The organism is Mucilaginibacter sp. P4_D1 (genome assembly GCF_056401935.1).
In genome coordinates this window covers 57,672-114,705 of the sequence record NZ_JBFUIJ010000022.1, presented here as the reverse complement: position 1 = coordinate 114,705, position 57,034 = coordinate 57,672, and the positions used below count along the sequence as shown (strand labels likewise).

Below are 57,034 nucleotides of genomic sequence, written 5' to 3'. Positions count from 1 at the left end.
CATTGGGGGATAGAAAATCAGTTGCACTGGCAACTGGATGTTGGTTTTGGCGAAGACTACAATACCACACGCAACAGGCAGGCCGCTCAAAACCTGGCAGTCGTCAGAAAAATAGCCTTAAATATTCTGAAAGCTGATAAAACCAGCAAGGCCAGCCTGAAGGCCAAACGAAAAATGGCTGGTTGGAACCATAAATTTCTGTTAACGCTTATCGCTAATAAAAATTTCTAATGCGTCAGCCCTGGGAAAAGTTGGATGGATGTGGATATCAGGGTTGCCAGGTTCGGATGTCGGGAGGTGGATCTGGAATGCTGAAATCTCTTTTTTGCCTCGTAGAGGCCGCCTACCTCAGTCCAAACGTAATTCCCCTGTATTGTATGAAGAATCCATTTAGAAAAACCAGGAAATAGTATAATTTTATACATAAATATTGATAAAATGAAAGTAGCCGAAATCATGACCTACCTGCAGGCTAATGGCAGCCAGAGCATCAAAAATATATTGTTAAAACATGGGGTTAAAGAGCCGTTTTTCGGGGTGAAGGTTGAATTTTTAAAAACCATCCAAAAAAAGGTTAAAAAAGATTACCAGCTGGCCAAAGATTTGTATGCCACCGGCAACGCCGATGCCATGTACCTTGCCGGCCTGATTGCCGACGATGCCAAAATGACCCGGGCCGACCTGCAAACCTGGGTTAATGAGGCCGTATCAAACAACATAAGCGAATACACCGTACCGTGGGTAGCCACCGAAGGCCAATATGGATTTGAACTGGCTTTGGAGTGGATAAACGACAGCAGGGATTATGTTGTCGCTTCGGGCTGGTCTACCTTAAGCAATATTGTTTCGTTTAAACCGGATAGCGAACTTGATTTGGGTGTATTGAGGGAGTTGCTAAATCGTGTTGAGCAAAATATCCATTCATCGCCAAACCGGGTACGATCAACCATGAACGGATTTATCATCGCTTTGGGCACCTATGTAGATGCTTTAATGGATGAAGCCATTGCAACGGGCAATAAAATAGGAACTGTATTTGTGGATCAAAACGGAACTGCATGCAAGGTACCGGTTGCTGTGGATTATATTGAAAAATCGCGCGCAAGACGTAAGCCGGGGATGAAAAAGAAGACGGTTAAGTGTTAGGTATCCAAACGCTACCTAAGCTTCATTTGCCAAAATTTTGGCCAGCGGTCCATCCCTCGTTACCAAAGCCGAATACCCGGCAGAGAGCCGGGTTTAAGCCTGCCTATCAAAACCCCTCTCAATAAAATCCCCACTCCCTGTACTCCCCCCCTAAGGAATCCATTGTCCAATGACACAATAGTTCCTGCCGGTTTACAATGGGTGCAATTTGTATACCTTCCTTTAAAAAAGTAAGTGGGTTTAAATAGGGTAACTCCTGTTGTTTCCAATTAATTTCTTCAGGGGCAGTTGCATTATTATAAAGCCATAAATCTCCTATAATTTCTTTGGCCAGTATAAGGTAAGCATACGCTACTTTACCATCATCTTCGATAATGATAGAATAAACTTTATTTTGATCGCAGAATAGCTGTACAAAAAATTCGGACATATGACGTTACTATATCTCCTTTATCACCCTACACGGATTCCCCACCGCCACCACATTAGCCGGAATATCTTTGGTTACTACGCTGCCTGCACCAATGGTGGTATTATCGCCAATGGTAACACCGGGGCAAACAATTACACCGCCACCAAGCCATACGTTATTGCCTATGGTTATAGGCGCAGCATACTCCGGGCCTTTTATCCGTTCGGAAGCTATAACGGGATGATAGGCGGTATACAGTTGTACATTGGGTGCCATAAATACATTATTGCCCAAGGTAACGCGGGCACAATCCAATATAATGCAGTTAAAATTCAGAAACAGGTTATCGCCGGCAAAAATATTAAAGCCATAATCGCAATAAAATGGCGACTGGATATCGATGGCATTGGTAAAGCCACCCAGCAACTCTTTTAACACGCTCCTCTTGCCCTCTTTGTCATCATAATCAAGCGCATTATAACGGGTAAATAATTTACGTGCTTTTGATCGACCGGCAACCAGTTCGGCATCGCTGGCATCGTACAGGTCGCCATCCAGCATTTTTTGAAGTTCGGATTTTTGCATGGTTAAATATATCAATTGTTGGTTAGGAAGCCGATAGCAATAACATTTTAAAACTTGCGAATTAAAATAATATTTATTTACTTTGTAAAACAAAGTACTTTACAAATGAAATTAAATAAAACTTATTTCATACTTACCATACTACTCTTCATAACCGAAGTTTTAATAGGTAAATACATGCACGATAACGTCATAAGGCCTTTTGGCGGCGATTTTTTAGTGGTTATACTGTTGTATTGTTTTGTAAAAGCATTTGTTAACACACCAGTATTGCCTACAGCATTTGGCGTGCTGCTTTTTGCTTACGTAACCGAGGTTTCGCAATATTTTCGACTGGTAAAGTTGTTAGGCTTGCAGCATTCCAAAATAGCGGCACTGTTATTGGGCACTTCCTTTTCGTGGATGGATTTGCTTTGCTATACATTAGGCATAGCATTGGTAACCGGCATCGAAAAAAAACGGCCAACAAACTACTCTTCAATTAAATCAGCATTAAACTCATGGAATATTTTGTAGGCGAGGATTCGATAGTGAGGAAAATTTGGGGCAAGGCCGATACCATCCTGTTTATTTTTGCTGGCGCGGCAGCCGAATTTGCCTTAAACAAAGCGGTTGACTGGCTATACTTTACCGGCCGCCTGCCTGCCGACCCGCTTGGACGATTATTTTCGACCGTTGAATATTCAAGGCAGATCATTTTTTCGGACCAGGAATCGGCTTTAAAAGCTATCGACCGGATAACCGCCATTCACAAAGGTGTTGAAAACAGCCGCGGCGCACAGATTCCGGATTGGGCTTACCGCGATGTGTTGTTCCTGTTGATTGATCTGTCTATCCGGTCATATGAGCTTTTGGAGCGCAAACTAACCCAGGCCGAAAAGGGACAAACCTTTATGGTTTTTAACCGGGTAGGCCAGTGCATGGGGCTTGCTGGCCTACCAAAAAACTACTTTGAATACCTGAATATGCGCGATGAACATTTACAGCATAACCTGGTTCATGGCGAATTGACCTTGGATTTATACAGACAATACAAAAAACACCTTGGCGCTTCACGTTACGCTGTGTTAAAACAGGCGCAACTGCTGGTGGTGCCGCCATTGGTAGGCAAGCATCTTCCGTTAGGAAAACTGACCTGGCTTTTACCGGTGATATGGACATACAAGTTTTTGAGGATGCTGAAGGTGGAAACCTTTTTACGCAATGCCCTGCTCCCGGCTGCTTATAAAGCCCAGATCATTAGCATGGATAATGCTTAGTCGGAAGTCCGAAGTCGGAAGTCAAAAGTCAAAGAACAAGTCACTTTCGACTTCAAGCATTAGCGTAATTGCTGCGTTTCATCGTAACTTAATTGCAGGTAGGCTTCCGTGGCATTAACTGATGGCCTTAAACTGATCATGGTAATTATTAAACATGCCGAAATAAGCAAATAAAATAAATTACCTGTCAATAAAAAGCAAACGATTCCGAACAATGAAGGCCCTTCAAGCAGCGCGTATCTTACAATTAGGGCCGATTGGTATACCTTTAATTTTTCTGAAAGTGTTTTATTGATACCGGACCCTGCCAACGCCTGATGGAACTTTGCCATTTGCTGGTTAAACAAAAAACTGCCTACTACTGTACCCACAACGGCCAATAATGGCACTATGTAAAAATACACGTCGTTCCGGCTGTTTTTATAATCAAAGTAAATGGTGCTTTTATTGGTTATAAAAGCCATTATCATAAACAATACCTGCCCGGCTATTAAGGCCAGGTGTATAATTGATGTTGCTTTTAACGCGTTTTTAGGGGTAGCTGCCGAGGGCTGGTTATAATTCATTGAAGATAAGTTTAGCACTGCATATTAGCTATTTTTTTGAAGATGGAGAGAATTTATTTTATGCTTACTAAACATATAGCTGCATATTGGGGCTCACCTTTTCCATAAAGGTATCGGGCTGGATAATAACAAAATGAATGAGGCCGTACTCATCTTTTACCCGGTTGCGGATGCGAATGATGGCATTATTGATACCTGCGGTATCTAAGTCACTTTTAAACGAAATGATGAGCATCAGCAATACCTCGGTAGGCGATTGATAGGTTGACATGAGGTGCATGAGCTTTAAAACGTCATCATCCTGCTCTACAATTTCGATGATGTGTTTTTTGGTAGTTGCGCCTATCCCCTCGCCCATAAGCAAACTACGGCTTTCGCGCGCCAGTATGATAGAAACAAATATAAGCACCAAACCAACCAGCAATGAGGCCAGGCCATCAAGATAATTGATGTGATAAGTATGACCAATAAACATGCAAACAGCTACGATAACCAGGCCTATAACGGCGGCGCTATCTTCAAACAGCACCAAAAAGGTTGATGGGTCTTTACTCTTGACAATGGCCTGCCACCATGAGAGTTCGCCACGCAGCTTGTTAAACTCTTTAGCCGCTATTAAAAGCGATGATCCTTCGAAAATTACCGACATGCCCAATACCGCATAATTCCAGGTTGGGTTACCCGGAACTTCGGGCGTGATGATATGAGCAATACCCTGGTAAATAGAAACTCCCCCACCAAGGCCAAATATGAGTATCGACACAATGAACGAATAAAAATACAGTTCCTTACCATAGCCGAAGGGATGCTTTGCATCGGGTTTTTTGCGGCTTTGGTGTAAGCCAAACAATAATAATACCTGGTTGGCGGTATCAACCACAGAGTGCACGCCCTCGGCTACCATAGCAGCGCTGTTACTAAAAAAACCAGCTGCAAACTTAGTTAAGGCAATAAGCAAATTTGCGGCCAGCGCAGCGTAAATAGACTTGTTTGATGATGCCATACAAAACCTTAAAGCATTAACGCAATATATTGTTTTAGCAAAAACAGCTATTGTTAAGCGGCACACTTTTACAAGCGCTGACGACTAAATATGTGGGTGGTATTTAGGATCAAAAAGGGGGTATCGCAATTAATAAAAACCAAAGCTTGTTGCCAATGTTATCATTAAAGTTAATTTATTAATTTTTAAATAAATTATTATGAAAAATTTAAAGTTAACAGCAGCAGCTGTAGCATTATCATTTGCGTGTTCGGTAGTTTTTGCCGGTAATCATGCGGCCATCAACGGTACCGGCAACAACGGAATCATCGTGAAAAAAAGCATAGTAACTGATACCATACCAGGTAAAAAGAAAAAGACACCAAAAACACCTGCTCCGGCACCAACACCGGCACCTGTTCCGTCACCAGCTCCTACGCCTACCGACCCGGCACCGGTTCCGTCGCCAGCTCCTACGCCGGTTCCAAATCCGAGTACAACGCCAACGCCAACACCAACACCAAACCCAAGTCCTACACCATCGCCAACACCGATGCCTACAACACCTACGCCAACTAAACCGGCTTAACAATTGGTATTGGCAGCCTGGAGCTAACACTTTGGCTACCCGAGTAGCTATAATCGAGTAGGAAGTAAGGGATTATTTCCCTTACTGTCCTCTCACAGTTCGGCATACAGCGGTTCATTAAACATTAACAGTTTTCTGCAAGGTGGTGATGTCTTTTAGACTTACGAACCCCCGCTATCTTCAAAAAGCCGTTGCTTAAAACTCTCGTAAGGACTGGACCATGAATTACTTTCACCGCCCAGGATTGAACATTCCAGGAACATTGACCACTTTATTAAGGAATAGCAAACCAATCGTTCTTAAACACTTTAACCATATTAATAATTAAAAATCCAGTACCTGTTTAATGATTCACCTTAAACAACTGCTACATTGCAATTCGCTTTTTTCTATTCCGGCGAGTTGCTATGAATAACGTTAGTTTAATTAATAACCTGAACAGCAGTAACAAAACCAGTTGCCGATGCCGATATTTCTATTCGTCCGGTACTTTTTTCAGTTTTTACCAAAAAAGCTGCTATCCCGGCATCTGCGTTAACTTTTTYGTCGCCAATTATTTTCCCGCCGCCAATCAGGCCTAATGCTATCTCCTGCTTTGCATCTGGAATAACCGTTCCGTTTTTATCAACTATTGATGCATATACAAATATTACATCAGCTTTACCGGCATCAAGCTTTTTGCCGCTATAATCAACAGTTAGTTTAATAGCACTGGCACTTAATGGGGTTCTGCGTTCAACAGATTCCACCACTGTACCATTAATATATCCTTTGGCAGTAATAACGCCCGGTTGATAGGCAACATTAAAAGTAAATGGAGCATGCTTCAGGTTATTACTCATTTTGCCAGTATCGGGCTTTTGTTTACCAATTAATTTACCATTTAAAAACAACTCCACCTGTTGGCAATTGCTATACACCTTAACATTTTTTGTGGCTGGGTTGTCCCAGTAACTGGCTATAAATAGCATTGGTTTACTTTCACTAATATCGCGTTGGCTTTGGTAAAAGTAATAAGCAAATTTAGGCAGCCTGAAAATGTCCATAATGCCCGATGATTCAATATCCGGAGCATAGCCGCGTTTATAGTCAAACATCAGCCAGCCGGCATCGCCGGTAATGTTCCCGTTAAGGTTGTCGTTATGCGCTTCCTGGAAATTTGCTGCCTGTTGCAGCATCCGTTTTTCACCGTCGCCACGTAACTGGCGGGATGTTTTTTCCTCGTCTGTGAGGTCTTTATATTGGGTTTGGTTAAAGCCTGCATTTTGGGCATAGTATTCCCAGTCGCCATATTCGGCAATGAAAATAGGTTTGCTATTAAAATTTTTCCAGTAATTGGGTGCTTTAGCGTGCTGGCGGGCGGGGATAAATACATCATACACCGCATTCATCCAACCGCACGTGTAGGTATCAGCATAGGGCAACTCCTGGTGAACAATAGCCTGCGCCTTTTCCATGTAGTCGCGTTTCATTTCTGTTTCATTCAGCGAAGCTTCCCATAAAATAATGGAGGGATGGTTCCTGTCACGACGGATCATATCGGTTATGTTTTGCAGGCTGTTTTGCTGAAAAATTTCATCGCCAAAAAACTGCCATCCAGGGGTAGAGTCCATCACAAAAATGCCTAACTGATCACAAGCATCTAAAAACGAAGGCGAGGGCGGATAATGCGAGCATCGCACAAAATCATACCCTGCCTGTTTTATTTTATAGGCATCGCGGTATTGGGCATTATCTGATAAGGCGTAACCTATGTATGGATATTCCTGGTGGCGGTTGGTGCCACGTAGTACATATTTACTCCCATTAAGGTAAAATCCATCATTTTTAAAGGCGATTTTCCTGATGCCGGTTGATGTGGATACAGAATCTACTATCCGGCCATTGCTGAGTATCTGCACAACTACTTTATATAATTGAGGATGTAACGGCGACCATAATGCCGGGCTTGCAACCGATATTTCCTGCTGTAGTGATGCTGTATCTTTTGAATTGATATCGGCGGCGATAACATGAGCCGGGCCAACTAATTTTCCCGCGGGACTGTACAACGTGGCTTTGAGTTGTATATGCTGTTTTATAGCCTGATCGTTTTTTATCTGTACTTTAATTTTTAGTTGTGCCTGGGTTGCTGATATATTACTATAATGCAGCAATACTCCGCCTCCGTTTACCTGGCTGGCATCTACCGCATCGGTTATGTGTATCTTATTTTTTTTGATTAGCCACACGTTACGGTAAATACCGCTATAAAAGTTAAAGTCGAGGTCTTTAATAGGTTTCCCTGGCGGGATAATCGGGTTATCATGATTGTTCAACCTAATGAGCAGGCAATTCTCTTTTCCGTAAAATGCTTTGCCGGTAACATCAATATAAAAAGGTAGGTAGCCACCTGTGTGGGTCATGAGATATTTTCCGTTCAAATAAACATCGGCCAGGTTCATAGCAGCATCTATGCGAATAGCGATGTGCTTCTCCGCGTCGCTTTTATCGAGCGTAAAAAACTTACGGTAAAAACTAATACCCTGCCATTGCTGATTGATTTTTATGACTGGTTCTATATTAACAGTATGCGGCAGGCTGATCTGCTGCCAGGCATTGGCGTTGTTGCTATGGCTAAAAAGTTGTTGATTGATGCTGGTATCGGCATCTTTTATAAACTGCCAGTTGTTATTGAACAGTGTAGTCTGGCTTGTTTTATCGCTTTGGGCATTGGCTATAACCGCAGTAAAAACAATAAGGTATAACAGGAAAAATTTCTTCATTTAAAAAAGAGGTTACTGACTGATGTGATAGTCTTTACTAATGTTGGTATAGGTTTTTATATGATCGTTTGTGTTGCCTTGCTTGTCAACAAAAGTTTCGCCCCAGCTAAAAGGTTCCCATATAAAGGAGCCTTTAACTTTGTTGCCGGGCAGTGATAGGGCAATATCATTTACCTCGCGCTTGTGCTGTGAGTACTCGGCCACTATTACATCCTGCTTGTAGCGGATATTCAGGTCGGTTAGGTTTTTCTTCAGGCTATCAGGCGTACCATGCCATTCGGGGTAGTAAGATTCGCCGATGATATCAAAGTTCACGCCACGCCTGAGCATATTATCCAAAAAATATCTCGATTCGACATTTTGACCGCCGCAGGCAATATGGAGCATTATCCGGATGTTACCATTAACAGCCTTTACACCGCTAATCCCTGCTTTTAAAAAGCCGGCCAGGGTATCAAGATTTTTAAGTTTGCCATCGGGCCATAAAATGCCGTGGTTAATTTCGTTGCCTACCTGCACCATATCGGGCAGGGTGCCTTGCTTTTTAAGCTCTTTTAAAGTAAGGATGGTAAATGCTTTAATGGAATCCTGCAGTTGTTGGTTATCCAGATTTTTCCAGGCCGCGGGTTTGAATTGTTTACCCGGGTCGGCCCAGGTATCGCTGTAGTGAAAATCGAGCAGGAAGCCCATACTGGCAGCTTTAATTCGCCGGGCCATCTTTTTGGTGTCCTCTAAACCACAATAGCCCTTTGCCGAGTAGCCGCTATCGGCTTTAGGATTGTTGAAGATACGCAGCCTTACATAGTTAAAACCATGATCCTTTAGTAACTGAAAAGGATCTTTACTTACACCATCATCATAAAACTTGTGACCTTCGCTTTCCAGCTGGGGAATGAAGGAAATATCGGCACCGAGGATCTGCTTAAACTTAACAGATTCCGGATTGGGTGATGCTTGTTTGTAGGCTGATAAGGCACCAATTACAAGTAAGCCTGCCGCAAAATATTTTAACCGGTTTAAACTTAATATACGCATAAAGTTATCATGTTAAACATCATTTAAATGCATAAATAACCGGGTGGTATAGCATTACACACCCGGTTATTAAATTTTTAGTGCACAAAGGCATCCATGGCAACAGTTGGTTTACCGCTGCTGTCAAAAGCACCTAAAGTATAACCCTGCCAGCTGCCATAAGCTTCCGGCTCCCAATAAAATACGCCTAATCCGCCAGATACAGACTTAGTTTTGGTGATCAGATCGGGGAGGAATGATTTACTGGTTGAGGCGGCAGTTACATCCATGCCAGCTTCACAGATCATTACCTGTTTGCCATATCGACTTACCATATCCTGCATGTTAGTCAATACCTGGCTGTTTATAGAAGCCCAGTTGCTGGTTGACGGATATACCGAAAAGCCGCAGATATCCCAGCTGGCGCCGTTCGCTTTCAGACCATCAAAAATCCAACGGGTGGTGGTGTTATTAAAGCCGTTAGCCACATGTACAATTACCAGGGCCGATGGGAAAATTGCTTTTGTAGCATTATAGCCGCAATTAACCAGCCAGGCAAAGTTTTTAAAGTTAGTAGCCGATACCGATGCGCGGCCGTCCTGCCAAAGCATACCATCGCTGGTTTCGTTGCCAACCTGCACCCAGGTTGGGGTAATGCCATTTGTTTTTAAGGTGTTTAAGGTATTATAGGTATAATTATAAACTGTATTCATTAAAGTAGTAAAATCCTGGCTTGCCCATGCTGCCGGCTTGGTTTGATGACCGGGATCGGCCCATACATCACTGTAGTGAAAATCTATCAGGATACTCATCCCAGCTGCGGCGGCCCTTTTGGCCTTAGCTACCACATCAGCGGTGTTGCACCAGCCGTCAGACGGGTTTACAAAAACCCTTAAACGAATTGCCGTGATGCCCTTCCCCTTTAAAATGGTGAACAAATCCTGTTGTGTGCCGCTGCTGTTATAAAACTTTTTGCCCGCCGCTTCCATCTGCGTTACCCAACTGGCATCAGAGCCATAGGCAAAGGTGGTGGTAGCCTCGGTTTTCAGCTTTGGCGCAGCAGCTGCGGGCGTTGTAGCGCTTTGTTGTTTGGCGCTCTCTTTGGTACAGCTCATGCTTAAGCAAAGCATAACTGCTGATGATAGTGCGATGATCTTCTTCATAATTTGATTGTTTTTAATGGTTTATAATTGGGTTATTTATGATGTAGTGCTACTTAAATGCATCCAGAGCAACCGTTGGTTTGCCCGAAGAATCAAAGGCGCCCAAGCCATAACTTTGCCAGTTATAGGCTTCGGGCTCCCAATAAAAAACACCTAATCCCTGGTTGCCGCTTACGGTGCTTACCTTGGCCAGCAAATCGGTTAAAAAAGCCTTACAGGTAACCGCCTCACTTGCAGCCATCCCCACCTCAACCACCATAACCGGCGAACCATACCTTGCAAACATATCGTTCATATTAGCCAGGCACTGCTGGTTATAGGTTTGCCAGTTACTGGTTGAAGGATATAACGACATACCAATGATATCCCATTTTGCGCCGTTGGCCTTTAACCCATCAAAGAGCCAGCGAAACAAGGAATTATCATAGCCATTGGCCAGGTGTACAATTATTTTAGTACTACTGCTTACCGATTTTACCGCATTATAGCCGCTGTTTACCAATGCGGCAAAACCAGCCATATTTTTAGATGCGCGGCCATCTTCCCATAACATGCCATCGCTGGTTTCGTTACCTACCTGCACCCAATCGGGCGTAATGTTTTTTGCCTTAAGCGCATTCATTACCGATGTGGTGTAGGTGCTAACGGCACCTGTTAAGGCTGCAAAATCAAGACTTTGCCAGGCCACCGGTTTAGTTTGTTTGCCCGGATCGGCCCAGGTATCGCTATAATGCAGGTCGATCATGATCTTCATACCCAGCTTTTGCGCGCGAACAGCCTTAGCAACTACGTCATCGGTATTACACCAGCCATCAGTCGGGTTCACCCATGCCCGTAGCCTTATCGCGTTCACCCCTTTATCCTTCATCAGTTGCATGCACTCCTTCTGCACGCCATCGTTGTTATAAAATTTAACGCCAGATGCCTCCATTTGAGTAAGCCAGCTTACATCGACCCCTTTTATCAGGGCCGACGTAGTGGTTTTTGTAGTATCGGTGGTATTTGTGGTACCGCTGCCTTTATTATCCTTTTTGCAGGATCCTATTGTGAGCAGTAACGCAAGCCAGAAAATGTTTTTGCCTTTCATAGCGGTTTTTTAATAGCCTGGTGTTTGCGTCAGCTTGCCTTTGCTGGCCGTAATTTCATAAGTAGGTACGGGGAACAGGTATGGCCCGGCTGTTTTACCAACAGACGACAATGCATTTTGCCATTGACCGTGCCGTATCAGGTCCATTTTGCGGTAACCCTCAAAGTAGGTTTCCCAGCCTTGTTCTTTCAATATCCAGGTATCAAACGCTTGTTTGTTTGCCGTTGCCGATGCAGGTACATTGCCTATGGCAGCACCACCGTGTGCTAAACGTACCCGGTTAACCAGGCCTACAGCTTCGGCAGTTGGACCGCTGTTTTGATTAATAGCTTCGGCAAGCATCAGTATTACATCGCCCAGGCGGGCTTTGGGAATATCATTGCCCTGGTAAGCATTTAATGATGCGCCACCCAGATCGGGGTATTTGGCTACAACCGGTCCCGACAAACCGTTAGCCTGGTTACGTACCACGCCACTTTTATTGGTATAGCTTGCTATCAGGAGGCTTCTTCTTTTATCTGCCGCATCAAATGAGTTATAAAATGCCCAGGTGGATGATACGGGGGCATCGCCGCCTGCAAATGAATCATGTATACGGTTGCCGGGATAATCTTTGGGGTAGGTATAAAAATCCCATGGATTAAAGCTGCCATGGTTCTCGTTACCGTCCTGGTCCGGAATGCAGGACACCGCCCACATGGTTTCGTTATTTTTCTCTGTTGATTCATTGAACAGGCTGGCATAATCGGTAACCAGTGAATAACCCATAGCAATGATCTGCCTGCCAATTTTTTCGGCATTCACAAAATCCTTTTCGTTCATGTAAGTGCGCATCAATACTGTAAGCGCGATAGCCTGGTTAAACCGTCCGTAATCTGAAGGCGATTTTGGCAAATTAGTTGCCGCGTAACTTAAATCGCCAACTATTGATGCCAGGAAAGCATCCCTTGTTGGCCGGGTAAGGTCAGTTTCTGCAGCGGTATTGATCTTACTTGCATCCAGGATCACGGGTACCGGGCCATATAATTGCAAAAGATAATACATATTCCACCCGCGAGACATTCGTGCTTCGGCTATCAGTTCCTTTTTGGCATCGTCGCTGATGGTTGATTTACTGATATCATCAATAATCTGGGTAATGCGGGTTACAAACCTTATTTTTTCGAAATGGTTGTTACCAGTGCCCTGGTTAGCCAGAAACGTAAAGCTGGCTGTACTAAACTGAGTAAAGATGCCACCCCAGCCGGTCCAGATATTTAACTGGTCTGTTGGGTAATCAAACATCATGATATCGCCATATTCGGGGCTAAACCAGTCGTTTTGATATCCTGCCGGGTCATTGTAACCCCATTTGGATTGAAAGGGCTTGTAAACTTCGGTAACATAGTTCACAAAATCCTGTTCGGTTTTAGGAAAATTGGTGGTTGACAGCGAGCCGTAAATTTGCGGCTCCAGTCCTTTTTTACAACTGCTTACGGTTACCGCGGCAGCTATTAAACATATGGTTATAATTTTTTTCATGTCGGTTACTGATTTGGAATTAGAATCCGGCTTTTAAGCCAAAAGAAAACGTTCTGAACATTGGGTACGGCGCATAACCGCCTTTAACACTGGCATAGCTTACCTCTGGATCAACTCCTTTGTATTTGGTGATGATGAACAGGTTTTGCGCATCGGCAAAAACACGTACCGATTTGGTGAACTTGTTTAGCCATGGCGAGTTGATGGTATAACTCAATGTAAGGTTACGGCAACGCACAAAATTGGTGCTTACCAGGTTAATATCCGTTCCTTGCGGTAACCCGGTTGCGTTTTCAATGTAATTTACACCAGGCCTTGTGCCACTTTGGTTTACCGATGTCCATACATTAAGCGCTTGTACAGTGCCGCTTTGGGTGCTGGATACGATACTTGCCGGATCGGCCCAGGCATAATTGTAATTGATTGACTTACCACCAAACTGGCCGTAAAAGAAGATACTCAGGTCGAATTGTTTGTAGTGAAAATCGTTACCGAAACCGATGCTGATCTTAGGATCGGGATTAAGTTTATAGATATCGCTGCCGGTTAATTTACCATCGCCATCTGCATCAACATATATTGGAGAGCCCGCCAGGTTTGCACCACCTGATGTTGGCTGCGAAGCAGGTACCGTTTGGCCTGCCTGCAATAAACCTTTTGTTTTAAAATAGTATATCTCATCTACCGGATCGTTAACAGCCTGGTAGGTTACGCCTTGGTAAGTAAGCAGGTTATCGTACACAAAGCGGCTTTTCCATTTATAGGTAAAATGCGATACGTTGATGGCCGAGTTCCAGCTAAAATCCTTCGACTTAATGTTTTGTGTAGATAAAGAGATATCATACCCCTGCCTGTACTGGTGACCGCCGTTTACCGGCTGAGTTGACAGGTAGGATAGCGGAGCAGTTGGTCCTGTTGTTCTCAGCAGGTTGGTTATATCATCCTTAAACACATCGACAGATCCGGTAACACGGTCTTTAAAGAAACCAAAATCAAGCCCGATGTTTTTGTTTTCTGTTTTTTGCCAGGTTAATTCGGGGTGATCAATAGCGTACCGGGCGATGGTTACGTAATTGGCGCTGCCGTTATTAAAAAACAGCGTGTTGCCATCCGGCGCGTAACCGCCGTAACCCACCGATCCGATAGTACTGCCCGTGGTACCCACGCTTGCACGCAGTTTAAGCTGGCTTATAAATGCCACGTCTTTCATAAATGATTCGTTGGTGATCTTCCAGCCAACAGATACGGCCGGGAACGAGGCGTATTTGGTATTCGGGAAAAACAGGCTGTAGCCATCATACCTGTACGATAAGGTTAACAGGTACTTATCTAAAAAGTTGAAAGAGCTACGTGCAAAATACGAGCGCGTTTTACTGGATGTTTTAAGCGACGTGATTCCGATATTGGCAGTTTCGGCAGATAAATTGGTGTTACCGATTACATCGGCACCGCCGGCGCCCTGGCTTCCAAATGCGTTATAAGTATTTTTATATTGGCCTGCACCTGCAACGGCATCAATGTTTAAAAAGCTGGTGACATCCTTTTTAAAGGTAACTGTGGCTTCCAGGGTCTGATTCTCGCGGTTATTATAGTTTAACGATGCCCTTGACAGGTTTTGCGAAAAGTAGAAAACCGTGCTCGGAACAAAGAAGCTGCGGTTGGCCGCCTCATAGTTATCGCCAAACAAAATATGACCGGCCAAAACACCCGGAATAACTTTAAAATCGGCAGATAAGTTGGCACTTAATGAATGATAGCTGGTATTATCCTGCACATCAAGCAGCGATACAGGGTTAGCAATAACGCCGTAACGGGTATAATTACCATTGGCATCACGTACCGGTACATTGGCTGGATAACCCAGCGCGGCTTGTATAATACCAAAGCCCTGCGTACCCGAACCACCTGTTTGCCCGCCCGACGATGAATTGATATAACTGTTGGTATTGCCCGTAAAATTGGCGTTCAGTGTAAAGAACTTAGCGGGTGTAAATGATAGGTTGGCCCGGCCGGTATACTTGGTAAGCCCTGCGCCCTTTAAAGTACCTTCTTCGTTATAATAACCGCCAGAGAAATAATAGGTAGCTTTTTCGCTGCCACCGTTAATATTGACCTGGTGGTTGTTGATTTTACCTGTTCTGAAGATCTGTCCCAGCCAGTCCGTTCCGTTGCCGGCTGCAGCAATATCTGCATCAGTAAATTTAGGTGAGGGAACACCAGATTGAGCATTAGGCCCGTAAGGTTGCTGTAGTTTGGCGCCCAGGTACTGGTCAACAATAAGCTGGTTGTACAAGGTTTCGTATTGGTTTGCTTGAAGTGGCTGCAGGTATGGATAGTTTTTTTCAAAAGAGTAACTTCCGTTATAAGTGATGTTCAACCTGCCCGATTTACCTTTTTTTGTAGTGATGAGGATAACCCCGTTGGCGGCATTTACACCATAAATTGCCGCACTGGCATCTTTCAAAACTTCTATAGATTCCACATCATCCGGGTTTAAACCTGCCAGGCCACCACGGCTTACACCATTGGTTTCGCCGGCAATGGTACCGTTACCCGGCTCAAGGGCGTCGTTGGGGAATATCACTCCATCTACCACGTATAAGGGGTTGCCGCGGCCCCTGATGGAAAGGTTAATGTTACCGCCCGGCTGTGAGCTGCCCTGCGAAACCTGCAAGCCAGAAGCACGCCCAAATAACAACTGGGGGATAGAGCTGTTGGCTGCCTGCGGAATTTTCTTTGGATCAACCTTGGTTACAGCCGTCGTAATATTTTGGCGGGTAGTTGTACCATAGCCTATCACCACAACTTCGTTGAGGCCGTTTGCCTTGGTTTCCATAGTAATGACTAAGCTACTACCCTTAACTGTTACCTCTTTTTGATCGTAACCTAAACCCCGGAATAAAAGCACCGCCCCATCGGCTGCTTTAATTGAGAACTTGCCTGTAACATCTGTTGCGGTTCCCTGCGAGGTTCCTTTAATAAGCACCGTAATACCGGGTAACGGGCTGCTATCCTCCTTAGCGGTTACTGTACCCGTAACCGTTTGCTGGGCATAAACACTGGAGGTAGATAAAGTTGCCAACGTAAATGCCAGCAGACAAAACCGCCTCCAAAAATGGAAAGTAGAATTTTGCATATGTATAAGTTTAATTGGTTTGAAAAAGACCTTTGTCCTGTTTGAAAAGAAAAAGCCATTGGTTTATTTGTACAAATGACAGGTATAAAACAGAAAACGGCTTGTCCAAATCATTATACTTTTGGTTCAAACTGTTATAATTTAAGGTGATTGAGGCTGTACGGTACCTTACAGCTGTATTGTTAACATTTATTATTAATATTGCTGTTACCAAACATAACCAGCCGACAAAAGCCAGCTTATAATTTTATCTGTACAGTAACGATGTTCAATGCACATACTGCCCAACCCCAAAAAATGATTGTTTTAAGGCTGTTGGCCCTGATGCTGATTAATGCTTTTGTTTGTTTTCTTCCGGTAATTGCGCAGGCCCCTAAATTGAAGTTCAGCCATATCAACAGCTTCCAGGGTTTATCAAACAGTACCGTTGAAGCCATTTACCAGGATCACCGTGGTTTTATATGGTTTGGCACCCGCGATGGCTTAAACCGCTATGACGGCTATCAAATAACAGTTTTTAAAAACAACACAGGCGATGCCGGCAGTATAAGCGACGATTACATTCGTTGTATTTACGAGGACAGCAACCATGAGCTATGGATAGGTACAAGTAATGGATTAAACCGGTTTAACCAGTTTAAAAATAAGTTTACCCGGTTTAAATACCAGGCTGGCAGTAAGCTGTGTATATCCGGAAACACTATCAATTGTATTTATAACGACAGGCAGGGCAATTTGTGGATTGGCACTGCCGATGGTTGCTTAAACCTATATCTGCCCAAAACAAACTCATTCGCACATTTTTATAATCAAACCAGGAGTGCCGTAAATTATATTTATGAGGATAGTAAAAGTGATTTATGGATTGGGACAGCAAACGGGCTAAACAGTTTCGATAGAAATAAGCACACCTTTAGTGCCGATATACATTTAACCGGTTACAGCGCAGTTAATTTGCCGGTTAATACCATACAGGAAGATCATCAGCATAACCTGTGGCTGGGGATTGAAAACGGTGGTTTAATGCTGCTTGATTTTAAAAACCACACGATTAAGCGATATCAACATCAGCAAAACAACGCGGGTAGCCTGGCCAACGATCAGGTTAAATGCCTGTTGGTTGATCGAAAAGGGAATATATGGGCAGGGGGCATTAACGGCGGGTTAAGTTTTTTTAATCCGCAAAACAACTCCTTTGCCAATTATCAAAACGAATCTGAAAACCCCGGCAGCTTATCGCAAAGAACGGTATCATCAATTTTTGAGGATGATCAAAGCAATTTATGGGTAGGCACACACCGCGCAGGGGTAAACTTGTATACGCCCAAGGCCAATAAATTTAAGTTACTGCAAAACGAGCCCGACAACAACAGTTTAAGTTACAATGATGTCAGGACTTTTTGCGAGGATGAGCAGCACCAGATCTGGATCGGCACCGACGGCGGTGGCATCAATATTTACAACCCGGTAAAAAATACTTTTAAGTATTACCGTAACAACCCCGGCAACAGCCAAAGCCTTGCTGCCGACGCCGTACTGGATATTTATAAAGCCGAAGAAAGAAAAGTGTGGATAAGTACCTGGGGCGGAGGGCTAAATTGCCTGGATAAAACCACGGGTAATTTCAGACGGTTTACCAATAATCCCGCAGATCAAACCACCATCAGTTCCAACTATGTTCAGGAGGCTATAAAAGATAGCGAAGGTAATTTTTGGGTAGCCACCTATTATGGCGGCCTTAATTTGATGGATGAGCAAACGTACAAGTTCAGGCGGATTAAAGAAGCCCCCGACAAGCAAACCCGGATACTGGGCAACAATATTGTTTCGCTAAATGAAGACGGGCATAAAAACCTATGGATTGGCACTGATGATGGCGGCTTAAACCGCTATAACCTGCTGACCAAACGGTTTAGCCATTATTTCAACAACCTGGAAAAGCTGCCCGATCTGCGGGTTATTTTTGTTGACCATGCAGGCAGGGTATGGCTTGGACAAAACGGCCTTTACCTGTTTAACGCAACAAAAAACAAGTTTGACATTTATACCGATAAAGCAGGCCTGGCAACAGCCACGATCAAAGGTATTGAAGAGGATAGCGCCGGTAACCTTTGGATATCTGGAACAAACTGCTTGATAAAATTTAACCCCAATAGCCTGCAATTTGCAAGGTACAATATTGCCGATGGCCTACAGGGGCAGGAATTTGAAGCTAACTCATCCTTAAAGGCAAAAAACGGTAACCTTTATTTTGGCGGGGTTAACGGGCTGAATGTTTTTAACCCGGCTTCCATTAAAGCAAACGGGTATATCCCGCCGGTTTATATTACCGGTTTCCAGGTGTTTGATAAAATGATCTTGCCAGATACGCCCGGCTCGCCTTTGAGTAATGATATTGGCGTAACCAAAACCGTAAAGCTTAACTACCGGCAATCAAGCATAACGTTATATTTTGCAGCACTCAACTACACAGCCACCGAAAACAACAAATACAGGTACCGGCTACAGGATTTTGATCCCGGCTGGCATGTTACTAATGAGCGTAAGGCTACCTACACCAACCTTGCACCCGGCAACTATACTTTTATCATAACGGCCGCCAATAACGATGGCGTTTGGAATACCAAAGGAACATCGTTAACTATTTCAATTACCCCTCCTTTTTGGGCCACCTGGTGGTTCCGTACCATGGCTGCACTGGGTTTGCTTATCAGCATTTATCAACTCCTCCGTTTTAAAAAGAACCTGGACCTGCGGCGGTTAGAAGAGTCGCGGAAAGAAGAAATGCACCAGCAGCAATTGCAATTTTTCACCAATATCTCGCACGAGTTTCGTACGCCATTGTCGCTGATATTAGGTCCGTTGGAGACGCTCCTACAAAAAGGGCAATCGGCATCGAGCCAGTACTACGAGGTTATGTACCGCAACGCCAACCGGCTGTTACTACTGATTAACGAATTGATGGATTTCAGGAAGGTAGAAACCGGCATACTTAAACTCGACGTTATCCAGGGAAACCTCCCGGCCTTTATTGCAGAATTGGCAACAGAATTTAAAGATGCGGCTAATCAAAAAAATATAAAATTAGACGTTGTTTCGGGAGCAGAGATGCCGGCCGCCTGGTTCGACAGGCAAGTACTGGAGAAAATAATACTCAACCTCATCAATAACTCGCTAAAATACACGCCCGACAAAGGCTGTATTACAATAGCAGTGCTGGATGACTTGCGTAACTTTAAATCGTGCTATGAAAACGAACTTATCCTTAAAAACAACTTCCGGGCAGCCAGGTATGCCTACATTCGTATATCAGATAATGGCATCGGCATCTCAAAAGAATCTATTCAGCACCTTTTTGAACGCTATTACCGCATTACCGAATCGCATCTGGGTTCGGGTATTGGGCTGGCCTTTGTAAAAAGCCTTACCGTGTTGCACAAAGGTGATATTTATGTGTACAGCCAGCGGCACCAGGGAACAGACATTATTATTGGGCTGCCAGTTTCAGAGACAGATTATCAGCCCAACGAAAAATGGACAAAAACCACGCAGGAAGGCGGAACCAGGCTGGAGAGCATTATTGCAGACTACCCCGGCTCTAATACACAAATATATCCCGAAAAACAAGGGTTAACAATCGGCAAACACCAACACCGCATCCTGGTGGTTGAAGACAATGAGGAGATCAGATCATTTGTCAAGAGTTCGCTGAGCGACTTGTATGTCATCACCGAAGCTGCCGACGGCAACGAAGGCATAGCAAAAGCCAGGGACGAATTTCCAGACCTCATTATCAGCGATGTAATGATGCCGGGGCTTAACGGGGTTGATTTTTGCCGGATAATTAAAGAAGATATCAATACCTGCCATATCCCATTTATTATGCTCACGGCAAAAACCAACCTGCAAGCCGAGATTGAGGGTATCGATTCGGGTGCGGATTTATATTTGCCCAAGCCCATTAGTATAAACTTGCTTACCCTATCTATCCGCAATATTTTTGAGCAGCGGCAAAAACTAAAAGATCGTTATTTAAAGGATCACCATATTGAAGTGCGCGAATTGGTACACTCCACAAAGGATAAAGAATTTTTAGATACGCTTTTAAGCTTTAYTGATAAAGAACTAAGCAATCCCGATCTTGACGTAGAGCAGCTTTGCGGAGCAATAGGCATGAGCCGTACCAAGCTCTATCATAAAATCAAGGAGATCTCGGGCCAGGCACCCAATGAGTTTATCAGGAGCATCCGGCTTAAAAAAGCAATCGAAATATTGACCCATGAAGATGTGCTTCTCACCGAGGTAATTTATAGGGTGGGCATCCAAACCCAATCTTACTTCACTAAAGCGTTTAAAAAGGAATACGGTAAAACACCGACCCAGTATATTAGGGATTTGACAGCTGAACGACAAAACGCAAAAAGTCATTGACCCCATATTCTTTCACTTTATTATTAAATGCGATAACGCCGGGTCGCTCAGCAACCGCTCTATTTCCAGCTCAATAATATCCCGGATATCCTGTTTGATCTGTAAATAATTCCGCTCCACGATGGCGCCATTAATCTTTCTGACTTCCGGCAGCGAAACATAGCCATCGATCTCTTTTTTTCAATGCCGTATGGTCATTGACAATCTTGCAGAGAAATGCTTTTAATTCAATCTTGCAGTCGGGTTATCCTAAGAGAATTGTCCGCACCTATTCCTCCACGTCCGCCAGGTCCAGGATAGCGGATGGGTCTAAAGGGTTACAGCGGTTGCTCCGCGACAGGTCATCAAAATTGATCGAAAAGAATTTTAAACTAACCTTTTAATGGTGTCTGCACTTCAGCCAGGGGGAAATGATCTTCCACGGCGAAAGATTTAGGTTGCCGTAAAAAAGTCCGGGTAAAAAAAGCAAATGAAAAACAAAACGAACCACCTTTCCTTGGCATTCGATCGATCCTGGCAATAATTCAACAAATAATTAAAATAAAAATCATACCGAACATCCATATGATAAAGAGGAATTTAAATGGAGAATATCGGATTTTGCAGGGCCTCCATTGCAACAAGCAAACACCCTTTTTGATGCGCCGAAAGCGGTTTTTGATTTTTTTATGCATTTTGGGGTGTTTTTGGCRGAGCTTTTTTAATAAAAATTTAACGGTAAATAAATGCGCCATAAACGACAACTAATTTTAAGGAAATAGGTTCGAACCGAGGTGGGCTCCAAAATAGTTACGTCAATCAATTTTGTTTTATAGCAACTTTGAGTAAAAATTAAATATTGCAAATAATCCTGCAGGATTTAATTATCTTCCATTTATATATCAAATACTCATCATCAATGGAAATGTATTGAAAGAAAGTAATTTTTTTGGAGAAATTTACATACCCTTAGACATATTAAACAATTACTTCCTGCGATGATCTTTGAATTTACAACTGCCCCGGGTTTTGACTTTATAACACTGTTTTCAAAGCAGATCAATGCGCCAGTAAGGGACAATGTATTGGAAATCCCGAAGACATTAGGAGAAGGTTATGTACGTAAAGTTGGGTTTGGGGATGATTTCAAATTAACGATACATCGTTATGTTTTGAATGAAGATCTGATTGTTAAACGCAATCCTGCTGCAATAGCTAATGATGTTCGTACCATTTTCTTTTATAATGACAGGGAAGATCTTGAAGTTAAATATCATAATGATACAAACATATCATGCTCACCAAAAAATGACTCTTCCATACTCCTATCCTCAAATGATTTGCGCACGGAAATTCGTTTTCCTGCCAGGAGCAATATTCAATATGTAGTAGTTGGGATTACTGCTAACAGATTGCGCTCAGTTCTATCCATTGAAAAGCCTAATACGACCATACAAACCATTACAGCGAAAAATGCTTCCTTTCTCTTTTTCGAAAGTTTGGATGCTGAAATGCAATTGCTGCTTAAAAATATCGTATCCGTCGACATGAATAACTCGCTGAATAATTTCTATGTACAAATTAAGGTGCAGGAATTAATGTACCTGCTTTTTAGCAAGTTGTCACTTAGGGAGAACACGACTTTTAAAAACATAAACAGTAACGATGCAGAAAAATTGCTGGTCATTCGCAACGAGATATTGAGTGATCTGGGTACCCCGMCTGTTTTAAGTAAATTAGCGCTGATCGCTTCGATGAGCGAAACGAAACTCAGGCCGCTTTTTAAGCAAACATTTGGTGATACGATATATAATTATTACCAAAAAGCCAGAATGGAAGAAGCCGCTTTTCTGTTGAAACAGGCTAAACATTCCGTTTCTGAGGTTGGCTACGAGTTGGGGTTTTCAAACCTTAGTCACTTCAGCAGGTTATTCGGGAAGCAGTACGGCATTACCCCGAAAAAATTTTCGACCTCTTCATAGAACTTATTTTATCTAATCCACTATCATTTATCGGATAGGACTATTCTTGTGTCCTTTTCGGTTATTTTGCCCATTTTTTTACTTCTACTTTTGTCATATAGTTAAATATGACCAAGAAAAAAATAATGAAAGCAATACAATATAAGGCGTTTGGCAATTCCAATGTGATAGCGGTGGCTGAGGTACCTCAGCCTGAAATCAGCCATGAAAACCAAGTTTTAATTCAAGTTAAGGCAGCCAGCGTAAATCCTTTGGATATAAAATTACGCAGCGGCATTATGCAACAAATCCGCCCTGTCAATTTGCCATTTGTACCGGGTGCAGATGTAGCAGGGATCGTGGTTGCCACAGGAGAAAAGGTAACCCAATTTAAAGCAGGTGACCAGGTGATCGCTGTGACCAGAGAAGGCGGTTATGCCGAATACGCGATTGCAAATGAAAGTCACGTAGCTATTAAGCCCACTAATGCCTCCTTTGAAGAAGCAACCTCGCTGGTGGTTAATATCGGCACCGCTCAATCGGTATTATTTGCCGAGGGAAAATTAACGAAAGATCAGAAAGTTTTAATTCAGGGCGCTGCGGGGGCAACAGGCGCAACTATGGTGCAGATGGCAAAAAATGCCGGGGCCTATGTTATCTCAACGGCATCCGGACAAGGCATCGCGTTAGTGAAAAGCCTTGGTGCGGATGAGGTGATAGATTATAAATCACAAGACGTTAGTTTGTTAGCTAACAATATCGACCTGGTGGTGGATTGCGCTGGTGGCGAATCACAGCATAAACTTTTTGAAGTGTTAAAGCCCGGAGGCAAATTATTCAGTATAGTAATCCCGCCTTCCGCAACATTAGCGGAAAAGTACCAGGTTGACGCACGGTTTATCAGTTCAAATATCTCAGCGGGGAGTTTGGTAGCTGGTTTGGCTTTAGTCAATGAAGGAAAACTCCGTCCCATCGTTGCAAAAATTTTACCATTAGATGAAGCGGCTCAAGCTCAGGACTTTGTGTCGGCTGGCGGAGTTAACGGTAAAGTTGTTCTTGTAGTTATTCAATAACAGAGTCGATCAGGGGCTGATCTGAGGAAATACCTTCCAAATCAAACCGTACAATTTACAGATATCAATAAGATAATAAAAAAGAGACCATGAAATTACTAGAAAAGATAACATTAGGAAAAGAAACATTGCAAAACGCCATCGCGATGGCACCAATGACCCGCAGCCGGGCTAACCTTGAGGGAGTTGTATCAAACCCGACCGTATTATACTATACGCAGCGCGCCAGTGCCGGTCTTATTTTTACGGAGGCCATCAATATCTCGGAACAGGCGCTGGGCAGTCCATTTACCCCTGGGCTTTACAGCGAGGAGCAAATTGAGGCCTGGAAGAAAGTAACAAAATCTGTTCATGACAAAGGAGGCGTGATCTATGCGCAGCTTTGGCATACCGGACGCGTTGGGCATTCAGTGGATAGAAAAGGAAAACTTCCGGTGGCACCGTCGGCGATCGGGATAAAAGGGCAGCAGCATTTCACCTCCCAGGGGCCGAAAGAGTACGAAACGCCTCAGGAGTTAACTACCGCAGAGATCAAACAGGTTGTTAAGGATTACGGTCAGGCTGCCAAAAATGCTATCGATGCCGGTTTCGATGGTGTTGAATTACATGCAGCATTCGGATATTTACCTAACCAATTTTTATCGGAAAGTGCAAACCTCCGGACAGATGAGTATGGCGGCAACATTGAGAACAGGAACCGCTTCGTGCTGGAAGTTATGCAGGAACTGGTTGAAGCGTCAGGAAGCGACAAGGTTGGCATTAAGCTATCGCCAACTATCTATTATAACAATATAGAAAACGGTGATCCCGTTGCTCAATTCAAACCTTTGATCGAAGCATTGAATGAATTGCCACTGGCCTATATTCATCTGATGAATGGCTTGTTCCCTTTAGATAATTACCCTCACTACCCTAAGAATGCTGTAGAAACTTTCGGTAGTATAAGTAAACACCTGGTTATAGCCAATGGCGGGTTCAATAAAGATAGCGGGGAAGCAGAACTGGAAAAGGGTATCGCCAAAATAATCGCTTACGGCAGCTTATTTCTGGCTAACCCTGATCTGCCAAAGCGGTTCGAACTGGATGCGGCGTTCAATACCATAGAACAAGCTACCATGTATGGTGGTGGGGAAAAAGGTTATACCGATTATCCATTTTTAGAAAAATAATGCTAAAGCGTCTTTAATCAGGAATGCAACTTTGAAAAAGTGTAAAAGAGAAACAACAAGATGCTGTAAGAATATCGGCCCTACGTTTTACATGGCATGAGCCCCTTTAGTATTTAAGCTGATTAATAAAGTCGGGAGTGAGATCCCCGGCTTTTATTGGCTTAAGTATTTTGTTATCGGAGTATATTGGGCCATAAATGCTTGTTGCGTCTTCCTCACAGTTGGCTGTTTTCGAACCAATTGATAGAAAAATTGTAAAGAATTGGAAATTTGGGCGAGAGTCATGTATGACCTACCGCTTTTTGAAAGTAAATATTGACGGATATATAACGAACGATTTAGCTCAGTTGGTGGCTGCTATTTCGTTGTCCTGAACCCGGATACTGCGGCAATAAAAGGTGTTAACGGCCGATTTGCGCCGGTTTTCTGGAGCCCGGTGCATTTTTCCGGATCAGCCGGGTACAATGGGCCTGTTGGTCAACCCACCCCACCCTTGCTGATTTCCCTACGGCTTATTACAGTGACTGGCAATGGTGGGATTAGGTAAGCAATTCAAAAACGATGATTACTGATATGCTTCCCTTTCGGGCCAATCCGATAGTTCGCGTAATAGATAATTTTTTAAAAAACAGGAATATGGCTGATATATTAGAATTCAAAGTAGGTGATTGTAAGCTTACCATTTGCACTATGGATATACATCATAACCTGACCGAGCGGCCGGTGGCACGGCAACTCAGGTATAGTTTGATAAAATATGCTGGCGGTAAGAGTTTTGCACCAAATAACAATCTTAGCAGTACGGATTTAATGAAATTTTTTAAATAAGCGATTGATAAAATGGAGTCTAAAAAAGCAAAAAACAGTATCAATAAAATTGCCACTAACTACTATCTTTAATACCTGTAACAGAAACGAGGCAACTATCATAGGACAAATGGAAGATGCATGCTGCAGAACGGTAAGGCCCATTATATAGGTTTATAAAGAAGCGCATCTGGCATTTCTTCAAGGATTTTGCGCGCGTTGTAATGGTTTATTCAAAAGAACTGAAAGGTTAACGATATGATGAAAGATATTTTCGAAAGATTGAAAGCGGGAGAACTCGTCAGGCTGGATGATCCGCAATTTTTCAGGGTAAATGAGGTGGTCAGCCGCACACTGGCTTTATCACCGGCACTAAATGCAGCAACCAATGTAGATGAGCTCAGGGCGAAACTTAGTGAGATTATTGGCACCTCGCTGGACGGGAGTACTACCGTATTTGCGCCGTTTTATACCAATTTCGGTCGCTTCATAAACCTTGGCAAACATGTCTTCATCAATCATGCCTGTTCCTTTCTGGATATGGGCGGCATCACCTTAGAAGACCATGTGCTCATTGGTCCGAAAGTGAATCTTATTACGGAGAATCATCCGCTTGATCCGGCAGACCGGCGAGGGATGCTATGCAAACCTATTTTGATTAAACGAAATGCCTGGATTGGTGCGGCTGCAACCATTTTACCCGGTGTCACCATCGGCGAAAACGCTGTCGTTGCAGCCGGCGCAGTCGTCAGCAGAAATGTTCCCGATAATACTGTTGTCGGAGGCATTCCCGCAAAAGAGATTAGGACAATTTTTTAGGTAATTGAAATTGGGAAGCTGGTTTAACACCGACTTCCCAATTAAATAAGGTATTCTTTAGCCTGGTAATTTACCGGGTACTTAATAGCAATTAAAGCAACAGGAATACTTATTACTTCATGGAATTGTTTACGGGTTGACTATCAACAAATTGCTCAAAGTTGGTAATTTTTCCATCTTTCAACTTCCAAATGTGTGCTACCCTTGCTTCAAAATACTTACCGGTGGCTTTGTTGGTACCGGTATAAGTGCCGTAGGCAACCACTTTATCATCGCCGGCAACATAGTCTTCGGGCGTAAATTTATAATCTATCCATTCGCTGCCTAAGCGGTAAAATACATTCCTGGTAACCTCATCTAAACCAATATAAGTGCCTGCATATGGAAAGCCCTTAGCTTCGGTCCAGGTGATGTTTTCTGAAACATATTTAGCCAGGTTTTTACCGTTTTCTTCAGAAGTTTTCCCCTCGTATGTGCTCCTTACAATTTCTAAATTTGTCATTTTGTTTTTATTTAAGGAACAACCCGACAACACAATTAGCATTGTCAGGTTGAACAAGGTTGATAATTTTACCATTTCATTTCGCCCGTGTTTACTTTGGCACCAATTTGTAAGGCGATATCAAAAGTAAGCGCAGGGTATTTTGCTTTTAACGCAGCAATCAGCGCCGCTGATGTTTTGTTGGTTTTCAAAGCTTCTTCGTAGAACCGGATATAATCTTTTGTATGCTTCACTGCGCTCTCGTCGAACGGACTTGCAGAATTAGCGTGGGCGGGAACCACGATAGCAGGATGTAATGCCTCAATTTTGTCTAAAACGCCGATCCATTCTTTACGGGCTTCAGCTGTTTGTGCATCAGCCATCCAAAGATGGAAAGTAGTTCCAAAAACATTAATACCACCTATCACGGCTTTGATGGAAGGTATCCATACAAAAGTTTTAGCCGGAAATTCTTCTAAGCCAATGATCTCTAATTTCTGGCCTTCCAGGTCAATACTGTTTCCTTTTAGCACCTGCGGCAAAACAACGTTTGAAGTAACTTTATTACCCAATTGGCCGCCCCAAACATCTAATTTCTTTTGAGCCGTCGCTTTAATATGCTCTACGGTTGCCGGTGAAGCATAAGCCGTCACTTCAGGGAAATATTTTTTGAATACTTCCAATCCGAAGTAGAAATCAGGGTCGCCATATGAAACATAAATAGCGGTTAGTTTTTTACCTGAATTTTTGATTTCCCGGGCTACCTTTTCGGCATCTCCCAGGGTAAACTGTGCGTCGATCAAAACCGCATCGGTTTTTCCTGATACGATGACCGAAGCTACACCGAAACTATTTTCTGATGCGTTGTAAACCTGTAGTTTGAGATTGTTTGCTTCAATAGTTTTGAAACTTTGTGCCTGTACGTCCATTTTGAATAAGATTAAGATGATTAAGAATGCTGCTGAAATAAAAGATTTCATTTTTGTTTTTAAATGACGATGCAAAGATGCGGTCATCAAAAGCCTAAAAAGGTTGAACAAGTTCAATAAATGAAATTCAGTTTATTTTTTATGAGCGATCTTATTTCTTATTTTACTCAAAAATTCGTGACTGATGCCCAGGTAAGCTGCTATCTGAAGATTAGAAAGGCGCCGGAAAAGTTGGGGGTATTTTTCTATAAAGTCGACATAGCGTTGATCGGCAGTTTTACCTAAATTATCTATCATTCTTCTTTGTAAGGCAACATGAGTCTTTTGGGTCATTACCCGGAATAACTTCTCTATTTTGGGCAAATTTGCATAAGCAAACTCCTTGTCTTTTTTTGAAATTAAAAGCACTTCACTATCTTCAATAGCTTCAATAAAAAGCTGTGACGGTCTTTCATTAGTAAAGCTGTCAATATCCGTGATCCACCAGTTTTCTATGGCAAAATAAAGTATCTGCTCTGCTGCGTTTTTGTCAATGTGATATACCCGGAATATGCCTTTGGTAACAAAGCCTTCAAACCTGCAAACTTCGCCAGCGCTTAAAAGCATTTGTCTTTTGCTTACTTTCTCCAATTCAAACAGTGCCGTAAAGCTGGAAAGTTCCGCCTCGGTAAGTTGGACATGCTGTTCAATATTTTCGCGTAGCAATTGGTACATAGTAAATGTTCGGTGAATTTTGAAGATCTTTTGGACAATAATCCGGTTTGTTCCGGCAAGTTACTGATTTGTACTGAACGAGCAGATCATCATCTACTTATCAAAAGGTAACTGCTTTTTTTGGCCAGCTGCTTACTTTTGTATGGTATAAAGACCTAATTTTGATCAGCTATCCAATATGAATTTCCCGGATGTTCCGGATATGCTGACCAGATACAAGGCGTGGCAGCAGCTGAGAATTTGGATGCGCCTGGCTATTATGTGGCCCCTATAATATATTCCACGATGCCGGTGCCCGAACAGGCCGGCGGCGGGCAGCCGCGCGGGTTGTTCTTTCTTCCCCGAAATACGTTTCAGATTCTTTTATCTATCCTCATGCACCTGAAAGTCAACATTTTTTCTTTCCAAACCGTGGTGATATTTTCCTACTTGGGTACGATTAAATAGTGCGTATGCGTAACCATTCATCTGAATTATGCATTACATCAGGCCCTTGTGTAATATTTGCGCCAGCCAGGTTATTTTGCTTTCAAATTGCGGAAACTTTCCAAAAAGAATAATTTCCTGATCAAAGCATTTGAAAACACTTTGTAAGGTTTCAGCCAAAAACTGGCTGTCTTCCTCATTGAGTTCCGCGATTTCTTTATTTTCTAATGCCCAACTGATCATGAGTTTCACCACCAGGATCTCCTCTTCAGACATAATGCGGGACTGCATGATCAGCAAAGAGGGGTCCTGCCTCATATCCTCAATAACCAGCTTATATTTTAAAACCACTTCGCGCAGGCGTTTGATCTTTACCTCGTTAAATGATTCTATATTGGCCGAAAAAGAACGTCGTTTGCTTATCGTGGCTTTGCTTTCCTCCAGGCATTTGGAAAATATTTTGTGACATAAAGCGTCAAGCACCTCTGTTTTATTCTTAAAATAATGATAAAGTGTACTCCGGCCTTTTTTGCATTCATTTGATATATCCTGCATAGATACCCTTACAAAGCCGTAACGCTCAAACACCGCGTCGGCTGCCGTGATGATCTCTTCTCTTATGCTATCGTTTTGATCTACTTTCATGATTCGACAAAAATACAATTTTTGTTTGTGACTTTTTTACCATTTGAAGGTTTAGCCGGATTATAGGGAGTTAGTAATATGACAGAATTATTAAAAAAATCACAAAAACAAATAATGTATATTTGTCGAAATATTTAAATTTACGATTTAATCAAATAAGTTTTCTAAATGGGAGTTAAAGTTAGAAATTAAGTTCATATTTAATTTCTAACAGCCCACAACAATTAGTTTCGAGATCAATAAACAATGGAATAAAAATCGACAAAAAAACAAATAATGTTCAATTTAATTATATGAAAACCAAACTTACACTTGCGGGAGCAATGATAGCCGGTATCTGGATTTCCGGCTGCTCAGGCAAAAAAGAGCAAAAGAACGGGCCGGACACGTTAGCGGTAAACGTATTCAATTTGAGTGCGGAATCCGCGTCAACCACAGACCGGATCGTTTACGACGGAACACTTGAAGCTGAAAAGACAATCGATTTAAGCTTCCAGGTTTCCGGAACTATTCTGTCATTCCCGATACTAACCGGCGATTACGTTAAAAAAGGACAACTGGTAGGAGCTGTAGATGAAACAGTATACCGTAACCAGTATAACGCGCAGCTGGCTCAGGCTAAACTTGCCGAAGAAAATTATACCCGTATCAACGATGTATTTAAAAAAGGCAGCATTTCCGAAATAAAAATGCTGGAAGCCAGATCAAATTATGAACAGGCAACCTCTGCTGCCCGCGCAACCTACCAGAATATAGCCCATACACACCTTTATGCACCGGTAAGCGGGTATATTGGTGAAAAAAAGGCCGAAGCAGGAGCTGTAGCTAACCCTGGGCAGCCCGTTTTGCAGTTGCTGGATACCCGTTCGGTGAAGGTGCTGGTTGCAGTGCCCGAAAGTGAAATCAATCACTATAAAGCGGGAAATCTGGCTACGATAAAAATTGAGGCATTAGGAAATCAGCCTTTGCAGGGCAAGGTAACCGAAGTTGGCGTTTTAGCGCTTAATGGCAGCGCTAATTATAACCTTAAAATATCGCTGGCTAATAACGATATGAAGTTAAGGCCCGGCATGCTTTGTAAAGTGATGTTTAGCAAAACCGCCGGCACTGTCGCCTCTTCCAATGATATTAAAGAAGTTATTGTTCCGGTGCAATCCGTTCAGGTGGACGAAAAAGGAGCCAGCTTTCTCTATATAGTGGGCGCAGCGCATAAGGCAGTGCGGAAAGATGTAATTACCGGCCAGCTTTACAGCAATGGTATTGCCATCCAATCCGGACTTGCCGGTAATGAGCAGATAATCACCTCAGGTTACCAGAAACTTGCCGATCAAACCCCTGTCATTGTCAGTAAATAAGCCCATATCATGAAAAAGAACTCAAATTTAATTGAATGGGCAATGGAGTACCATGTATTCCCGCTTGCGCTTTCGGCCATACTCGTACTGCTTGGTTTATCCGGGCTTTTCAATATGCCACGAAACGAATTTCCGGATTTCACCATTAGGCAGGGTCTTATTGTGGGGCAATACCCGGGCGCGTCATCCAAACAGGTAGAAGAGCAGCTGACAAAAAAAGTAGAAGAATACCTTTTTAGCAACAACGAGGTTAACAAGAAAAAAACTTACTCTTTTTCGCGGGATGGCGTGATGTACATCTTTGTGGAGGTAGCGGATAACCAAAATGCCATCCAAACCAAAGCGTTTTGGAACAAGATAAAAAACGGGATGCTAATATTGCAAAGCCAGCTCCCTAAAGAAGTTAAAGGATTCTATATCGATAGTGATTTCGGCAATACGTCTGCCATGCTTTTGTCCGTAGAATCAAAGACAAGGCCCTATAAAGAACTGCTGCGTAATGTAGAAGATATAGAGGCAGAACTTAGKCAGGCACAGGATGTTGCCAAGATATCCCATACCGGCAACCTGAATGAGCAGATCACCATTTATGTAGATAATAATAAACTGCTGCAAAAAGGGGTATCTGTTAATAATGTGATGCAGGTACTGCAAAATGAAGGCGCAATTAATGCCACCGGTAAAGTAGAAGGAAAGGTGGTAGATGAGCCCATTCATTTAAGCACCTACTATAAAACCGAGGCCGAACTTGCCGGGCAGATCATCAGGCAGTACCCTGGCGGCAATTCGGTGCGTCTTCGTGATGTAGCTACCCTGAAACGTGAGTATGACGAGCCGGACAGCTATGTAACTTCCAACGGCACCAAATCCATCGTGATATCGCTGGAAATGATCACCGGTAAAAACATTGTGCAGTTTGGTAAAGAACTGGAAGAGCATATCGAAAAAGTAAAGCAGCACCTGCCACCCGATATTCAACTGGTAAAACTGGCCGATCAGCCGGAAGTGGTGGATGATTCGATCAGCCACTTTATGAAAGAGTTTGCTTTTGCGCTTATTGGCGTGGTATGCGTTGCCTTGCTATTGTTACCTTTTAGGGTTGCCGCGGTTGCTGCTGCAACTATACCCATTACCATAGCAGCAACGCTGGGTATTATGTATATGGCCGGTATAGAATTGGATACCGTTACGCTTGCCGCGTTGATCGTAGTGCTGGGGATTGTAGTTGACGACCCTATTGTGGTAATTGATAACCACGTAGAAAAGCTGGACCACGGCATGTCTGTTTGGGATGCCGCTATTAGCAGCGCCAAGGAATTGTTTCCATCAGTATTTACTGCTACGCTGGCCATATCGGCGACTTTTGTACCGCTGGCATTTTTTATGACCGGTACGGCAAAAGATTTTATCCGCCTGTTCCCGGTAACCATCATGATCGCTTTGACACTGTCGCTGATCATCTCCATGATGGTGGTGCCGTTTTTCAATACGCTGTTCATCAAAAAAGGCTTGCTGCATAATAAGGCAGATGAAAAAAGATCATTCCTGGACCGATTACAGGATTTCTTTAATAGCCATATCGGCAATTCTATGAAACACTACAAGCTAACCGTGTTTTTTGCGGTACTGTCGGTAGTGATCGGCATAGGGATTATGGGTGTATTGCCGCGACAGTTGTTTCCTAAAGTAGAACGAAACCAATTTGCAATGGAGATCTATCTGCCATCGGGCTACAGGCTTTCGCAAACGGACAGCGTGGTGAAGGGAATGGAAAAGATATTAAAGCAGGATAAACGTATCCTTAATTATACCAGTTTTATCGGCAGCAGTTCACCGCGTTTCCACTCCGTATATGCGCCAAATCTTCCGTCAAAAAATTATGCGCAGATCCTGATCAAAACAGTATCTGAAGACGCAACCGCAGAGGTGATTGTTGACTATCAGCATAAATACAGTAACCTGTTTCCGGCTGCTTATGTGCGGATGAAACAATTAAACATGATCAACGCGCTGGCACCTATCGAGGTAAGGATCAGCGGAAATGATATTCCAGCCTTAAAACAGGTAGCCAACCAGGTGTTAGCCATTGGTAAAACGCACAAACAGGTTACCTGGGCCCGGACAGATTATAACGAGATACAGCCAACCCTTAAAATAGATGTAAAAACAGCGGAAGCTGCACGGCTTGGATTAAGCAAGAGCGATATCGCCAATGCGGTAGCCCTGCATTCAGAAGGCATTACGGCCACACAAGTTTGGGAAAACAATTACGCTGTAGATGTAAAGATCAAATCGCCTAAAGCTTCCAGGAGTGACCTTTCGACCTTGCGTGATCTGAACATCGTGTCCCCGCAAACCAAAACATTGATACCCCTAAGGCAGGTAGCAGACATAAACCCGGAGTGGAATGATGGCCAGATTGCCCGCAGAAACAGTGTGCGTACGCTGACGGTACGTATGGACGTAACCCAGGAAGCTGTTGCCAATGCCGTATTGCTGAACCTGCAGCCGGCCATCGAAAAAATAAAACTTCCCGCAGGAGTGGAATTGCGTTACGGTGGCGAACTGGAGTTACAGGGAGAAAACCAGGGCCCGATGGGTACCGCGCTTGGTGTAAGTATCATATTTATATTCCTGATTTTATTGTGGCACTTTAAACACCTTAAACATGCCCTCTTGAGTATTACCACTATGCCATTAAGCTTATTGGGCGCATCTTTTGGCTTGTTTATCATGGGCTATCCCTTTGGCTTTACGTCGTTCCTCGGCTTACTTGCGCTCTGCGGAATTGTGGTTCGTAACGGGATTATCCTGATAGATTTTGCCGAAGAACTACGATTACATGAGGGTAAATCTGTTTTTGAAGCTGCAAAACTTTCTGCCGAACGCAGGATGCGGCCGATCTTTTTAACCTCCTCGGCAGCGGCTGTAGGCGTGATCCCGATGGTTATCAGCAGGTCATCCTTATGGGGGCCGTTGGGTACTGTGATCTGTTTCGGGTTACTGTTATCCATGTTGCTGACCCTATTCGTGCTACCAACGCTATACTGGCTGTTCTTCCGCAAGGAGGATCAAAAGCTTCCGAAAAGCAAAACAACGGAACCTGTAACTGCATAAGTCTATTATCATGAAAACATTCCTATTATCAATATTCACTTTTATATGTCTGCAGGCCGGGGCCCAGCAGCATATCATATCTCTGCAGCAAAGTAAGCAGGCTGCCATAGCCTATAGTTACGCTTTAAAAAATGGTGAGCTGAGGATAAGCTCTGCAAAAACCGATGTAGCTACAGCCAAGTCAGATTATCTCCCTTCGGTTAGTGCAACCGGGGTGGGTTTATTCGGGTTTAAAGATTTCGTATCGGCCGCGCCGCCATTATTAGAAAAAGGCATCAATAATTTTTACCTGTTTGGCGTGACCGGTACGGAGACCTTGTATGCTGGCGGCAAAATTAAAACGGGTAACCAGTTAGCCGCATTGCAGCTACAGGTTAGCCAGATCAATAAAAAACAATCAGCAGATTCTGTGATACTACTTACCGAGCAGAAATACTGGAACCTGGTAAACATACAGGAACAGCAGAAAACCATACTGGTCAATGAGGCATTGCTTAACACGGTGCTAAAAATGCAGAAAGATATGCTGGCATCCGGATTGATAGCCCGCAACGATCTGCTGAAAGTAAAAGTTCAGCTTAGCCAGTTGCTGGTTAATAAAAGCAAGCTACAGAACGGCCGCCGGGTGGCCCTGTTAGATTTTTCTATGTATACCGGTATTGCCTTTGATTCACTTATGGTGATGCAGGACACCCTTAATAAAAACAGCACCCCGGTATTACCCACCTTGCAGCCTGATACCAACCTGCACCGTAATGCCAATTATCAGTTATTAAGCAAACGTATATCCGGTGAAAAGCTACAGACCCGGTTAGCCGGTGCCGACAACCTGCCGAGCCTGGCAGTCGGTTTAAGTGCGTCACAGACGGGATCGATCAACAGCGGGATCGGGAGCAATTTTGCACCGGCCAGCTTTGTTACCCTGAGTATTCCTATCTCAAGCGGTTTATGGGGCCGGGGCAAGCAAAAGATGCAGAAGCAAAGAATCAATGAGCAAATAGCTCAAAACGATTTCCGCGACCGGCAAAACCAGCTGAGAGTGGGCATTATACGCTATTGGTATGATATGCAGGACCAGCTTACACAGATCAGCTATGCCAAAGACAACCTGGAACAGGCTACCGAAAATCTGAAAGTTAACCAGGATAATTACAAAGCCGGTTTGGCCACCATTTCTGAGGTACTGGATGCCCAGACTGCTTATCAGCAGGCTTCAAGCACGGTTGCCACTGCATTTGCTGATTTTTATGTAAGGTCGGCGGTATATAATTTTGTTACTGCGAAAACCGAAAGTCAGCCCTAAGGCCGGCTTTAAAAAAAACATCCTTGAAGCGTTAGCAGTCAACAACTAAAGCAACCGGAATGGAAGATAAAAGAAAACGCCTGATTGATATTGCAATCCAGCTTTTTATCAATCATGGTATCATCAGTGTAACAATGGATGAACTGGCGAAAACAGCCGGCATGTCGAAGAAAACCATTTACCAATATTTTGCCAATAAAGGAATCCTTGTCGAAGCTGTTGTTGACCAGCTGATCGGTCAATTTAAAAGCATCATCACTTCAAATATCGATACCGCAGATGACCCGGTACAGGAGTTAGTTCTTCAACAAAGTGTTTTTAAACATTTGATCGCCGTACGGTACCTTTTTAACGACATGATGTTAAAAAGGTACCCGAGGGCCATGAAAGCGTTCCATGAATTTAAAATCAATCATCTGAAGATGGTTATTGAATCAAATTTGTCAGATGGCATTGCAATGGGATTGTACCGGACAGGTCTGGATGTGCGGGCCACAGCAGGTATTTATATATCGGTAGCAGACTTTTACCTGTTTAATAATACTGTAAGAAACCCGGCTGACCTATTTGAAGCGCTCCAGTTATTTATAAACGGAATAAGTACCAATGACGGGCGTCGTCTCCTCGCCAATTATAATAAATAAAAGCAAGCGAACCTCTTTATAACATCTTGTTGAGCAGCATATTAAGAAAGCGCGACTCCAGTTAATCTTCAGGACCACCATGATTGTCATCCTCATATCACAAAGCATATAATATACTAAAAAGTATTTTTTATTAAACTTTTTAGTATATTTTTGTATCGTAAAACTTACTAATATGCTTACCAAAGCCGAAAGAACAAAGCAATTCATCCTGGAAGCAGCAGCCCCTATCTTTAATCAGAAAGGGATATCCGGCGCTAATATAGACGACGTGCTTGCTGCCACAAAATTGACTAAAGGATGCCTTTACGGTCATTTTGAAGGCAAGGAAGACCTTGCCCTGCAGGTTGTTGACCACATGTTAAATACTAACGGCGAAAAAATGTTACTAACTATCAGCAAGGGTAAAACAGCGAAGGCTAAAGTATTTGCTTTTCTCGATTTTTATAAAGACCCTTTGAATACTTACCTTAAAGGCGGATGTCCTGTATTTAATATTGCGGTGGAATCCGATGATAACTTTCCGGCTATTAAAGAAAAAATAGCCGGAGTCATCCGGCATGGGCAGGAGTTGTTTGTCAGTATTTTAAATCAAGGCATTGCCGGAGGTGAATTTTCTGACCAGCTTGATCCGGCTGTCTATGCGTTCAAAGCAGTGTCTGCTGTTGAAGGAGCTGTTGTGATGTGCAGGGCGATGAATACGGCAAAGCCGATGGCCGGTTTGCTCAGGAGCCTGAAAGCGGAGTTAGAAAGTTATGCGATATAATTTTTTTGATATAAAATATACTAAAAAGTCTTTTTTGTAAAGACGGGAAGTGTCTTCGAAATTGGGTCTTCAACCATACCCCGCAGACATCATTCAGTAAAAAACACATACAATTAAAATGAAATAAAATATACTAAAAAGTATAAAACAACAATTAAACAACGATAAACCAGGGTTGCAAACCTGCTTCCTGATATTATTTAAAATTAAAACAATGAATGATCAAATTATCTTCGAGCCATATAATTTAAATGGCCTTGCATTGAGCAACCGCATGGTAATGGCACCGATGACCCGCAGCCGTTCGGCTAATCCGGGTAATGTGGCTACAGAACTGACGGCACTCTATTATCAGCAACGTGCTTCGGCCGGTCTGATCATTACCGAAGGAACCTACGTCAGCCGTGACGCTATAGGGTACCTTAATGTGCCTGGAATCTATACGACGGCGCAGGTTGAAGGCTGGAAACTGGTTACAGATGCGGTGCATCAGCAAGGCGGGAAAATTTTCGCCCAATTATGGCATGTGGGACGATTATCGCACCCTGACCTGCTTGACGGCGAACTTCCGCTGGCGCCATCAGCGTTAAATCCGCTGGCCCAGGCATTCACCACTGAAGGTTTTAAAGACACGGTAGATGCCAGGGAGATGACAATGGGGCAAATCAAAAAGACCATTAATGATTTTAAACAGGCTGCCGCAAACGCGGTGGAAGCGGGTTTCGACGGTGTTGAACTGCATGCAGCCAATGGCTACCTGCTGCACCAGTTTTTCAATCTTTATTCCAATAAACGCCAGGATCAGTACGGCGGCTCCATCAAGAACCGTGCGCGCATATTATTCGACATCCTGGATGAACTGTATACGGTAATCGACATCAGGAAAGTAGGCGTAAGATTAAACCCTGCTCTTCACGGTATCCAGGGTATGATGCTCGACGAGGAAACTGTGGCTGTGCACGATTACATCGTTGCCAAATTGAATGAATATGACCTGGCTTACCTGCACCTGACCGAGCCTTTTACCGATGTTTCGGGCAATCCCTGGGCTATTGAGGAAGTTGCCAAACGTTACCGTCCGCTTTATGATGGCACTATTATCATTAACCGCGGATTTAACAAGGCAACAGCCGGCCAGGTATTGAACGATGGTGATGCCGACCTCGTATCATTCGGGGTTCCCTTTATTGCCAACCCTGATCTTGTTGAGCGCTTTAAAGCAGACGCGCCGCTCAGCCAGGCCGATCCGTCGACTTTCTACACGCCGGGAGAAAAAGGTTACACCGATTATCCGGTCATGACCGAGCAACAATAGTTTATGAAACAATAAAAAATAGGAAAATGAAACAAACGGTATTAGTTACAGGCGCCTCATCGGGCATCGGGCTGCTTGTCGCCAGCAAGCTCCACGAAAATGGCTACCAGGTAATCGGCACAAGCCGCGATCCGGAAAAACACCAGGCAAAATTACCATTTAAGCTACTGCCATTGGATCTGAATGATGACCATTCCATAGCATCTTTTGGCGAGCAACTGTTCAATCAGATCAAAACTTTAGATGTGCTGATCAACAACGCAGGTTTCTTAGTAAACGGACTTGCCGAGGAAACCCCTATTGAGTTAGGCAAGCAACAGTTTGAGACCAACTTTTGGGGAACGATCAAAATAACTAACGAGTTGCTGCCCTATTTCAGGAGGCAAAAACATGGAAAAATAATTACGCTTGGTTCCCTGCTGGGTTTAGTGAGTCTTCCAAATACTTCCTACTATTCGGCTTCCAAACATGCCCTCGAAGGCTATTTTAAGGCACTTCGGTTTGAATTGAACCAGTTTAACATCAAGGTGGTAATGGTTGAGCCGATCAGTTTCAAAACCAATATCGGCGAAAGTGCAACTGTAGCAAAAGGAACGATCGCAGACTATGATCAGTTCCGGCAGAAGGTCATCGCCTATACCAAAACGGCATTTGATAAGGCACCCGATCCTGCGCCGGTTATCGCTACTTTATTGCAGGCAGTGAAGGAAAAAAATCCAACGTTTGGTTACCCCGTCGGAAAAGGATCATCAATCGTACTCCTGCTTCAACATTTCGCCTATAAGTTTTTCGAGAAATCCATTCTGAAATCGATTGACGCTTCAAAATAGAATTAATAATAGAAATAAAAATCATGCAATTAAAAGGGAAAACGGTATTGATCACAGGTGGTGCATCAGGTATCGGACTGGAAGCAGCAAAACAATTTTTAGCCAATGGCGCCAGTGTAATCATCACCGGCAGAAACCAGGGGAAATTAGATGAAGCAAAGAAACTGTATCCAGCTATTACGGCTATCAGAAGTGATGTATCAGACGCGGGTGATGCGCAAGAGCTTTTTAACCAGGTACAGCAATTGGGCGGTATAGACATTTTATATAATAACGCAGGGGTGTTAACTGACCCGATCAACCTCGGTACAGCAAACGATCAGCATATTGAGGATGCCGCGTATGAAATGAACGTCAATTACCTGGGCGTGATCCGGCTTAACAATTTGTTTATCGACATGCTTAAATCAAGAAAAGAAAGCGCGATCATCAACACCACTTCATTACTGAGTTATGTTCCGTCATTGCTGGAAGCCACCTACGCCGCATCCAAAGTAGCCTTGCAGTTTTACACCAAAGCACTGAGAAAGCACCTGCAAATTTTGAACAGCAGCGTAAAGGTTTTTGAACTTTTACCGCCGCTTGTTGCCACAGAAATGACAACTGATATGAACGGCAAAAAAATGACCACGGCAGATATGGTGAAAGCTTTTATTGCAGGCCTTCAAAAGAATCAGCTTACTATCCGTATAGGCGATACCAAGGTAGTGTATATACTGAACCGGCTTTTTCCGAAACTGACTTTTAATTTGGCTAATCCTAAGAAAAGTTACAAAGTAATAGCCTCGTAAAACCATTATAACCGTAGAAAAATGAAAGCTTTCATTATAGACAAATATAAAAGCAAGGACGGCGGGCACATCGGGCAAATGCCCGTACCTGTACCACAGGCAGATGAAGTATTGGTGGAAGTACACGCTGCCGGTATCAACCTCCTGGATTCCAAAATCAGCAACGGGGAGTTCAAACTCATTTTGCCGTATAAAACACCGTTTGTTTTAGGTCATGATGTGGCGGGCGTTGTAACCAAAGTTGGGGCCCGTGTGCGCCAATTTAAAGTTGGCGACGAGGTTTATGCACGGCCGGCAGATCACCGGATTGGAACCTTTGCGGATTTTATTGCAATTAAAGAAACTGATTTAGCGCTTAAGCCGAAAAGGCTGGGCATGGAGGAAGCCGCGTCCATCCCACTGGTGGGCCTGACCGCCTGGCAGGCATTAATTGAAAAGGGGAACCTGAAGAAAGGGCAGAAAGTATTCATACAGGCAGGCTCTGGTGGTGTAGGCACATTTGCCATCCAACTGGCGAAGTACCTGGGCGCTACCGTGGCTACAACTACAAGTTCCGCCAACATCGAGTTAGTAAAAAGCCTCGGTGCAGATGTTGTCATTGACTATAAGAAAGATGACTTTGAGAAAGTGCTACATGATTACGACCTGGTTTTGAATAGCCAGGATGGAAACACGCTCGAAAAGTCGCTACGTGTGTTAAAACCCGGCGGAAAACTTATCTCGATCTCCGGTCCGCCTGATCCGGATTTTGCAGAAGAGATCGGAGCCCCCTGGTTCGTGAAACTAATTATGCGCTTGCTGAGCTCGGGAGTCAGGAAGAAAGCCAAACGGCTTAAAGTATACTTTTCCTTTCTGTTTATGAAGGCAAGCGGGTCTCAGTTGAGGGAAATTACCTCCCTTATTAATTATGGCAACATCATACCTGTTGTAGACAAAGTTTTCCCTTTTGAATCGATCAAAGAAGCGATGACTTATGTTGAAAGCGGACGTGCCAAAGGAAAAGTCGTTGTTAAAATTAAATAAAGTTGTTGCTTGTTAACGCAATATCTTAAACTCTCATAATGATGAAAAAATAAGAATAATATTATTGCTATGCCTTTTTACAGTGGTAAAAGCTTTTGCACAAATTCCAGAAGCCGATAAGATCTTAGGCGTATGGCTGAGCGACGATAAGACGGGTAAAATTGATGTCTATAAATCAGGAGGAAAGTATTTTAGCAAACTGATCTGGGGAAAAACGATGTACGAACCGAATGGAACGACCTCCGGGAAAGACATTAAAAACAAAGATGAAAGATCGAGGTCCCGTAATCTCAAAGATCTGATTATACTCAACGATTTTACTTATCATGACGACACCCGGGACGGTGGCCAGATTTACGATCCTTACAGTTGTAAAACATACAGTTGCCCCCCATTCTCCTAAGGTATCGTACAGCCGGAGGATCTGGTTGTGCTCAACCGCTACCCGTACTATTTCCTCCCTGACATCCTATTAGAACCGGACGGTGATCCTGGTCGAAAACACAGTATATAACAGAAAAAAATCAAAGGTGCCGCAATTTAACGTGCGGCACTCTTTAAAGCGCATCGGATATGGCCGCAAACTGCACTCCAGCGTCAAATAGGGAGGCATGACCTAATGCATTAAATATTTAAAACCTATCTTGTCATACCAGCAAACCACTCATTTTTGCAGCAAAAAATCTTCCAATACTAAAATGTCCATACCTGTTTGTATAAAACATGCCAGGGCTTGCCGGGGGGTATTTACTATAGGTTCGTCCATACGATTGAAGGAGGTATTAACAAGGCATGGGCAACCGGTTAGCATGTAAAAAGCCCGAAGCAGAGTATAAAACTCTGTATTTTCCTGCGAATTAACGGTTTGCAAGCGGGAAGTGTAATCAATATGCGTTACAGCCGGGATAACGGATCTCTTGATTTTTAGTTTATCAAAGCCCTTAAATGTGTGTTCGTCTTCATTCCCGGATAGCCAAAACTCTTGTTTAATATTGGTTACCAACGACATATACGGACTGGTACCCGTCAACTCAAAATATTCTGCGGCGTATTCTTCTAACACGGCAGGTGCAAAGGGACGGAAAGATTCTCTGAATTTAATCTTTTGATTTAAAACATTTTGCATATCTGCATTACGCGGGTCGGCCAGAATGCTTCGGGCACCCAGGGCACGCGGACCAAATTCCATACGCCCCCTAAAGTAGCCTACTACTTTTCCATCGGCCAGGCAGGCGGCTACTTTTTTATTGAGTTTTTCTGTAGACAGCTCTTCAAAGTTGATTTCATTTTCTATCAAACATTTCCTGATTTCATGGTTAGAAAAAGACGGTCCTAACAGCGAATTCTGCATTTTATCATTTCCCCCGGTATCCTTTCGCGCATCCTGCGAGTACCCGTAATACACCGCGTACGCCGCTCCCAATGCCCCACCGGCATCCCCCGCGGCAGGTTGGACCCAAATCCGTTTAAAGCCCGACTGTTTCAATATTTTCCCGTTCGCCACGCAATTTAGCGCCACACCGCCGGCCATGCACAAATCGTCAATTTGGTATTCCCGGTGTAATGTCGATGTTAGGGTAAGCATGACCTTTTCGGTTACTGCCTGGATAGAGCATGCCATATCCATGTGGAACTGGCTGAGCTCTTCCCCGGCTGTCCTTGGCAAACGGCCAAATAGTTGGTGAAAGTTGGACGAGGTCATGGTGAGACCTGTGCAGTAGTTAAAGTAGCGCATATTAAGGCGAAAGGAACCGTCATCTTTCAAATCTATCAGATGTTTAAAGATTTGGTTGATATATACAGGTTCACCATAGGGTGCAAGGCCCATTACTTTGTATTCATCACAATTTACTTTGAAGCCCAGGTAATAGGTAAAGGCCGAATAAAGTAAACCTATGGAGTGGGGAAAACTGATTTCTTTTACCTGTTCTATCCGGTTATTGGTACCAATGGCTACCGAAGTGGTTGGCCACTCCCCTACGCCATCAGCTGTTAGTATTACGGCTTTGGTAAACGGCGATGGATAAAAGGCCGAGGCCGCGTGCGACTGGTGATGTGTAGTAAAAAGCAGTTTATTAGCTTTAGGGTTCCAGTTGCCATCAATGCTTTTTAACTGTTTAATGAGGTTTTTCTTTAAAAACAGCTTATCCTTTAGCCACAAGGGCATGGCTTGCATAAATGAAAGAAACCCTGCCGGGGCAAAAGCCAGGTAGGTTTCTATTAGCCTTTCGAATTTCAGGAATGGCTTTTCATAAAAAACAACATGATCTACCTGGCTGAGCGTGATTTTGGCTTCCCTAAGGCAGTAAAGGATAGAATTCAGCGGGAAGCTTTCATCATTCTTTTTGCGGCTAAAACGTTCCTCCTGTACCGCGGCTACAATGTGATCATCGTTTAACAGGCAGGCCGCGCTATCATGAAAATATGCCGAGATTCCAAGCGTGTACATACCCGGCTTAAAAAACACTATAGATAAAAGGCGCCAATACCGATCCCTGGGCCAGAAACAAAAACAGGCTTAGGATAAACAGAAAAATAAATAAAGGCCAAAGCCACAGTCGTTTCCGCGACCATAGGAACATCAAAAACTCACCTATAATTTCCATAACATCTATTTAAAATTGCTGCTCCAGGGTGCTGCTTGGTGCCGGTTTTGTGGGTTTCCAATACGAGCCACCTGGTTTTGTTTTCAGGTCAAGACCTTGCTTGCCCAGTAACCGCATGATAAGGCCAATCGGGCTTATCACTAAAAAGAACACCAGGAATAAAATAATGGCCGTATTGATCATCCCCAAAACATCGCCGATTTTTCCCCACAATATCCTTATGGGATTTAATATCAATGGTACTGTTAACGCGGTAAGCACGAGCGATGCCCCCACAACAGTAAGCGTCAAAGAAAAATGATGACGCACAAGCTGCTGATATATTGAGATAAAGAGGCAAGCAGCACCTATTATCAACCCAAATTTTCGATTTAGCACTTTTTGTTCCATCAGTTATATTTTAAAGCGGCTTCATCGGCACCAATGGCGTGATAATTTGCTGCTATCCTGCCATTGGCTATCTTATCCACGGATTGCAATGTTGTCTTCTTTAGCCTGATGATATCTAAAACCATGGCCCGCATACTACGCAACCCCGCGTATGCCGGGTTTTGCTGTAAAGCCATGTCAATATACGGGAGGGCATTGACGGGCAAATCGCTTTTTAAATATACCAGGTAAATATTTTGAATATTGGTAAACGATGGCTCCAATTCATAGGCTTTTTTAAAATAGTAAACCGAATTAGCAGTATTGCCCAATTCAAAACTTAAACGACCAGCATAAACCGGGTAAGTGGCATTTTGAGGTTTTTCAAGCATCACGGCTTCAACCGCCTTAAGCGCCGTTTTTTTATCGTTGGCCTGCATGCTGTACTTAAAAAGCTGGTTCATGGCATCAAGCCAGCTTATGYGATTTACTGATACTGCCCCCGCAAGCTGTTCCTCTATACTGCTGCCGCGTTTAAACCCCGCTGGAATAGGCTTATTGAATGGCCAGCCGACTTGCAGCATCATTATGGTATAAGCGCCATAAAGCGAGTCGACCTTGGTCACCGGCATTTTGTCAATAAGTTCAGCAAGGCTCATGTCCTTTGCTGCATGAACTTTGATCAGGTTCGAATCTTTGATCGACTGATAAAAAGCTTCAGAAAGCAAGGCATAACCATATAAATTGGGGTGCACATGTTCCAGCAAAGTTTCGCTGCCTAAAATGCGGTGGGGCGAATGTTGTTCAAAAACCTCAAGCGTGTTAACCAAATGAACATTACTGTATTTTTTAGCAAGGCCGACAATGGCCTGGTTCATGGCCTCGGGTGCCCTGAAACGTAACTGATCGAGCTCTTTTGCTTTAATATACTGTTGTTTGGCGGCTACATAATTTCCGGCCTGATAAGATGCCCTTGCCAGCGCAAACTGATTATCGGCCGAGGCTTCTGTTTTACCCAATCCGCTAATAAATGGTTTCAGATCTTTTTGATTACTCACCAGCGTGCTCAAAAAAACGGGCACCTTTTGCTGCTGCATAAAATTGCACAACTCATCCATGTTGCTTTTAAACTGATCAATCCCGGCGTTGTACGCGTCAGACTGGTAGCCTATCTCCTGTTGCCGGGCCATACGCTCCATCAGGTTATTACGCTGATCAACATCCGCAGATGCCGGCTTAAAACTGTGCGTCGTGTTATTGATCAGCTGTACCAAACGCAGTTCTTTTAGCGCAAGCACTGTTTTTACCAGCAGGCGGTTATTGGCAATATGACTGGTTGACCCTATTCCCAAAGCCCCGTAATATTCATTATGGCCGGTGTATATCAACACCGCGTCGGGCTGGTACTTTACTACCTGCTTGCCAAAATCAAGCACGGTGTAAGAGTTTACCGCCGTGAGCGAAACGTTAATAACCTCAAACTGTAAGCCCCGATAAGTATGCATAAGGCGATATTGCAGCCAGCGGTGAAACGACCCATTATGCAGGTAAGGATAACCGGCGGTAGTCGATTCGCCCAATACAAAAACCCTGAATGTATTTTTAGCTTTTACTACTTTGAAGGGTTCAATACTGCCTTTGGTAGCATTTGCCGTATCGGTAAAATATCGCTCAGATGCATATTGATTAATAACCCAATAATCGGGATTATCGGGGTAGCGGATAAACAGGTTGGTATTGTGCCCGTAATTGAACAGGCGCAAAAAAAGCTCGGCAAAAAATAGAATAACCAGGGGCAAGCAAAAAGCAACAGCCCTAAACCATCTTAATTTTTTGCCGGAGAGCTTCTCGTTCTTCATCAATATTATTTGCTGTTATTTGCCTCGGGAAACCAAACTGTCATCTCGCCTTTGCCGCGGTTGGCCCATGAGTAATAAGGGATGGCGGTAAGTTCCACCTTTTTTGCAGCCGCGCTGTTAATGCCTTTACTCAATACCTCTCCTTTTAAAACAGTTATACCGTTTAATAAGCCTGCTTCGGCTACTGGTGTAAAGGTTGCGTTTGCAGGAATCACAATGGTGCTTACATCGGCTTTATTATCGGGCCATTCGGCACAATACATAATAGGGCCACGCTGTAAAGCTGTTTTGCCATGATCCTCGGCAAGGGCTTTATTGGCAACAACCTTTTTTACCTGCATAGGCAAATCCAGTTGAATATTGTCGCCTTTTTTCCATTTTCTGTTTATTACAGCATAACCATTTTCAATTTTATAGCTCAATGGTTTGCCATTTAGTTTTATGCCGATGCGGGCGACGGCTTTATTCTGAAACGAATACAGATCGGATGGAATTGCCTCGGCCCTCGCCCAGCCTGGTAACCTTACACGCAAGGCAAAGGCAGCAGGTGCCTCTGGCGATACATCAAATGCAAGCGCACCATTCCACGGGTAATTGTTACGTTGTACTATGTTTACCTTTTTCCCCTCAACCTTAAGAGCGGCAGTGCCTGCTATAAACAGGTTAATAAACACATCTTTATCTTTTTGGGCATAAATGTAACCCGATAGCGATGGCAGGAAACGCGCCATATTGGTTGGGCAGCAGGAACATTCAAACCAACCAGACCGGCCAGCCTCTAAAGCCGGATGCGTGAAGCCATTGGTTACCTGCATGGCATTGGTATAAAAAAACGATTGCCCATCCAGGCCAACACCCGATATAAGACCATTGTATAACACCTTTTCCAGTACATCGATGTATTTAGCCTCGCCATGCAGCAGGAACATGCGTTGGTTCCAGTATACATCGCCAATGGCGGCACAGGTTTCGTTGTAAGCAGTGGCGTTGGGCAGTTCATAATCTGCCCCAAAACGCTCACCGCCCGGTACGGCCCCAATTCCGCCCTGAACATAAATTTTCTTGCTCACCATGTTATTCCATATCTTATCAATAGCGGTAAGGTATTCCTTATCGCCCGTTAAGGCAGCCACATCCGCCATGCCCGAGTACAGGTACATGGCCCGCACGGCATGGCCCTCGGCATCGTCCTGATCAATAACCGGTTGGTTATCCTGCCAGTACATCCCGTTTTTCCATTCATCAGTACTGGTTTTATCATAGGCGCGATGACCGCGTTCGTCAATAAAAAACTTAGCCAGGGTTAGGTATTCTTTTTTCCCCGTAATGCGGTACAGGCGCACCAGGCCCATTTCTACAATTTCGTGCCCCGGCGCTACATGTCTTTTACCCGGGCCGAAGGTTTTAACTAACAAATCGGCATTACGCAAAGCGATATCCAAAAAATTGCGTTTATTAGTGGCCAGGTAGTGTGCGGCGGCGGCCTCAAACATATGGCCCGAATTGTACAGCTCATGGCTCAATTCGTTCTCTTTAACCCAACGTTCCGGGCCCGACCACGGGTGCGGGTGCAATGGGTCGATAGTGCGGGCAGTATATAAATAACCATCGGGTTCCTGGGCTTTACCCACTATAGTGATCAGCGAATCGACATAAGCGTCCAGCCTGGGATCGGGATGAACGGCCATGGAATAAGATGCGCCTTCAATGGTTTTGTAAATGTCTGTATCATCAAAAGGGAACTTAGTACAAAACTTACCGGTCCTGGCAGCCGCCATTTCAAAGTTTTTTACCCGGCCGGTGTTTTCGCAACGGGCAAATGATGCCGGTATGGTAACCGTGCGGTTAGTTTCAATCCGTGGCGACCAAAAATGATCATCGAGCTTTACATTGGTAAATGATACCGGTTTTATAGGATAATCTTTGTTTTGCGCGTATGCAACCCCACAATAAAACGATAAAACAATTAGTATTCTCTTCATTTTGTTTGCGTTATAAAAGCTAAAAGCGGAATGCAAAAAGCTTAAAGCTATTTAATTAACTATCAGTATTTTTTGAATAAACTAATAAACTTCATATGAAAGGCACAGGATATAAGCTACATCCTGTGCCCTTGGTAATTTATTAATAACCGGTATTTTGTTTAAGGTTGGTATTTTTAACAACTTCCTGCCGTGGTAATGGCAGCAAAGCGCGGTAATCGCCGTTTGGCGAGTGCGACAGCCATGACTTTTTAGTATAAACCCCAAAACGAATCAAATCCTGCCTGCGGCGGCCTTCAGTATTAAACTCCCAGGCCAGCTCGTCTAAAAACCTGCCGTATTGAATATCGGTACCACCTTCGTGCGTGGTATTAATGTGATTTCTTAAACCATAATCATACGTACTGCCTTTTTGCAAATCGGAACCGGTAACAGTAGCTTTTGCAGGGTTGGCTGTAAAATTACGCTGCCTAACCTGGGTAACTAACAGGGCTGCGCCGTTGGCATCGCCAGATCTGAGCATGCTTTCTGCTTTCATCATTAACACATCAGCATAACGGAACAACGGAAAATCATTGCTTAAGCCCAGCAAAGCACCTTGCTTGTACTCAAACTTACCAAGCCTGAAACCGTGCACCTCCTCGGTTGAGTCGACACCGGGCACCACGTTAATGTAATTAAGCGGTTTACCGGTATAAGCCCCCAGTGAGCCGTTGATAGGCACGCCGGCCAAAGTGTATTGCTGCCCTTGAATCCAGTTGCTTTTTAACCTGCTATCATCAGGATCAAACGTGTTGATAAATTGCGGTATAGCACAAATGCCGCCCCATGGCGAGTATTGGAAGTTATAGGTAGCCTGGTTTTCGGGCTCGAGGCTTTCCATATGTAAAGCAAAAGCGTTAGCACCATCGGCAGTAAACTTTTCATCAAAAGGGATTGCGAAAATGATCTCTTTTGAGTTTTGATTTTCGGTGGCAAAAACCGAGCTCTGGCTTGCTTCCAAACCAAAACCAACGCCTGAGTTGATAATGGCATTGCACTCGGTGATACATTTATCCCACGCAGCAGTACCCGTATATACACCCGCATTAAGGTACACTTTAGCCAACAATGCATGTGCGGCCCATTGGTTAAACTTACCATAGGTTGTTTGATCGTTTGCCTTGCTTAACAAGGGTAAATTGGTGGTAATTTCTGATACGATAAAATTATAAACTTCCTGCCTGCTGCTCTGCGTTGGTAAAAACCCTGCCGGTAAATCAAATTTGGTGATGATGGGCACGCTGCCAAAAAAATCGCAAAGCGGATAGTAGAATGATGCACGCAAAACCTTCAGTTCGGCCAGGGCGGCGTCTTTACCCGTTGTAATAGGGATAAGGCCATTTTCAATCTGGTAAATAACCCGGTTACAGGTAGTGATACCGGCGTAGGCATTGTTCCATATCTGGTAGCAGTTATCCTCATCAGATGTCCATTTATGTTCATGTACCCGCCGATAAATGCCACCATCTACCCAGCCATTAGGGCGTTCGGGAATTACCAGCTCATCGGCCGAGATTTCGTTTGTTCTGAAAACGGAGTTGGCACTACGTCCAAGCTCCAACGGGCGCCAATAGGTATACCCTGCGCCAAGTAATGAGGCCAGATCTTCGGTACCCGGCGTAAAGTTGCTCGCTACAATCGTGGAGTAATCCTTATCTTTTAATTTGGTGCAGGAAAATGTAATAGCAACAGCAGTTAAAACTACCGCGCTGCTTAATATATAATGTATCTTTTTCATGATGTTAATGATTAAAAGTTTGCGCTTAAGCCCAATGTAAATGTCCTGGTGGTTGGATACTTGTCACGGTTATCATTACCGGGGTCTAATCCGCTGCGGCTCACCTCAGGATCAATCCCTTTGTAGCCGGTTATTACAAATGTGTTAAGCGTAGATACATAAATGCGTGGCGCGTGGATATATTTTGATTTTAAACTATTGAAGGTATAACCCAGGTTGATGTTATCAATTTTCCAGAAATCGCCATTTTCAATATAATAACTGTTAAACTCCAGCGGCATGGTTTTATTAAGCACCGCGGTACCAAACACTTTATCATTGGCCGATTTTAACCGGTTATAATATTGAATAGAAGTATTTTCATAATACATGCGCTGAAAGTTGAGGATCTGATAGCCGAAAGCGCCGCGCATAGTTATGCTAAAATCCCAATTTTTATAACGGATGTTATTATTCCACCCTGCATAGTATTTCGGCAGGCCATTACCCAGTACCCTCTTATCTTCAAACGAGTGGGTAAAATCTTTATAGGCTACTGATTTACCATTTTGGTCTTCATATATCCACTGCCCGTCTGGCGATACACCGGTAACTTTAAAGCCATAAAAATCGCCTATGTTTTTACCAACAGTAACAATATTGGTAAAGGTTTGAATGGGCTCGCCGGTGCCACCTGTTGTAAAGTAGTTACTGGTTGTCTTATAGGTTTCGTTTGATAAGCTGATGAGTTTATTGGTATTGGTTGAAAAGTTAAAGCTGGTTGTCCATTGAAAATCTGCCTTACGTATTGGGGTGATGTTTAATAAAACCTCGATCCCTTTATTTTGCATGGTGCCTACGTTTGCCCTGGTAGATGGATATAAATTTGGCGGACTCGGTACCGCATAATCATATAATAAACCTTTTATCTTACGGTTGTACAGATCAACAGAGCCGGTGATCATCCCTTTAAGCAAACTATAATCCAGCCCCAAATCGGCTTCATGTTTTTCTTCCCAACGCAGGTTTGGGTTTGGATTTTGCGACGGACCAAGCGTTTGTACCCATTGCCCGTTTGATAACACATAGTTGCCATAGCCTAACAAACCTACACCTAAAAAGCCTTGTGCCGGCTGGTTACCGGTAACACCGTAACCTGCACGTAACTTCAAATCATCAAAAATTTGCTGCCCCTGCATAAATGACTCTTTGGTGATCCGCCATCCTACCTGTACAGCCGGAAAGGTACCCCAAGGTTCTTTTGCACCATAAAGCTGGCTGGCGGCCTCGCGGCGTACACTGGCCAACAACAGGTACCTATCTTTATAATTATAGGTAGCACGGCCAAAAAAGCTGATGAGGTTAGTTTCTGATCTTGTGCTGCTTTCAACACCCAAGCCGTTTGCGGCGGCGCGGCCTAAACCAATGTTGTTATAGCTGAATATATCGGTTGGAAAATCATGGTTTTGCTCAAAAAACGAAAACGTATCATTGTCCTGGTAGCTATAGCCGCCTAAAACCGAAAAGTTATGATCGCCAATTGTTTTTTTATACTCGGCAGTTAACTCTAACAGCCGATCTATCGACTGTAAAGAACCCACCGCGGCATAACCATTCAGGTGGTCACGAATGTTGGAGATGTTTTCCTTATTTTCTGAATAGCCCGCGGTTTGGTTAAAGCGTGTGTATGAACCTAATGCCGATAACTTAAGGCCATCAAACGGCGTAAGGGTGATGGTTGAGTTATATTTTGATGTTGTGTTTGAGGTTTTACCATCGCTATTATAAATCATCGATACCGGGTTCTGATAATTAAAAATGCTTGGCTGCTCAAAGTAAGTACCATCGGCATTTTTAACAGGTGCTGTTGGGTTTTGCAAAATAGCCTGGCGATAGGTATAACCATTAAATGTACCGCCATCCTGGGTTTGGGTAAAGGCGTTGTCCTGTTGCAATAAACCAAAATTGATCTTCAATTTATCATTAAACATGTAATGATTGATATCAACCCGGCCAGAGAAAGTACGGTTATTTGATTTCAGGAAAATACCGTTCAATGACCGGTAATTAACCGAAGCCAAATAATTGGTTTTACTATTGCCGCCTCTTAAAGTGAGCGTATGTACGGTAGTTACCGGCAGGCTGTTGGATATCGCTTTAAGCCAATCTGTCGAGCTGCCCAAATCATATGATTTATCCCGGGTACCGGCCGCAATCTGAGCACGGTAATCGGCCGCGGTGAATAATTTGGGTTCACGGGCAAGGGTTTGAGTACTCACGTAGCCGCTATAATCAACCGCATTGGTAAAATTGCTGCTTGCGCGTTTGGTAGTGATGATGATAACCCCATTGGTACCACGTACGCCGTAAATAGCCGCAGCCGATCCATCTTTCAATACATCAATGGTTTCAATATCTTCGGGTACAACGGTTTTTAAACTGCCGGGCACACCATCAACCAATACCAAAGGATCGGAGTTGGCACCCAATAAAGTGGTATTACCCCTTAACAGGATCACCGAGCCGGATGTAGGATCTCCGCTTGGTGCTGATACCGAAAGACCGGCCACCTTGCCCTGTAATAGCTGACCGGCATCCAAAACCGGGCCTTTTACAAAGTTTTCGGCTTTAACTGTAGCTACCGAGCTGGTAACATCACCTTTACGCTGGCTACCGTAACCAATAACAATAACCTCATTAAGCGAATTTGGCGATGCCACCATGCGTACATTGATCACGGTACGGCCGCCGGCAGGTATCTCCTGCGAACTAAAGCCGATAAAAGAAAAAGTAAGGATGGCTTTTTCGGTTTCGGCATCGGGAATGTTCAGGGTGTATTTCCCGGTTACATCGGTTTGGGTGCCCATACTGGTTCCTTTTATAGTTACGGTAACGCCGGGTAAAGGCTGGTCATGATCATCGGTTACTTTACCCGTTATGGTTTTGGCAACTGCCAGTGGCGTATTTTCGGCCTCATCGGTATTTACCACATCAGGTTGTTTTGCAACGGCTGTGGCCTTTGCCAAAACTATCTGATCGCCAATGATATCAAATGTAATCCCCCTGGGCGTTAACAGCTTGCTAAGTATAGCACCCAGCTTTTCTTGTTTGGCATCTATTGAAAGGCCAAGCTCGTTTTCTACAAGGTTTTTACGGTATACAAACTTCAGACTGGTTACTTTTTCCAGTTGTTGTATAGCGTTGGTAAGGCTTGTATTTTGAATATTATAATCAACCCGCTTATCAAGCAGGCCCTGTCCTTTGCTGGCGTTTGCAAATGAAATACCAGTAAACACAAGGATGATTATAATTTGACTAAAAGTGATCCTCATAATTTTACACCAGTCAAAGTGGTTTTGTAAATAAATCTTCATACATTTAAGTGTTTCTTTTTGAAAAAATTGAGACATAGGATTCCCGGTTCACCTTTTTAGGCGTTGTACACCGGGGGTTTAAAAATTATAGGGGTGTCTCCAGCACTCCTATTCTTTTTTCAGGAAATTGCGGTTGGTTTTAAGTAATAATTCTTTTTTCCATATGGGCTGCTTTAGGTTTTATTGGTTATTGAACTGTATAATTGGTTATTGTTTATTGCTTTCCATTATAAAACTGTTACCATTTACGCTGTAGGTTGCATTCAGGGTTTTTTTAAGGATTTCCATAATGGCAGGCAGGTTTTCGTTGGTAAAATCGGCTTTCAAAAAATCGGTCTTAATGCTCTCGTCCCGGGAGCTGATGTTTACATTAAAGCTTTTATTTAGCGCTTTAAATACTTCACTTATTGGTGTGTTGTTAAACGAAAGGCTTGCTTTTTTCCACATGCCCAATGAGGCATCCTTGATCTCCATATTCTTTTTAAGATCGTCAGCCACTTTATCATAAACAGCTTCCTGGTTGGGCAACAGCATAACGCCATCGCCGGCAGCAAGCGTATTATTTACACCCGGCTTAGTTAGCTGCCCGGCTACAGTTACAGAAACCTTACCGGTAACCACATCCACCCGGGTGGTTTTATCGGCCGCGTAAGCGCGGATCCTAAAACTTGTACCCCATACTTTGGTAATTACATTACCAGTTGAAATAGAAAACGGACGTGAATGATCTTTAGTTACTTCAAAAAACGCTTCGCCGGTTAATGAAACCCTGCGGCTGTGTTTTTCAAATGTTTTGGTATAAGTTAAGGCCGAACCTGGGCTTACCCAAACCCGGCTGCCATCTGATAAAATAATGTCTTTGATAGCCTTAGTAGTATTGCTAAAAACCTGCTGCGTATTTGTAACCTGCAAAGTATTATTTACTTGCTGTGGTTTTAGTTTGATAAAAAACACCGCGATCAAAACAGCGGCAACGCCCGATAGCCAGTATAAAATGGTCTTTACCCGGTTTGTTCTGTTTCTATTAATTGAAACTATCCCGTCGCCTTCTACCTCGTTGATGTTATTGTTGATGTTTTGCCACATCAGCATTTTAAAAAGTTCCTGTTCACGGGCCRAAAGCTCGGTAACATCGTCCCGGTCAAGTTCAAACGACTCATACCAGGCAAGGATCATATCCTTTTCGTGCTCATCACAGTTGCCTGCAAAAAATTTTTCCAATAGCTCGGCAGGTAATTTCTTTTTCATTAGGGACTTGTTTTGGACAAGAGTTAATATTGGTTATATAATAAGATGTAACCTGACTAAGGCGCATCCCCTACTCCTGTTTAAAATATTTTCAAAAAAATTATTGATACAAGTACGCATGTACTCTTTATCAGGAGAGAAAAATGGTTACCGCAATAAAAAAAACAACACCAGGATATTAAGATGTACCTTTAAAAACCGCAGGGCTTTGGTCAGGTGGTTCTCTACCGTTTTTTCAGAAATACCCAGAAGCAGGGCTATTTCTTTATTAGTTTTATACTGATTGCGGCTTAATTCAAATACATTGCGGCATTTGGGTGGTAAATGGGTAACCTCGACCTCAACACGTTCAAGCAGTTCTTTGTAGTAGTAATTTTCTTCAGTGGAATTATCGAAGCTGTTGTTAACCATCAGCAAAATTTCACTGTATGAATTGCGCACAGCCTCGGCCCTTTTATAGTTAAGTACCAGGTACCTGATAGAAGTAAATAAATACCCCTGAAGCGATGTAACTATTTTAACCTGCTTCCGGTTGATCCAAAGGCCGGTAAAAAAATCCTGCACAATCTCTTTGGCTGTTTCCCTTTCTTTGAGGCGTTTATAAGCAGCAGCATAAAGTTTAAGCCAATAACGGTTGTAGATCTCTTCAAACGCGCTGATACTATCCTTTTCGAAAAGTTCGATCAATTCTACATCCGTAAGGTCACAAAACTTTTTCATCTTTACGATAATTACCAACACACTCCGATACAGCTAAACTGCCATACGTAAAATATAACCGTTAAGTTTACAATTAATAAAGGGCAACAATATCCAGTAAAGCTATTATGGTACTCCTACTTAGGTTATAACAGGGGCAATATAAGCATATTTTTAAATCGCAAGCCGAAAACTAAAAAATAATTGTGCTTTACACACTAATAAAACACCTGAGTCTTAAGGTTAACCGGAAATTCAGAAACTATCGCAGGTGCTAACGTTGGTGTTTGCCGGCCGGGCTGCGCCGCAGCGCGGGCAGACTACCGTATTAAGTGTTGATCTGTTTTTTGTATCTTCCCATTTTTAGGAGTTTCCTTAGCGTTATCGGCTGTCTTTTTAAAAGAATTACTCATAAAGTTTCCCTGACTGATGCCTTTTGATAACACTGCCGGCAAATAAACATTGCCAAAAATTCGAGAAAGTGCAGTATTTGGACATCCCGGAGCCCTTGACCAGCTCGTTCCGGAATAGCAAACCAATCGTTCTTAAATACTTTGACCATGCTAATAATTTTACATTCACTGGCGTTTATTGAATCTTCATACGCAAACGAATGAACCCGGAACACGGAATGGGATGGTCAAAGATCCCGGATTATGCACGTATGCCCTGCCGTTCCGGGAAAAGGCATAGCGGCCACCGCTATAGCAATCATGAGCACGCCCTCGGGCCCATATACAGTTAGCGCTGATTTTTTTAGATATCTGAATAGCGTCTGCCAGGTGCTTGTAATTTTTATTTTTTTGCACTCTCGTCTAAAAATGGCAGGAGGACCGCCGCTTTTTATTAATTTTAATTACCTTCTTTGACTGCGCACAGCGCTAATATCACTATGTAAATGTAACTTAGGTTAAGAAAGTGATCAACGACCAATGCAGTATTCAGAATTTCGTCCTCAAGGCATTTTAAAGAATTACATACAGTGTTATTTTGTGTGCGGATCTGATACCACTATATTCACACAGGACAAAGTGTTTGCAAGCGGGCATGTGGAAATCATGTTCAATTTAGGAACATCTGGCTTTCAGCAAATCAGGGCCGGCGGGCTGCTCAAACAACCCGGGATCCAGTTGTGGGGGCAAACCATTCAGCCTTTTACTTTTGCTACCGGCGGCAGGCATGAAATGTTAGGCATCAGGTTTTTTCCCCATACCGCTGCATTCTTTTTTGAGGAGAGCATAGCAGAATTTAATAACCAGCTCATTGATTTTGCGGAAATTGGCGGCAAGGCCGCGCTTCTCCTGCATTCAAAATTGATGGAAACCGCCCGACTGGACCGGCGTATTGAATTGGTAGAAGAGTTTTTACTGTTCAGGCTTTCGCTTTTGGAAAGAAAACTCGACAAGGCAGCGCTGGTAAATAGTATAATGCGCGAATTAACAAAGGATGATTTTTTTGAAAACATCAGTGCTATCGCCTCGCGGTATGGCGTTTCATCACGTTATCTTCAACAGGTATTTTTGAAGTATTCCGGCCTTAGTCCTCATCTTTTCAGTAAGATAGCCCGGTTTCAAAAAAGCCTTCATATGGTGGTTGAAAAAGACATCCCGCTGACTACAATTGCACACGAATGCGGGTATTTCGATCAATCTCATTTTATAAAAGACTTTAAGTTTTTCACCGGCTCGGTACCTTCGAGGTTTTCTCCTGAAAGTTCTACCGATCTGTCCGCCGCCCTTCCAAATTAAAGTGTTCCGATTTTTACAATTTACCCTCCTTCTATCAGGATAGCTTTGGTAATTATTCAATTAATTAACCAAGATCCATGAAAACAAAACACATGTTAGCAGCAGTAATAGGGTTAACTTATACTATTGGCTGTAATTATTGCGCCGCCCAGGCATCCGGCAACCCCGCCACTGTTTCGGCCCGGAAATCTATTGAAAAAAACAACAAGCTTTATTTTGAGCTTTTTGCCAGGGCCGACAAATCTATTGTCGATTTATATACGGAAGATGCAGCTTTGTTCGCCCCGAACATGTCATCGATAGCCGGTAAAAAAGCACTGGTAAAAGATTTTGATGATACCTTCAAGGCAGGTAAGGTAAAAGGTGTCAAGTTCCAAACCATAAAGGTATATGGAAACAGCGCTGAGTTCCTGACTGAAGAAGGAAACTGGCAGGTATTTGGCACGGGCGGCAAACCTATTGATAACGGCAAGTATTTAAAATTGTGGAAACTGACAAAAAGCGGATGGAAAATTTTCAGGGATTGTTTCAATAGCAATCATAAATAGCGGCAGCTATGATCAAGGCAGCAAAATGGATCAATCTAC

The 57,034-nt window shown here is 43.4% G+C and carries 45 protein-coding genes; 22 read left to right on the top strand and 23 right to left on the bottom strand.

What is annotated here, in order from left to right:
• Together AC1DV1_RS18730 and AC1DV1_RS18725 are read left to right on the top strand one after the other, a co-directional pair.
• Window positions 1–231 (top strand): transposase (locus tag AC1DV1_RS18730; RefSeq protein ID WP_477361980.1); only part of this gene is annotated, 231 nt, incomplete at its 5' end.
• Between the two features lie 207 nt (window positions 232–438).
• Window positions 439–1,146, top strand: a complete 708-nt coding sequence (locus tag AC1DV1_RS18725; protein WP_477361978.1) for a DNA alkylation repair protein — start codon at window positions 439–441, stop codon at window positions 1,144–1,146.
• A gap of 118 nt (window positions 1,147–1,264) precedes the next feature.
• Here AC1DV1_RS18725 and AC1DV1_RS18720 read toward each other — a convergent pair whose 3' ends face one another.
• Together AC1DV1_RS18720 and AC1DV1_RS18715 are read right to left on the bottom strand one after the other, a co-directional pair.
• A complete protein-coding gene (locus tag AC1DV1_RS18720) occupies window positions 1,265–1,576 on the bottom strand; it encodes a hypothetical protein (RefSeq protein WP_477361976.1) in 312 nt (103 codons plus the stop codon).
• Window positions 1,577–1,585: 9 nt separating this feature from the next.
• Window positions 1,586–2,143, bottom strand: coding sequence for a sugar O-acetyltransferase (locus tag AC1DV1_RS18715; RefSeq protein ID WP_477361974.1), 558 nt, complete (start codon window positions 2,141–2,143; stop codon window positions 1,586–1,588).
• Window positions 2,144–2,248: 105 nt separating this feature from the next.
• On the opposite strand from AC1DV1_RS18715, the gene AC1DV1_RS18710 reads away from it, so the two are divergent.
• Together AC1DV1_RS18710 and AC1DV1_RS18705 are read left to right on the top strand one after the other, a co-directional pair.
• Entirely contained in the window at window positions 2,249–2,659 is a 411-nt protein-coding gene (locus AC1DV1_RS18710; protein WP_477361972.1) for a ribosomal maturation YjgA family protein, read from the top strand.
• On the top strand, window positions 2,644–3,402 hold the full coding sequence (locus AC1DV1_RS18705) for an oxygenase MpaB family protein (protein WP_477361970.1): 759 nt from the start codon (window positions 2,644–2,646) through the stop codon (window positions 3,400–3,402). The genes AC1DV1_RS18710 and AC1DV1_RS18705 overlap by 16 nt, the downstream gene beginning before the upstream one ends.
• A 59-nt stretch (window positions 3,403–3,461) precedes the next feature.
• On the opposite strand, the gene AC1DV1_RS18700 is transcribed toward AC1DV1_RS18705, so the two are convergent.
• Together AC1DV1_RS18700 and AC1DV1_RS18695 are read right to left on the bottom strand one after the other, a co-directional pair.
• Window positions 3,462–3,968, bottom strand: a complete 507-nt coding sequence (locus tag AC1DV1_RS18700; RefSeq protein WP_477361968.1) for a hypothetical protein — start codon at window positions 3,966–3,968, stop codon at window positions 3,462–3,464.
• A gap of 67 nt (window positions 3,969–4,035) precedes the next feature.
• Window positions 4,036–4,971: a cation diffusion facilitator family transporter gene (locus tag AC1DV1_RS18695; RefSeq protein ID WP_477361966.1), complete on the bottom strand. Its 936-nt coding sequence runs from the start codon at window positions 4,969–4,971 to the stop codon at window positions 4,036–4,038.
• A 199-nt stretch (window positions 4,972–5,170) separates the two neighbouring features.
• Here AC1DV1_RS18695 and AC1DV1_RS18690 point away from each other — a divergent pair, with 199 nt between their 5' ends.
• Window positions 5,171–5,539 carry a hypothetical protein gene (locus AC1DV1_RS18690; RefSeq protein ID WP_477361964.1) on the top strand — a complete coding sequence of 123 codons (369 nt, stop codon included), beginning with the start codon at window positions 5,171–5,173 and terminating at the stop codon, window positions 5,537–5,539.
• Window positions 5,540–5,961: 422 nt separating this feature from the next.
• Here the strand turns inward: AC1DV1_RS18690 and AC1DV1_RS18685 are convergent, their stop codons facing one another.
• From AC1DV1_RS18685 to AC1DV1_RS18660, 6 genes are all read right to left on the bottom strand, one after another.
• On the bottom strand, window positions 5,962–8,304 hold the full coding sequence (locus AC1DV1_RS18685) for a glycoside hydrolase family 2 TIM barrel-domain containing protein (RefSeq protein ID WP_477361962.1): 2,343 nt from the start codon (window positions 8,302–8,304) through the stop codon (window positions 5,962–5,964).
• A gap of 12 nt (window positions 8,305–8,316) precedes the next feature.
• A complete protein-coding gene (locus tag AC1DV1_RS18680; RefSeq protein WP_477361959.1) occupies window positions 8,317–9,339 on the bottom strand; it encodes a glycoside hydrolase family 53 protein in 1,023 nt (340 codons plus the stop codon).
• 77 nt (window positions 9,340–9,416) lie between these two features.
• Window positions 9,417–10,481 (bottom strand): glycoside hydrolase family 53 protein, encoded by a 1,065-nt coding sequence (locus AC1DV1_RS18675; protein ID WP_477361957.1) that lies wholly within the window; start codon window positions 10,479–10,481, stop codon window positions 9,417–9,419.
• A 49-nt stretch (window positions 10,482–10,530) separates the two neighbouring features.
• Window positions 10,531–11,568, bottom strand: coding sequence for a glycoside hydrolase family 53 protein (locus AC1DV1_RS18670; protein WP_477361955.1), 1,038 nt, complete (start codon window positions 11,566–11,568; stop codon window positions 10,531–10,533).
• 9 nt (window positions 11,569–11,577) lie between these two features.
• Window positions 11,578–13,089 (bottom strand): RagB/SusD family nutrient uptake outer membrane protein, encoded by a 1,512-nt coding sequence (locus tag AC1DV1_RS18665; protein ID WP_477361953.1) that lies wholly within the window; start codon window positions 13,087–13,089, stop codon window positions 11,578–11,580.
• 19 nt (window positions 13,090–13,108) lie between these two features.
• A complete protein-coding gene (locus tag AC1DV1_RS18660) occupies window positions 13,109–16,225 on the bottom strand; it encodes a SusC/RagA family TonB-linked outer membrane protein (RefSeq protein ID WP_477361951.1) in 3,117 nt (1,038 codons plus the stop codon).
• 297 nt (window positions 16,226–16,522) lie between these two features.
• On the opposite strand from AC1DV1_RS18660, the gene AC1DV1_RS18655 reads away from it, so the two are divergent.
• From AC1DV1_RS18655 to AC1DV1_RS18635, 5 genes are all read left to right on the top strand, one after another.
• Window positions 16,523–20,656 carry a hybrid sensor histidine kinase/response regulator transcription factor gene (locus tag AC1DV1_RS18655; RefSeq protein ID WP_477361948.1) on the top strand — a complete coding sequence of 1,378 codons (4,134 nt, stop codon included), beginning with the start codon at window positions 16,523–16,525 and terminating at the stop codon, window positions 20,654–20,656.
• Between the two features lie 977 nt (window positions 20,657–21,633).
• Window positions 21,634–22,617 (top strand): AraC family transcriptional regulator, encoded by a 984-nt coding sequence (locus AC1DV1_RS18650; protein ID WP_477361946.1) that lies wholly within the window; start codon window positions 21,634–21,636, stop codon window positions 22,615–22,617.
• Window positions 22,618–22,724: 107 nt separating this feature from the next.
• Window positions 22,725–23,669 (top strand): NADP-dependent oxidoreductase, encoded by a 945-nt coding sequence (locus AC1DV1_RS18645; protein ID WP_477361944.1) that lies wholly within the window; start codon window positions 22,725–22,727, stop codon window positions 23,667–23,669.
• Window positions 23,670–23,758: 89 nt separating this feature from the next.
• On the top strand, window positions 23,759–24,838 hold the full coding sequence (locus AC1DV1_RS18640) for an alkene reductase (RefSeq protein ID WP_477361942.1): 1,080 nt from the start codon (window positions 23,759–23,761) through the stop codon (window positions 24,836–24,838).
• A 1,065-nt stretch (window positions 24,839–25,903) separates the two neighbouring features.
• Window positions 25,904–26,464 (top strand): DapH/DapD/GlmU-related protein, encoded by a 561-nt coding sequence (locus tag AC1DV1_RS18635; RefSeq protein ID WP_477361940.1) that lies wholly within the window; start codon window positions 25,904–25,906, stop codon window positions 26,462–26,464.
• Between the two features lie 112 nt (window positions 26,465–26,576).
• Here AC1DV1_RS18635 and AC1DV1_RS18630 read toward each other — a convergent pair whose 3' ends face one another.
• The 4 genes from AC1DV1_RS18630 to AC1DV1_RS18615 all read right to left on the bottom strand — a co-directional run bounded on the left by AC1DV1_RS18630 (window position 26,577) and on the right by AC1DV1_RS18615 (window position 29,659).
• Window positions 26,577–26,966 (bottom strand): nuclear transport factor 2 family protein, encoded by a 390-nt coding sequence (locus tag AC1DV1_RS18630; RefSeq protein ID WP_477361938.1) that lies wholly within the window; start codon window positions 26,964–26,966, stop codon window positions 26,577–26,579.
• A gap of 68 nt (window positions 26,967–27,034) precedes the next feature.
• On the bottom strand, window positions 27,035–27,961 hold the full coding sequence (locus tag AC1DV1_RS18625) for an MBL fold metallo-hydrolase (protein ID WP_477361936.1): 927 nt from the start codon (window positions 27,959–27,961) through the stop codon (window positions 27,035–27,037).
• 45 nt (window positions 27,962–28,006) lie between these two features.
• The gene (locus AC1DV1_RS18620; protein ID WP_477361934.1) at window positions 28,007–28,588 is read right to left on the bottom strand and encodes a Crp/Fnr family transcriptional regulator; all 582 of its coding nucleotides are present in this window, start codon (window positions 28,586–28,588) and stop codon (window positions 28,007–28,009) included.
• A gap of 480 nt (window positions 28,589–29,068) precedes the next feature.
• Window positions 29,069–29,659: a TetR/AcrR family transcriptional regulator gene (locus tag AC1DV1_RS18615; protein WP_477361932.1), complete on the bottom strand. Its 591-nt coding sequence runs from the start codon at window positions 29,657–29,659 to the stop codon at window positions 29,069–29,071.
• Window positions 29,660–29,952: 293 nt separating this feature from the next.
• Between AC1DV1_RS18615 and AC1DV1_RS18610 the strand changes: the two genes are divergently transcribed.
• The 10 genes from AC1DV1_RS18610 to AC1DV1_RS18565 all read left to right on the top strand — a co-directional run bounded on the left by AC1DV1_RS18610 (window position 29,953) and on the right by AC1DV1_RS18565 (window position 41,206).
• Window positions 29,953–31,014: an efflux RND transporter periplasmic adaptor subunit gene (locus AC1DV1_RS18610; protein WP_477361930.1), complete on the top strand. Its 1,062-nt coding sequence runs from the start codon at window positions 29,953–29,955 to the stop codon at window positions 31,012–31,014.
• A 9-nt stretch (window positions 31,015–31,023) separates the two neighbouring features.
• Window positions 31,024–34,131 (top strand): efflux RND transporter permease subunit, encoded by a 3,108-nt coding sequence (locus AC1DV1_RS18605; RefSeq protein ID WP_477361928.1) that lies wholly within the window; start codon window positions 31,024–31,026, stop codon window positions 34,129–34,131.
• A gap of 10 nt (window positions 34,132–34,141) precedes the next feature.
• Window positions 34,142–35,434 (top strand): TolC family protein, encoded by a 1,293-nt coding sequence (locus AC1DV1_RS18600; RefSeq protein ID WP_477361926.1) that lies wholly within the window; start codon window positions 34,142–34,144, stop codon window positions 35,432–35,434.
• Between the two features lie 59 nt (window positions 35,435–35,493).
• Window positions 35,494–36,078 (top strand): TetR/AcrR family transcriptional regulator, encoded by a 585-nt coding sequence (locus tag AC1DV1_RS18595; RefSeq protein ID WP_477361924.1) that lies wholly within the window; start codon window positions 35,494–35,496, stop codon window positions 36,076–36,078.
• Window positions 36,079–36,253: 175 nt separating this feature from the next.
• Window positions 36,254–36,844: a TetR/AcrR family transcriptional regulator gene (locus AC1DV1_RS18590; protein WP_477361922.1), complete on the top strand. Its 591-nt coding sequence runs from the start codon at window positions 36,254–36,256 to the stop codon at window positions 36,842–36,844.
• 214 nt (window positions 36,845–37,058) lie between these two features.
• Window positions 37,059–38,159: an alkene reductase gene (locus AC1DV1_RS18585; protein ID WP_477361920.1), complete on the top strand. Its 1,101-nt coding sequence runs from the start codon at window positions 37,059–37,061 to the stop codon at window positions 38,157–38,159.
• 26 nt (window positions 38,160–38,185) lie between these two features.
• A complete protein-coding gene (locus AC1DV1_RS18580; RefSeq protein ID WP_477361918.1) occupies window positions 38,186–38,989 on the top strand; it encodes an SDR family NAD(P)-dependent oxidoreductase in 804 nt (267 codons plus the stop codon).
• 23 nt (window positions 38,990–39,012) lie between these two features.
• Entirely contained in the window at window positions 39,013–39,780 is a 768-nt protein-coding gene (locus AC1DV1_RS18575) for an SDR family oxidoreductase (protein ID WP_477361916.1), read from the top strand.
• 21 nt (window positions 39,781–39,801) lie between these two features.
• The gene (locus AC1DV1_RS18570; protein WP_477361914.1) at window positions 39,802–40,803 is read left to right on the top strand and encodes an NADP-dependent oxidoreductase; all 1,002 of its coding nucleotides are present in this window, start codon (window positions 39,802–39,804) and stop codon (window positions 40,801–40,803) included.
• Window positions 40,804–40,867: 64 nt separating this feature from the next.
• Window positions 40,868–41,206 carry a DUF2147 domain-containing protein gene (locus tag AC1DV1_RS18565; protein WP_477361912.1) on the top strand — a complete coding sequence of 113 codons (339 nt, stop codon included), beginning with the start codon at window positions 40,868–40,870 and terminating at the stop codon, window positions 41,204–41,206.
• A gap of 261 nt (window positions 41,207–41,467) precedes the next feature.
• On the opposite strand, the gene AC1DV1_RS18560 is transcribed toward AC1DV1_RS18565, so the two are convergent.
• The 9 genes from AC1DV1_RS18560 to AC1DV1_RS18520 all read right to left on the bottom strand — a co-directional run bounded on the left by AC1DV1_RS18560 (window position 41,468) and on the right by AC1DV1_RS18520 (window position 54,720).
• Window positions 41,468–43,252 (bottom strand): carbamoyltransferase family protein, encoded by a 1,785-nt coding sequence (locus AC1DV1_RS18560; RefSeq protein ID WP_477361910.1) that lies wholly within the window; start codon window positions 43,250–43,252, stop codon window positions 41,468–41,470.
• Between the two features lie 7 nt (window positions 43,253–43,259).
• Window positions 43,260–43,409, bottom strand: coding sequence for a DUF5989 family protein (locus AC1DV1_RS18555; RefSeq protein WP_477361908.1), 150 nt, complete (start codon window positions 43,407–43,409; stop codon window positions 43,260–43,262).
• Between the two features lie 9 nt (window positions 43,410–43,418).
• Window positions 43,419–43,799 carry an SxtJ family membrane protein gene (locus AC1DV1_RS18550; protein WP_477361906.1) on the bottom strand — a complete coding sequence of 127 codons (381 nt, stop codon included), beginning with the start codon at window positions 43,797–43,799 and terminating at the stop codon, window positions 43,419–43,421.
• Window positions 43,799–45,637 (bottom strand): SGNH/GDSL hydrolase family protein, encoded by a 1,839-nt coding sequence (locus AC1DV1_RS18545; protein ID WP_477361904.1) that lies wholly within the window; start codon window positions 45,635–45,637, stop codon window positions 43,799–43,801. Before AC1DV1_RS18545 ends, AC1DV1_RS18550 begins: the two co-directional genes overlap by 1 nt.
• Before the next feature lie 5 nt (window positions 45,638–45,642).
• Window positions 45,643–47,619: a glycoside hydrolase family 127 protein gene (locus AC1DV1_RS18540; RefSeq protein ID WP_477361902.1), complete on the bottom strand. Its 1,977-nt coding sequence runs from the start codon at window positions 47,617–47,619 to the stop codon at window positions 45,643–45,645.
• A gap of 142 nt (window positions 47,620–47,761) precedes the next feature.
• Window positions 47,762–49,399, bottom strand: a complete 1,638-nt coding sequence (locus AC1DV1_RS18535) for a RagB/SusD family nutrient uptake outer membrane protein (protein WP_477361900.1) — start codon at window positions 49,397–49,399, stop codon at window positions 47,762–47,764.
• A gap of 11 nt (window positions 49,400–49,410) precedes the next feature.
• A complete protein-coding gene (locus AC1DV1_RS18530) occupies window positions 49,411–52,752 on the bottom strand; it encodes a SusC/RagA family TonB-linked outer membrane protein (RefSeq protein ID WP_477361898.1) in 3,342 nt (1,113 codons plus the stop codon).
• A 207-nt stretch (window positions 52,753–52,959) separates the two neighbouring features.
• The gene (locus AC1DV1_RS18525) at window positions 52,960–54,000 is read right to left on the bottom strand and encodes a FecR family protein (protein ID WP_477361896.1); all 1,041 of its coding nucleotides are present in this window, start codon (window positions 53,998–54,000) and stop codon (window positions 52,960–52,962) included.
• Between the two features lie 147 nt (window positions 54,001–54,147).
• Entirely contained in the window at window positions 54,148–54,720 is a 573-nt protein-coding gene (locus AC1DV1_RS18520) for an RNA polymerase sigma-70 factor (protein WP_477361894.1), read from the bottom strand.
• A 911-nt stretch (window positions 54,721–55,631) separates the two neighbouring features.
• Here AC1DV1_RS18520 and AC1DV1_RS18515 point away from each other — a divergent pair.
• Both AC1DV1_RS18515 and AC1DV1_RS18510 read left to right on the top strand, forming a co-directional pair.
• Window positions 55,632–56,447, top strand: coding sequence for a DUF6597 domain-containing transcriptional factor (locus AC1DV1_RS18515; RefSeq protein ID WP_477361892.1), 816 nt, complete (start codon window positions 55,632–55,634; stop codon window positions 56,445–56,447).
• 77 nt (window positions 56,448–56,524) lie between these two features.
• A complete protein-coding gene (locus AC1DV1_RS18510; protein ID WP_477361890.1) occupies window positions 56,525–56,995 on the top strand; it encodes a YybH family protein in 471 nt (156 codons plus the stop codon).
• The last annotated feature ends 39 nt before the right edge of the window (window positions 56,996–57,034 follow it).

What these genes read in the sequence shown, in the direction of transcription:
- AC1DV1_RS18520 (WP_477361894.1), bottom strand. Translation starts at nt 54,720, where the DNA reads ATGAAAAAGTTTTGTGACCTTACGGATGTAGAATTGATCGAACTTTTC.
- AC1DV1_RS18585 (WP_477361920.1), top strand. Translation starts at nt 37,059, where the DNA reads ATGAATGATCAAATTATCTTCGAGCCATATAATTTAAATGGCCTTGCA.
- AC1DV1_RS18705 (WP_477361970.1), top strand. Translation starts at nt 2,644, where the DNA reads ATGGAATATTTTGTAGGCGAGGATTCGATAGTGAGGAAAATTTGGGGC.
- AC1DV1_RS18600 (WP_477361926.1), top strand. Translation starts at nt 34,142, where the DNA reads ATGAAAACATTCCTATTATCAATATTCACTTTTATATGTCTGCAGGCC.
- AC1DV1_RS18700 (WP_477361968.1), bottom strand. Translation starts at nt 3,968, where the DNA reads ATGAATTATAACCAGCCCTCGGCAGCTACCCCTAAAAACGCGTTAAAA.
- AC1DV1_RS18610 (WP_477361930.1), top strand. Translation starts at nt 29,953, where the DNA reads ATGAAAACCAAACTTACACTTGCGGGAGCAATGATAGCCGGTATCTGG.
- AC1DV1_RS18625 (WP_477361936.1), bottom strand. Translation starts at nt 27,961, where the DNA reads ATGACCGCATCTTTGCATCGTCATTTAAAAACAAAAATGAAATCTTTT.
- AC1DV1_RS18695 (WP_477361966.1), bottom strand. Translation starts at nt 4,971, where the DNA reads ATGGCATCATCAAACAAGTCTATTTACGCTGCGCTGGCCGCAAATTTG.
- AC1DV1_RS18660 (WP_477361951.1), bottom strand. Translation starts at nt 16,225, where the DNA reads ATGCAAAATTCTACTTTCCATTTTTGGAGGCGGTTTTGTCTGCTGGCA.
- AC1DV1_RS18715 (WP_477361974.1), bottom strand. Translation starts at nt 2,143, where the DNA reads ATGCAAAAATCCGAACTTCAAAAAATGCTGGATGGCGACCTGTACGAT.
- AC1DV1_RS18640 (WP_477361942.1), top strand. Translation starts at nt 23,759, where the DNA reads ATGAAATTACTAGAAAAGATAACATTAGGAAAAGAAACATTGCAAAAC.
- AC1DV1_RS18550 (WP_477361906.1), bottom strand. Translation starts at nt 43,799, where the DNA reads ATGGAACAAAAAGTGCTAAATCGAAAATTTGGGTTGATAATAGGTGCT.
- AC1DV1_RS18725 (WP_477361978.1), top strand. Translation starts at nt 439, where the DNA reads ATGAAAGTAGCCGAAATCATGACCTACCTGCAGGCTAATGGCAGCCAG.
- AC1DV1_RS18555 (WP_477361908.1), bottom strand. Translation starts at nt 43,409, where the DNA reads ATGGAAATTATAGGTGAGTTTTTGATGTTCCTATGGTCGCGGAAACGA.
- AC1DV1_RS18630 (WP_477361938.1), bottom strand. Translation starts at nt 26,966, where the DNA reads ATGACAAATTTAGAAATTGTAAGGAGCACATACGAGGGGAAAACTTCT.
- AC1DV1_RS18710 (WP_477361972.1), top strand. Translation starts at nt 2,249, where the DNA reads ATGAAATTAAATAAAACTTATTTCATACTTACCATACTACTCTTCATA.
- AC1DV1_RS18690 (WP_477361964.1), top strand. Translation starts at nt 5,171, where the DNA reads ATGAAAAATTTAAAGTTAACAGCAGCAGCTGTAGCATTATCATTTGCG.
- AC1DV1_RS18595 (WP_477361924.1), top strand. Translation starts at nt 35,494, where the DNA reads ATGGAAGATAAAAGAAAACGCCTGATTGATATTGCAATCCAGCTTTTT.
- AC1DV1_RS18540 (WP_477361902.1), bottom strand. Translation starts at nt 47,619, where the DNA reads ATGAAGAGAATACTAATTGTTTTATCGTTTTATTGTGGGGTTGCATAC.
- AC1DV1_RS18620 (WP_477361934.1), bottom strand. Translation starts at nt 28,588, where the DNA reads ATGTACCAATTGCTACGCGAAAATATTGAACAGCATGTCCAACTTACC.
- AC1DV1_RS18645 (WP_477361944.1), top strand. Translation starts at nt 22,725, where the DNA reads ATGACCAAGAAAAAAATAATGAAAGCAATACAATATAAGGCGTTTGGC.
- AC1DV1_RS18675 (WP_477361957.1), bottom strand. Translation starts at nt 10,481, where the DNA reads ATGAAGAAGATCATCGCACTATCATCAGCAGTTATGCTTTGCTTAAGC.
- AC1DV1_RS18570 (WP_477361914.1), top strand. Translation starts at nt 39,802, where the DNA reads ATGAAAGCTTTCATTATAGACAAATATAAAAGCAAGGACGGCGGGCAC.
- AC1DV1_RS18590 (WP_477361922.1), top strand. Translation starts at nt 36,254, where the DNA reads ATGCTTACCAAAGCCGAAAGAACAAAGCAATTCATCCTGGAAGCAGCA.
- AC1DV1_RS18530 (WP_477361898.1), bottom strand. Translation starts at nt 52,752, where the DNA reads ATGAAGATTTATTTACAAAACCACTTTGACTGGTGTAAAATTATGAGG.
- AC1DV1_RS18665 (WP_477361953.1), bottom strand. Translation starts at nt 13,089, where the DNA reads ATGAAAAAAATTATAACCATATGTTTAATAGCTGCCGCGGTAACCGTA.
- AC1DV1_RS18670 (WP_477361955.1), bottom strand. Translation starts at nt 11,568, where the DNA reads ATGAAAGGCAAAAACATTTTCTGGCTTGCGTTACTGCTCACAATAGGA.
- AC1DV1_RS18680 (WP_477361959.1), bottom strand. Translation starts at nt 9,339, where the DNA reads ATGCGTATATTAAGTTTAAACCGGTTAAAATATTTTGCGGCAGGCTTA.
- AC1DV1_RS18720 (WP_477361976.1), bottom strand. Translation starts at nt 1,576, where the DNA reads ATGTCCGAATTTTTTGTACAGCTATTCTGCGATCAAAATAAAGTTTAT.
- AC1DV1_RS18510 (WP_477361890.1), top strand. Translation starts at nt 56,525, where the DNA reads ATGAAAACAAAACACATGTTAGCAGCAGTAATAGGGTTAACTTATACT.
- AC1DV1_RS18560 (WP_477361910.1), bottom strand. Translation starts at nt 43,252, where the DNA reads ATGTACACGCTTGGAATCTCGGCATATTTTCATGATAGCGCGGCCTGC.
- AC1DV1_RS18515 (WP_477361892.1), top strand. Translation starts at nt 55,632, where the DNA reads ATGCAGTATTCAGAATTTCGTCCTCAAGGCATTTTAAAGAATTACATA.
- AC1DV1_RS18580 (WP_477361918.1), top strand. Translation starts at nt 38,186, where the DNA reads ATGAAACAAACGGTATTAGTTACAGGCGCCTCATCGGGCATCGGGCTG.
- AC1DV1_RS18575 (WP_477361916.1), top strand. Translation starts at nt 39,013, where the DNA reads ATGCAATTAAAAGGGAAAACGGTATTGATCACAGGTGGTGCATCAGGT.
- AC1DV1_RS18615 (WP_477361932.1), bottom strand. Translation starts at nt 29,659, where the DNA reads ATGAAAGTAGATCAAAACGATAGCATAAGAGAAGAGATCATCACGGCA.
- AC1DV1_RS18635 (WP_477361940.1), top strand. Translation starts at nt 25,904, where the DNA reads ATGATGAAAGATATTTTCGAAAGATTGAAAGCGGGAGAACTCGTCAGG.
- AC1DV1_RS18535 (WP_477361900.1), bottom strand. Translation starts at nt 49,399, where the DNA reads ATGAAAAAGATACATTATATATTAAGCAGCGCGGTAGTTTTAACTGCT.